General features: G+C 63.8%; 53 protein-coding genes (2 of these 53 running past the window's edge). 17 read left to right on the forward strand and 36 right to left on the reverse strand.

The genetic code is table 11. The features are described from left to right. From LB519_RS01575 to LB519_RS01635, 13 genes are all read right to left on the reverse strand, one after another. On the reverse strand, positions 1 to 51 hold the 5' portion of the coding sequence (locus LB519_RS01575; RefSeq protein ID WP_013528088.1) for a hypothetical protein. Its footprint begins 372 nt before the window's first position; 51 of the gene's 423 nt are visible here — the first part of the coding sequence; the start codon lies at positions 49 to 51; its stop codon lies beyond the left edge, outside the window. Between the two features lie 11 nt (positions 52 to 62). Then, on the reverse strand, positions 63 to 1,649 hold the full coding sequence (gene ptsP, locus LB519_RS01580) for a phosphoenolpyruvate--protein phosphotransferase (RefSeq protein ID WP_224618439.1): 1,587 nt from the start codon (positions 1,647 to 1,649) through the stop codon (positions 63 to 65). Beyond that, positions 1,633 to 1,935 carry an HPr family phosphocarrier protein gene (locus LB519_RS01585; RefSeq protein WP_013528086.1) on the reverse strand — a complete coding sequence of 101 codons (303 nt, stop codon included), beginning with the start codon at positions 1,933 to 1,935 and terminating at the stop codon, positions 1,633 to 1,635. The genes ptsP and LB519_RS01585 overlap by 17 nt, the downstream gene beginning before the upstream one ends. A gap of 22 nt (positions 1,936 to 1,957) precedes the next feature. Beyond that, complete coding sequence (gene dhaM / locus LB519_RS01590; protein ID WP_013528085.1) at positions 1,958 to 2,347, reverse strand: dihydroxyacetone kinase phosphoryl donor subunit DhaM; 390 nt, start codon at positions 2,345 to 2,347, stop codon at positions 1,958 to 1,960. Continuing rightward, entirely contained in the window at positions 2,344 to 2,946 is a 603-nt protein-coding gene (dhaL, locus tag LB519_RS01595; RefSeq protein ID WP_224618709.1) for a dihydroxyacetone kinase subunit DhaL, read from the reverse strand. The genes dhaM and dhaL overlap by 4 nt, the downstream gene beginning before the upstream one ends. A 72-nt stretch (positions 2,947 to 3,018) precedes the next feature. Continuing rightward, on the reverse strand, positions 3,019 to 4,662 hold the full coding sequence (locus LB519_RS01600) for a dihydroxyacetone kinase subunit DhaK (RefSeq protein ID WP_224618440.1): 1,644 nt from the start codon (positions 4,660 to 4,662) through the stop codon (positions 3,019 to 3,021). 55 nt (positions 4,663 to 4,717) lie between these two features. Next, positions 4,718 to 5,731 carry an ABC transporter ATP-binding protein gene (locus LB519_RS01605; protein ID WP_013528082.1) on the reverse strand — a complete coding sequence of 338 codons (1,014 nt, stop codon included), beginning with the start codon at positions 5,729 to 5,731 and terminating at the stop codon, positions 4,718 to 4,720. Then, positions 5,724 to 6,836: an ABC transporter ATP-binding protein gene (locus LB519_RS01610; protein WP_027164283.1), complete on the reverse strand. Its 1,113-nt coding sequence runs from the start codon at positions 6,834 to 6,836 to the stop codon at positions 5,724 to 5,726. The genes LB519_RS01605 and LB519_RS01610 overlap by 8 nt, the downstream gene beginning before the upstream one ends. Before the next feature lie 2 nt (positions 6,837 to 6,838). Continuing rightward, positions 6,839 to 7,045, reverse strand: a complete 207-nt coding sequence (locus LB519_RS01615; RefSeq protein WP_013528080.1) for a hypothetical protein — start codon at positions 7,043 to 7,045, stop codon at positions 6,839 to 6,841. Then, positions 7,042 to 7,992 carry a carbohydrate ABC transporter permease gene (locus LB519_RS01620; protein WP_013528079.1) on the reverse strand — a complete coding sequence of 317 codons (951 nt, stop codon included), beginning with the start codon at positions 7,990 to 7,992 and terminating at the stop codon, positions 7,042 to 7,044. The genes LB519_RS01615 and LB519_RS01620 overlap by 4 nt, the downstream gene beginning before the upstream one ends. Further along, on the reverse strand, positions 7,989 to 8,936 hold the full coding sequence (locus tag LB519_RS01625) for a carbohydrate ABC transporter permease (RefSeq protein ID WP_013528078.1): 948 nt from the start codon (positions 8,934 to 8,936) through the stop codon (positions 7,989 to 7,991). Before LB519_RS01625 ends, LB519_RS01620 begins: the two co-directional genes overlap by 4 nt. A gap of 109 nt (positions 8,937 to 9,045) precedes the next feature. Next, the gene (locus tag LB519_RS01630; RefSeq protein ID WP_027164284.1) at positions 9,046 to 10,377 is read right to left on the reverse strand and encodes an ABC transporter substrate-binding protein; all 1,332 of its coding nucleotides are present in this window, start codon (positions 10,375 to 10,377) and stop codon (positions 9,046 to 9,048) included. Between the two features lie 277 nt (positions 10,378 to 10,654). Beyond that, positions 10,655 to 11,344 carry a PIG-L deacetylase family protein gene (locus tag LB519_RS01635; protein WP_063169898.1) on the reverse strand — a complete coding sequence of 230 codons (690 nt, stop codon included), beginning with the start codon at positions 11,342 to 11,344 and terminating at the stop codon, positions 10,655 to 10,657. 28 nt (positions 11,345 to 11,372) lie between these two features. On the opposite strand from LB519_RS01635, the gene LB519_RS01640 reads away from it, so the two are divergent. The 5 genes from LB519_RS01640 to nhaA all read left to right on the forward strand — a co-directional run bounded on the left by LB519_RS01640 (position 11,373) and on the right by nhaA (position 18,051). Further along, the gene (locus tag LB519_RS01640) at positions 11,373 to 12,263 is read left to right on the forward strand and encodes a DMT family transporter (RefSeq protein ID WP_013528075.1); all 891 of its coding nucleotides are present in this window, start codon (positions 11,373 to 11,375) and stop codon (positions 12,261 to 12,263) included. Positions 12,264 to 12,310: 47 nt separating this feature from the next. Then, positions 12,311 to 14,773, forward strand: coding sequence for an ATP-dependent helicase HrpB (gene hrpB, locus LB519_RS01645; protein ID WP_127388288.1), 2,463 nt, complete (start codon positions 12,311 to 12,313; stop codon positions 14,771 to 14,773). Between the two features lie 26 nt (positions 14,774 to 14,799). Continuing rightward, complete coding sequence (locus tag LB519_RS01650; RefSeq protein ID WP_013528073.1) at positions 14,800 to 16,131, forward strand: ActS/PrrB/RegB family redox-sensitive histidine kinase; 1,332 nt, start codon at positions 14,800 to 14,802, stop codon at positions 16,129 to 16,131. Between the two features lie 85 nt (positions 16,132 to 16,216). Next, the gene (locus LB519_RS01655; RefSeq protein WP_013528072.1) at positions 16,217 to 16,780 is read left to right on the forward strand and encodes an ActR/PrrA/RegA family redox response regulator transcription factor; all 564 of its coding nucleotides are present in this window, start codon (positions 16,217 to 16,219) and stop codon (positions 16,778 to 16,780) included. 62 nt (positions 16,781 to 16,842) lie between these two features. Beyond that, positions 16,843 to 18,051, forward strand: a complete 1,209-nt coding sequence (nhaA, locus tag LB519_RS01660; protein ID WP_063171102.1) for a Na+/H+ antiporter NhaA — start codon at positions 16,843 to 16,845, stop codon at positions 18,049 to 18,051. 14 nt (positions 18,052 to 18,065) lie between these two features. Here nhaA and LB519_RS01665 read toward each other — a convergent pair whose 3' ends face one another. From LB519_RS01665 to cueR, 4 genes are all read right to left on the reverse strand, one after another. Further along, positions 18,066 to 18,566 carry an MmcB family DNA repair protein gene (locus LB519_RS01665; protein WP_050596417.1) on the reverse strand — a complete coding sequence of 167 codons (501 nt, stop codon included), beginning with the start codon at positions 18,564 to 18,566 and terminating at the stop codon, positions 18,066 to 18,068. A 91-nt stretch (positions 18,567 to 18,657) separates the two neighbouring features. Then, on the reverse strand, positions 18,658 to 18,918 hold the full coding sequence (locus LB519_RS01670) for a hypothetical protein (protein ID WP_224618442.1): 261 nt from the start codon (positions 18,916 to 18,918) through the stop codon (positions 18,658 to 18,660). Positions 18,919 to 19,856: 938 nt separating this feature from the next. Next, positions 19,857 to 20,288 carry an OsmC family protein gene (locus LB519_RS01675; protein ID WP_063171104.1) on the reverse strand — a complete coding sequence of 144 codons (432 nt, stop codon included), beginning with the start codon at positions 20,286 to 20,288 and terminating at the stop codon, positions 19,857 to 19,859. A 58-nt stretch (positions 20,289 to 20,346) separates the two neighbouring features. Continuing rightward, positions 20,347 to 20,769 (reverse strand): Cu(I)-responsive transcriptional regulator, encoded by a 423-nt coding sequence (gene cueR / locus LB519_RS01680; RefSeq protein ID WP_024501803.1) that lies wholly within the window; start codon positions 20,767 to 20,769, stop codon positions 20,347 to 20,349. Between the two features lie 226 nt (positions 20,770 to 20,995). Here cueR and LB519_RS01685 point away from each other — a divergent pair, with 226 nt between their 5' ends. Continuing rightward, positions 20,996 to 21,613: a L,D-transpeptidase gene (locus tag LB519_RS01685; RefSeq protein ID WP_013528066.1), complete on the forward strand. Its 618-nt coding sequence runs from the start codon at positions 20,996 to 20,998 to the stop codon at positions 21,611 to 21,613. Between the two features lie 111 nt (positions 21,614 to 21,724). Here LB519_RS01685 and LB519_RS01690 read toward each other — a convergent pair whose 3' ends face one another. From LB519_RS01690 to LB519_RS01720, 7 genes are all read right to left on the reverse strand, one after another. Beyond that, positions 21,725 to 22,051: an NIPSNAP family protein gene (locus LB519_RS01690; protein ID WP_013528065.1), complete on the reverse strand. Its 327-nt coding sequence runs from the start codon at positions 22,049 to 22,051 to the stop codon at positions 21,725 to 21,727. Positions 22,052 to 22,133: 82 nt separating this feature from the next. Further along, complete coding sequence (locus tag LB519_RS01695; RefSeq protein ID WP_224618443.1) at positions 22,134 to 22,703, reverse strand: NifU family protein; 570 nt, start codon at positions 22,701 to 22,703, stop codon at positions 22,134 to 22,136. A 189-nt stretch (positions 22,704 to 22,892) separates the two neighbouring features. Then, complete coding sequence (locus LB519_RS01700) at positions 22,893 to 23,384, reverse strand: universal stress protein (protein WP_013528063.1); 492 nt, start codon at positions 23,382 to 23,384, stop codon at positions 22,893 to 22,895. A 92-nt stretch (positions 23,385 to 23,476) separates the two neighbouring features. After that, entirely contained in the window at positions 23,477 to 24,544 is a 1,068-nt protein-coding gene (gene trpS / locus LB519_RS01705; protein ID WP_013528062.1) for a tryptophan--tRNA ligase, read from the reverse strand. 170 nt (positions 24,545 to 24,714) lie between these two features. Continuing rightward, on the reverse strand, positions 24,715 to 26,322 hold the full coding sequence (gene murJ, locus LB519_RS01710) for a murein biosynthesis integral membrane protein MurJ (protein WP_013528061.1): 1,608 nt from the start codon (positions 26,320 to 26,322) through the stop codon (positions 24,715 to 24,717). A gap of 46 nt (positions 26,323 to 26,368) precedes the next feature. After that, a complete protein-coding gene (locus tag LB519_RS01715) occupies positions 26,369 to 29,170 on the reverse strand; it encodes a [protein-PII] uridylyltransferase (protein ID WP_224618446.1) in 2,802 nt (933 codons plus the stop codon). Between the two features lie 78 nt (positions 29,171 to 29,248). Continuing rightward, positions 29,249 to 30,073, reverse strand: a complete 825-nt coding sequence (locus tag LB519_RS01720) for a glycosyltransferase family 25 protein (protein ID WP_013528059.1) — start codon at positions 30,071 to 30,073, stop codon at positions 29,249 to 29,251. A 189-nt stretch (positions 30,074 to 30,262) separates the two neighbouring features. On the opposite strand from LB519_RS01720, the gene LB519_RS01725 reads away from it, so the two are divergent. The 3 genes from LB519_RS01725 (at position 30,263) to LB519_RS01735 (ending at position 34,135) form a co-directional block, all read left to right on the forward strand. Then, complete coding sequence (locus LB519_RS01725) at positions 30,263 to 32,767, forward strand: heavy metal translocating P-type ATPase (RefSeq protein ID WP_013528058.1); 2,505 nt, start codon at positions 30,263 to 30,265, stop codon at positions 32,765 to 32,767. A gap of 43 nt (positions 32,768 to 32,810) precedes the next feature. Continuing rightward, the gene (locus LB519_RS01730; RefSeq protein ID WP_013528057.1) at positions 32,811 to 33,203 is read left to right on the forward strand and encodes a DUF305 domain-containing protein; all 393 of its coding nucleotides are present in this window, start codon (positions 32,811 to 32,813) and stop codon (positions 33,201 to 33,203) included. A gap of 86 nt (positions 33,204 to 33,289) precedes the next feature. Next, positions 33,290 to 34,135, forward strand: a complete 846-nt coding sequence (locus LB519_RS01735) for an aldo/keto reductase (protein WP_063169905.1) — start codon at positions 33,290 to 33,292, stop codon at positions 34,133 to 34,135. Here the strand turns inward: LB519_RS01735 and mutS are convergent, their stop codons facing one another. Next, complete coding sequence (mutS, locus tag LB519_RS01740) at positions 34,136 to 36,865, reverse strand: DNA mismatch repair protein MutS (RefSeq protein ID WP_013528055.1); 2,730 nt, start codon at positions 36,863 to 36,865, stop codon at positions 34,136 to 34,138. A 213-nt stretch (positions 36,866 to 37,078) separates the two neighbouring features. Between mutS and LB519_RS01745 the strand changes: the two genes are divergently transcribed. Continuing rightward, positions 37,079 to 39,358, forward strand: coding sequence for an NADP-dependent malic enzyme (locus LB519_RS01745; RefSeq protein WP_024501796.1), 2,280 nt, complete (start codon positions 37,079 to 37,081; stop codon positions 39,356 to 39,358). 33 nt (positions 39,359 to 39,391) lie between these two features. Here the strand turns inward: LB519_RS01745 and LB519_RS01750 are convergent, their stop codons facing one another. Together LB519_RS01750 and LB519_RS01755 are read right to left on the reverse strand one after the other, a co-directional pair. After that, positions 39,392 to 40,093, reverse strand: a complete 702-nt coding sequence (locus LB519_RS01750; RefSeq protein ID WP_013528053.1) for an antitoxin Xre/MbcA/ParS toxin-binding domain-containing protein — start codon at positions 40,091 to 40,093, stop codon at positions 39,392 to 39,394. 391 nt (positions 40,094 to 40,484) lie between these two features. After that, on the reverse strand, positions 40,485 to 41,477 hold the full coding sequence (locus tag LB519_RS01755; protein WP_224618448.1) for an adenosine kinase: 993 nt from the start codon (positions 41,475 to 41,477) through the stop codon (positions 40,485 to 40,487). Positions 41,478 to 41,707: 230 nt separating this feature from the next. Between LB519_RS01755 and LB519_RS01760 the strand changes: the two genes are divergently transcribed. Next, positions 41,708 to 42,640 (forward strand): DMT family transporter, encoded by a 933-nt coding sequence (locus LB519_RS01760; RefSeq protein WP_013528051.1) that lies wholly within the window; start codon positions 41,708 to 41,710, stop codon positions 42,638 to 42,640. Positions 42,641 to 42,730: 90 nt separating this feature from the next. Then, positions 42,731 to 43,441 (forward strand): sulfate transporter family protein, encoded by a 711-nt coding sequence (locus LB519_RS01765; RefSeq protein ID WP_127367141.1) that lies wholly within the window; start codon positions 42,731 to 42,733, stop codon positions 43,439 to 43,441. Positions 43,442 to 43,450: 9 nt separating this feature from the next. Here LB519_RS01765 and LB519_RS01770 read toward each other — a convergent pair whose 3' ends face one another. The 6 genes from LB519_RS01770 to LB519_RS01795 form a co-directional block, all read right to left on the reverse strand. Further along, the gene (locus LB519_RS01770) at positions 43,451 to 44,449 is read right to left on the reverse strand and encodes a proline racemase family protein (protein ID WP_013528049.1); all 999 of its coding nucleotides are present in this window, start codon (positions 44,447 to 44,449) and stop codon (positions 43,451 to 43,453) included. Positions 44,450 to 44,462: 13 nt separating this feature from the next. Next, positions 44,463 to 45,266 (reverse strand): oxaloacetate decarboxylase, encoded by an 804-nt coding sequence (locus tag LB519_RS01775; RefSeq protein WP_024505790.1) that lies wholly within the window; start codon positions 45,264 to 45,266, stop codon positions 44,463 to 44,465. An 80-nt stretch (positions 45,267 to 45,346) separates the two neighbouring features. Then, positions 45,347 to 46,201, reverse strand: coding sequence for a hypothetical protein (locus LB519_RS01780; protein WP_224618450.1), 855 nt, complete (start codon positions 46,199 to 46,201; stop codon positions 45,347 to 45,349). Between the two features lie 69 nt (positions 46,202 to 46,270). Next, positions 46,271 to 46,933: an HAD family hydrolase gene (locus tag LB519_RS01785; protein WP_013528046.1), complete on the reverse strand. Its 663-nt coding sequence runs from the start codon at positions 46,931 to 46,933 to the stop codon at positions 46,271 to 46,273. Then, on the reverse strand, positions 46,933 to 47,418 hold the full coding sequence (dut, locus tag LB519_RS01790) for a dUTP diphosphatase (RefSeq protein WP_224618451.1): 486 nt from the start codon (positions 47,416 to 47,418) through the stop codon (positions 46,933 to 46,935). Before dut ends, LB519_RS01785 begins: the two co-directional genes overlap by 1 nt. 165 nt (positions 47,419 to 47,583) lie before the next feature. Continuing rightward, a complete protein-coding gene (locus LB519_RS01795; protein WP_013528044.1) occupies positions 47,584 to 48,054 on the reverse strand; it encodes an Lrp/AsnC family transcriptional regulator in 471 nt (156 codons plus the stop codon). 115 nt (positions 48,055 to 48,169) lie between these two features. On the opposite strand from LB519_RS01795, the gene LB519_RS01800 reads away from it, so the two are divergent. Then, positions 48,170 to 48,418 (forward strand): DUF6356 family protein, encoded by a 249-nt coding sequence (locus LB519_RS01800; RefSeq protein ID WP_013528043.1) that lies wholly within the window; start codon positions 48,170 to 48,172, stop codon positions 48,416 to 48,418. A 335-nt stretch (positions 48,419 to 48,753) separates the two neighbouring features. On the opposite strand, the gene LB519_RS01805 is transcribed toward LB519_RS01800, so the two are convergent. Continuing rightward, positions 48,754 to 49,830, reverse strand: coding sequence for an NAD(P)/FAD-dependent oxidoreductase (locus LB519_RS01805; RefSeq protein ID WP_224618457.1), 1,077 nt, complete (start codon positions 49,828 to 49,830; stop codon positions 48,754 to 48,756). Between the two features lie 121 nt (positions 49,831 to 49,951). On the opposite strand from LB519_RS01805, the gene LB519_RS01810 reads away from it, so the two are divergent. The 3 genes from LB519_RS01810 (at position 49,952) to LB519_RS01820 (ending at position 53,167) form a co-directional block, all read left to right on the forward strand. After that, on the forward strand, positions 49,952 to 50,548 hold the full coding sequence (locus LB519_RS01810) for a TetR/AcrR family transcriptional regulator (protein WP_127368374.1): 597 nt from the start codon (positions 49,952 to 49,954) through the stop codon (positions 50,546 to 50,548). Then, positions 50,545 to 51,474: a haloalkane dehalogenase gene (locus LB519_RS01815; RefSeq protein ID WP_224618458.1), complete on the forward strand. Its 930-nt coding sequence runs from the start codon at positions 50,545 to 50,547 to the stop codon at positions 51,472 to 51,474. The genes LB519_RS01810 and LB519_RS01815 overlap by 4 nt, the downstream gene beginning before the upstream one ends. A 100-nt stretch (positions 51,475 to 51,574) precedes the next feature. Next, on the forward strand, positions 51,575 to 53,167 hold the full coding sequence (locus LB519_RS01820; protein WP_013528039.1) for a peptide chain release factor 3: 1,593 nt from the start codon (positions 51,575 to 51,577) through the stop codon (positions 53,165 to 53,167). A gap of 75 nt (positions 53,168 to 53,242) precedes the next feature. On the opposite strand, the gene LB519_RS01825 is transcribed toward LB519_RS01820, so the two are convergent. Then, entirely contained in the window at positions 53,243 to 53,713 is a 471-nt protein-coding gene (locus LB519_RS01825; RefSeq protein ID WP_024505784.1) for a VOC family protein, read from the reverse strand. A 253-nt stretch (positions 53,714 to 53,966) separates the two neighbouring features. Here LB519_RS01825 and ilvD point away from each other — a divergent pair, with 253 nt between their 5' ends. After that, complete coding sequence (ilvD, locus tag LB519_RS01830; protein ID WP_013528037.1) at positions 53,967 to 55,811, forward strand: dihydroxy-acid dehydratase; 1,845 nt, start codon at positions 53,967 to 53,969, stop codon at positions 55,809 to 55,811. 163 nt (positions 55,812 to 55,974) lie between these two features. Here the strand turns inward: ilvD and LB519_RS01835 are convergent, their stop codons facing one another. Further along, positions 55,975 to 56,277, reverse strand: partial view of an ABC transporter ATP-binding protein gene (locus tag LB519_RS01835; protein ID WP_224618459.1) — the end only. 1,452 nt of this gene lie beyond the right edge of the window; only the last 303 of its 1,755 coding nucleotides appear in the window; the start codon falls outside the window, past its right edge — the gene reads right to left on this strand; the stop codon is at positions 55,975 to 55,977.

Here is a 56,277-nt window from a genome sequence, read left to right on the forward strand (position 1 = left end):
GTAGGCGCGGATCGCCTCTTCGGAACCGGGTTCGGGTGTCCTGTCGACCATGCCGGCCGCGCCTAGACAGAAACGTCCGCGACGGCCGCCTTGGCCATGGCGAGTTGCGCCGGCGCGACGGAAAGATCGCGCAGGCCGGCCTCGATCAGTGACGGGATCGAGGCTGGATCGCCGGCTGCATCGCCGCACAGGCTGACCGGGATCTCTTCCCGCTGGCCAAACGCGGTCACGGCAGCGATCAGCCGCAGCACGGCCGGATGACGGACCGAATTGAGATGCGCCACGGCAGCGTTGTCGCGGGCGGCCGCCATGACATACTGGGTGAGATCATTGGAGCCGATCGAGAAGAAGGCGGCATCGGTAAAGGCTTCCGGTACGATCGCCACCGAAGGCACTTCGACCATGATGCCGAGCGGCGGCATGTTGTGTGCGACGCCGCGTGCGGCAAGTGCAGTCTGCTCTTCGGCGAACATCGCCGCTGCCTGTCGGTATTCCTCCACAATGGCGATCATAGGGAACATCACTTTCAGGCTGCCATGGACAGCGGCGCGCAGCAGCGCCCGGATCTGTACACGAAACACCTCGGGTCTTGCCAGCGACAGCCTGATCCCGCGCAGGCCGAGAAACGGATTGCTCTCCTCGACCGTAAAGCCGGGCACCGGCTTGTCGCCGCCGGCGTCAACGGTGCGGATCGTCACCGGTTTTTCACCGGCCCACTCCAGCACCTTGCGATAGGCGCGATACTGCGTCTCCTCATCCGGCAGCGTCTTGCCGAACAGGAATTCGGTGCGCATCAACCCGACTCCGTCGCAGGTCGTAATGTCGATGAGGTCGACATCGGACGGGTCGGCGATGTTGACCTGCACGCGCACCGCCGTGCCGGCCTTGGTCACCGCCGGTCGCGCCAGGAACGTCCCGGCCCGGTCGCTGCGCGCCCGGAATGATGAGGACGATTGGCGAAAAGCAGCGATTTCAGTCTTGGAGGGTGACAGCACGATACCGCCATGTTCGGCGTCGAGCAGCGCTGTGCCGGTTAGACGAGCCAGCGAAGTGCCCAACCCGACAACCATCGGCACGCCGCGCGAACGCGCCAGCATGGCGACGTGGCTGGCGGTGCTGCCCGCCTTCAGTGCGATGCCGCCGCCGCGGCTCCAGTCGGTTTCGAGAAAACGCGTCGGCGCGATATCCCAGCCGTAGAGGATGGCGCCGGTTGGCGCCTGGACGTCGCCATCCTCGGACAGCGCCCGCAGCACCTGGTCCCTGATATCGCGTATGTCGGCGGCCCGTGCGCGGAAATAATCCTGGTCTGAAGCGTCGTAGCCGGCAATCTCGGTATCAAGCGCTTGCCGCCAGGCTTTGTCGGCTGGCAGGCCGGTGCGGATCGCGGCAAAGGCCGGGCTGCTCAGCGCATCGTCTTGCAGCATGGCGATCTGAAACTCGAGAATGTCGGCGGCATCGCCCTCGGCCATCTCGCTCAATGCGGTGAGACGGCTTGTCGCGACGGCGATTGCGGCTTCGAGCGCGGCCTTCTCGTCGTCGGCTGTTTCTTTGCCGACATAGGATACGACAGTCTGGTCGAGGTCGAACAGTGGCCCCTCGGCATAGCCGGCCGACGCCGAAATGCCTTGCAGTCTAAGCGGTTCGGACATGGTCCGCGCCTTCGTCGAAATCGCGCCGCACCAGTTCGACCAACGCGTCGACGGCATCATTGGCGCCGTCACCGCTGGCCCTGATGTGCAGCACGGTGCCCTTCGGCGCCTTGGCCGCCATCACCTTGACGATGCTCTTGGCGTCGAACCATGGCCCATTGGCGGCGAGCGCGATCTCCACCTCGGCGGCAAAACTCTTGGCCAGCTTGGTGAACTTCACCGAAGGACGCGCGTGCAGACCCACCTCGTGGGTGATCACAACGGTCGCTTCGGCGGATGCGGACATGTCTTTCAAAATTCCCGTTCGTTCACGACGGCGACAATTCATGTGCCGTCGCCACCACTTCCCGCAGCGAGGCGCCGCCGGAGGCCTCGGTCGCTGCCATCACCGCGCCTTCGACGATCGGCGCGTTGCAGACTATGATCTTGTGCGAGCGTGGCTCGCCGATCATCTCCACCGCCATTTCCGAGTTGGTCTCGGCGCCGCCGAGATCGACCAGAATGGCGACACCGGCTTCCGACCAGGCCTTGTCGATGGCGCCCATGATCGCCTCGACATTGGTGCCGAGCCCGCCATGGCCGTTTCCGCCGCACCATGCAAGCGGCACTTCGTCGCCCACCATCTGCCGCACCATGTCGGCCGTGCCCTCGGCAACCAGCGGCGAATGCGAGACGATGACGATGCCGACATTGCTCATGCGCTTTCCCCGAGGCTGTGCGCCACTGTGCGCACCAGCAGCGCGGTTGAGCGCGCGCCGGCGTCCATATGACCGATCGATCGGTCGCCCAGGAACGAGGCGCGGCCACGCAAGGCTTTCATAGGCACGGTCGCGTCGGCCGCGGCGTCGGCGATATCGGCGATTTCAAGAGCTGTCTTTCCCTGCAGCAGCGCGTCATGCACCGGCTGCAGCACGTCGAGCATGGTTTTTTGTCCGATCTGCGATTTGCCGCGTGCTGCCACAGCTTCGATCGCCTTGCCGAACGCCGCCGTCAGATTGGCGCGATCGGGTTTCGCCGAAATCTCCTTGCCGAATGCCAGGAACAGGGTGCCGAACAGCGGGCCGGAGGCGCCGCCGACCGTCATCACCAGCTTGGTGCCGATCGCCTTCAGGGCATCGGGCAGCGGTTTGGCCGAAAATGCTTCGGCTTCGGCGCGCACGGCCTCGAAGCCGCGCTTCATGTTCAGCCCGTGGTCGCCGTCGCCGATCGCCTGGTCGAGCGCCGTCAATTCCTCGGCGTTCGCGGCGATCGTATCCGCGGCGGCCGGGATCAGCCGGGCAAGGTTCAACGCCGCCATGTCACCCGCATTCCCGGTTTCCATCTTGCCGGCAGTATCGAAAGAACGGTCATTCGACAACTGGAGCATACGTCAGGCCGCTTCATGCAATGCCGCGGCCGCCGCGAAGACTTCGGCCACCGCGTGAGCGCCGGGGTCGACCACACCTCGCAGCTTGCTGCCGACATAGGCCGACCGCCCGGCTTTTGCCTTGTCCATGGCGGCCGTGGCCTCGGCACCATGGCGGGCTGCTGTTGCCGCCTCCTCAAGGCCGTTCGCGTCGAGCGCTTTGAGCGCCGGCTCAAGCGCATCGACCATGGTTCTATCGCCAATTCTGGCGCCGCCGTAAAAGGTCATCCGTTCAAGGCCGGCAAGCAGCGCCTGGGCCAGGCTCGCGCCGCCGCCCAGAGCCTGCGCCGCCGCCGTGAAGAAGATCGACAGCAGCACGCCGCTGGAGCCGCCCATCGACGCGCTCAGAATGTCGCCTATCGCGCCAAGGGTGGCTGCAGGCTCGGCAAGCGGCAGCGTGTCGAGCCGCTCGAGAACACTGCGCGCGCCGGTCGCCACCGTCGAACCGGTGTCGCCGTCGCCTGTTTTGGCGTCCAGTCCGTTCAAAGTCGCTTCGAGCGCGATCAGCCTTTCGCAGATGGTAACGAGAAGAGACCGGGTCCGCGCATCCTGGCTGGGCTTGCGTGCCACGCTTTGTCCGGCCGCTTTCGCCATCGGCACGACGGCAGGTGAAACAACCGGCTTTGCCGGTATCCAGGCATGCGGGCCGACCGGCGCCTGCAAGGCGGTTTCGCGCGCCGCATCCAGCCGGATCAGCGACAGCGAGAAGCCGTTCATGTTGAGCGCCGTCATCAGCGGGCCCGGGCCGATCGTCAGTTTGATGGTTTTAGCCAACGGCGAGGCAAGCACCGCATTGGCGATAACGGACATTTCGAGCGGCGGCACGGAGCCGAGATTGTTGATCAGCAAGGCGTAGGTGGCCTTGGGATCAAGCCGCTTCGCAAGGCGCTCCGCCATGATCGCCACCAGCCTGTCGGCGCTCTGCACCGCAATCCGCTCGACGCCCGGCTCGCCGTGAATGCCAAGGCCGAGTTCGCCATCGTTCTCGCCAAATCTGTCTTCGTGCGGCTGGCCCGGGATCGAGCAGGACGACAGCGACATGCCGAGCGAAACGATGTCCTTGGCCGCCGCCCGCGCCGCTGCCGCGATTTCAGCCAGATCGTGGCCGGCTTCCGACAGGTGGCCTGATATCTTGTGCACGAACAAGGTGCCGGCAACGCCGCGCGGCTGGGTGATGTCGGGCAAAGCGATATCGTCGGCGACAATGACCATCTCGACACGAAACCCTTCGGCGCGCGCCTTCTCTGCCGCCAGGCCGAAATTGAGACGGTCGCCGGTGTAGTTCTTGACGATCAGCAGGCAGCCGGCCGGGCCGGTGACCGCGCGAATGGCGGCCAGCACCGCTTCGACGCTTGGCGAGGCAAAGATCTCGCCCGAAACCGCCGCCGTCAGCATGCCCCTGCCGACGAAGCCGGCATGTGAAGGCTCGTGCCCGGCCCCGCCGCCGGAGACGACACTGACTTTCGTCTTGTCCCAGTCGGCGCGCAGGACGACCTTGATCTCGGGATAGCCGTCGAGGCGCGCGAGTTCGCCGGAGCCAATGGTTCGTAGCAGGCCGTCGAGCGCCTCGGTGACGATCGTTTCCCTGCGGTTGAAAAAGTGCTTCATCGAATTCGTCCCGTACTCGAAAAATCAAAACCGGTGCTGAATCACCGAAAACCGCTCACATCAATCGCTGTCCATCGGCGCCGAAATACAGCGGCGCCCGGTAGCGGATCACCACTTTGTCGCCCTGCGCCAGATCCGTGTCGGGATCGGTCAGCGTCACCAGTTTCTTGGTGCCTACCGTCACATGCAAATGGTTCTGGTCACCGAGATGCTCGACCCAGTCGACAACGCCGTCAGCATGGCCATTCGCGGCCTTCGCGATCGTCAGATGCTCGGTGCGCGCGCCGATCGTCTTGGTGCCGGCCGGTGCGCCGCCGTCAGGCAGCAGCCCGGTCGGCAGAAGATTGATCGCCGGCTGGCCGAGCCTCGCCGCGACATGCAGGTTTGCCGGCTCTGAATAGATGGTGCGCGGCGAGCCGATCTGCACCAGCACGCCCTCGGTGAGGATGCCGATGCGGTCTGCCATCGTCATCGCCTCGATCTGGTCGTGGGTGACGTAGAGCATGGTGGCGCCGAGCTCGGTCTGGATGCGCTTCAGCTCGAGCCGCAGATCCGCCCGCAGCTTGGCGTCGAGCGATGACAGCGGCTCGTCCATCAGGTAGATGGACGGTTTGCGCACCAGCGCGCGGCCGATGGCGACGCGCTGCATTTCGCCGCCCGAAAGCTTGGTCGAGCGGTTGGCGAGCTTGTGATGGATGCGCACCATCTTCGCCACCTCCTCGACCCGGCGGCGGATCTGGTCTTCCGGCATTTTCCGCGCCGGCGAGCGCAGCGGAAAGGCGAGATTGTCGAACACCGACAGATGCGGATAGAGCGAATATTGCTGGAAGACGAAGGCGGTGTCGCGCTCGGCCGGCGACAGCGTCGTGGCATTGTGTCCGCCGATCTCGATCGTGCCGCTGTCCGGCCGTTCCAACCCGGCGATGAGCCGCAGCGTCGTCGTCTTGCCGGCCCCGGTTGGCCCGAGCAGCACGACGAATTCACCATCTGCTATGTGCAGGTCGAGGCCGTCGACGGCGACATGGTCGCCGAAACTCTTGGTCACGTTCTTGATGTGCACCTCAGCCATGCTGGGCCCTCCGTTCCGAGGCGACATCGTGGATCGCGGTTCTCACCGCGCGGCCCGATCCCTTCTCGAACAGCGACAGCCGCGCGCTGCTCAGCGTCAGGCCGACATGGTCGCCGGTGGCGAGCCTGATTTCGGCCGGTACGCGTGCCTTGATGATGCCATCCGCCGTCTCCACCGCTACGATCTGCGTGGTGCCGAGATATTCGGTGCCGTAGATGGCGCCGCGCAATTTTGAGGCGTCGTCGAAGCGGATGTGTTCAGGGCGGATGCCGAGCGCCATGTCGCCAGGTGCGATGTCCTCGCGCACCTCCGGCACCGCGACCTTCGCGCCTTGCACGATGATCTCCCTGGCGCCCTTGGCGAGCCCGCCGCCAAATCCCAAAAAGTTCATCGGTGGCGAGCCGATGAAGTCGGCGACGAACATGGTCGCCGGGCGGTCATAGATTTCGCGCGGGCTTCCGAACTGCTCGATGACGCCATGGTTCATCACCGCGATCTTGTCGGCCATCGACATCGCTTCCATCTGGTCGTGCGTGACATAGACCGTCGTGGCGTGGATGCGGTTGTGCAGTTCGCGCAGCTCGTGGACCATCAAATCGCGGAATTCGGTGTCAAGGGTTCCCAGCGGCTCATCCATCAGGAAGCATTTTGGCCGCCGCACGATGGCGCGGCCGAGCGCGACGCGCTGGCGGTCGCCGCCGGCAAGTCCGGAGACGGATTTGTTGAGCAGATGGTCGATGCGCAGCAGCTTCGCCGTTTCCTCGACCCGCGTGCGGATTTCGGCCGAAGGCATGCCTTGCGCCAGCAGCGGGAAGCCGATGTTCTTGCGCACATTCATGTGCGGGTAGAGCGCGAACAGCTGGAAGACGAAGGCGATGTCGCGCTCGCGGGCCCGCAGCATGGTGACGTCGTCGCCGCCGAGCAGGATCTGGCCGCCGGTCGGCAGCTCAAGCCCCGCGATCATGCGCAAGGTCGTCGTCTTGCCGCAGCCGGACGGGCCGAGCATGACGAAGAACTCGCCATCCTCGACGACGAAGTTGGAATCCTGCACGGCGACGAAATTGCCGAAAGCCTTTCTCAGGTGCTGGACACGGATTTCGGCCATGATTATTCCGGGAACTTGGAGACGATGATGAACATCACGGTGCCGGCGAGCATGGTGATGAAGGAGTAGGTGTAGAGCGACAGCGCGAAGGGCTGGAACAGCATCAGGAAGCCGATGGCGATCAGCGCTGTCGCGATGTTTTCCATCAGCCCGCGCCGTGCCCAGGCCGGCCAGCGCGATTTGCGGTTCCCAGGCTTGGTCAAGCTCATTTGCGCACCGCGCCGAAGGTGATGCCGCGCAGCAATTGCTTGCGAAGCAGGATGGTGAAAACCAGGATCGGCACCAGGAAGATCGTCGTGCCGGCCGCGACCGCCGGCCAGTCCTGGCCGCCTTCGCCGATGATGGTCGGGATGAAGGGCGGCGCGGTCTGCGCCGTGCCGGAGGTCAGGAGCGCTGCGAACGCATACTCGTTCCAGGCGAAGATCAGGCAGAAGATCGCGGTCGCGGCAATGCCGGTGGTGGCTTGTGGTAAAACAGTGCGCCAGAAGGCTTGCAGCCGCGTATAGCCGTCGATCATCGCCGCTTCTTCATATTCGCGCGGGATCTCGTCGATGAAGCCCTTCAGCAGCCAGACAGCCAGCGACACATTGACCGCCGTATAGAGCAGGATCATGCCGAGCGCGGTGTCCGACAGGCCAAGCTCGCGGTACATCAGGTAGATCGGAATGGCGACGGCGATCGGCGGCATGAAGCGGGTCGACAGGATGAAGAACAGGAGGTCGTCGGCGAGCGGCACCTTGAAGCGCGAGAAGCCGTAGGCCGACAGTGTGCCTAAGAACACGGCGCAGAAGGTCGAACCGAAGGCGATGATCAGCGAATTGACGAAGCGCGGCAGGAAATTGGACGGACCGGCGATCACCATGTTGCGCTTGCGCGTGGTCTCGTCGCAGAAGCCTGTTGCCGGGCCCAGCGAGTTGATGTATTCCGGCGTCTGCCGGGTCCGCGTCGTGAACAAATTGCAGTAGCCCTCGAGGCTGGGCTGGAACAGGATCTTGGGCGGATACGCGATTGAATCCGGCGGCGTCTTGAAGCTGGTGGCGAAGATCCACAGCAGCGGCACGATCGAGATCAGTGCGTAAAGCACGATGATCGTGCCGGCGATCCGTTTCGAGTTGCTGCTCGGTGCGACGACCGAATGGGCTGTGGTCAGGCTCATCTCTGCTTCACCTTGTTGAGCGCCTTGACGTAGATGTTGGCCAGGCCGAACACCGCCACGAAAAGGATGATGGCGAAGGCCGAGGAATAACCGGTGCGCCAGCTTTCGAAAGCCTGCCGCTTCAGCGTTATCGAGGCGACCTCGGTCGTCGAGCCCGGCCCGCCGCCGGTCAACAGATTGACCATGTCGAACATCTTGAAGTTCTCGATGCCGCGAAACAGCACAGCCAGCATGATGAAGGGCAGCGCCATCGGCAGCGTGATCGACCAGAACTGCCGCCAGTTGGAGGCGCGGTCGACCTCGGCCGCCTCGTAGATGTATTCGGGGATGGAGCGGAGGCCCGCGAGGCAGATCAGCATCACGTAGGGCGTCCACATCCAGGTATCGACGATGATGATCGACCAGGGCGCCAGCGACACGTTGGAGAGCATCTGGATATCGGTCGGCGGGATCCTCGTGACAAAGGAGATCGCATAGGCGAACAGGCCGATCTGCGGCTCGTAGAGGAAGCGCCAGAAATTGCCGACCACCGCCGGCGACAGCATCATCGGCACCAGGATCAGCGTCGTCCAGAAAGCGTGGCCGCGGAACTTCCTGTCGATCAGCCAGGCCAGCGTGAAGCCGATCAGCGTCTGCAAAAGGATCGTCCAGAACACGAAATGCGCGGTCGTCTGCATGGCGATCCAGATGTCCTTGTCGCCGAGGATGCGCTGGTAGTTGGCAAGGCCGAGATTTTTCACCACCTCGTTCGGGCGGTTGGCCCGGTAGTTGGTGAACGACAGATAGATCGCCCAGAACAGCGGGAAGATGTTGATGGCCAGCAGCAACAGGATCGTCGGCGAGATGAACAGCCAGGCGAGGCCCTTGTCGCTGATGCCCCGGACCTTGCGGGCCAACGGTTCCGGGGTCGCCCGGGCAACGTTCTCCGCGGTCCGATTGAGCATGGTGAGTCCTGCTTCGGTCACTTGGTCGTCTCTGTCATGGAATTTATCTGAACTGCATCCCGTGCCAAGGGGCGGCACGGGATGCTTGGCTTAGCTCGGGAGGAGCTGGTTACATCTTGCCATCGTCCTGGAAGACCTGGGTCCAGTCCTTGACCAGGCCGTCGAGCGCATCCTTGGCCGAACCCTGGCCGGCGACGACATAGTCGTGGAAGCGCTTCTGCGAGGCCTGCAGCAGCGGGGCGTAGCTCGGCTCGGCCCAGAAGTCCTTCACGATTGCCATCGAGTCGAGGAAGGTCTGCGCATAGGGCTGGCTGGCCGGGAACTTCGGATCCTTGACCACCGCGTTGAGGCACGAATAGCCACCGAGCGACCACCATTTGGCCTGCACGTCCTTGTTGGCGAACCACTTGATGTATTTCAGCGCCGCCTCCTGCTTGTCGGAATAGGACACCACGGAGATACCCTGGCCGCCGAGCTGGGCGAACTGCTCGCCGTCGGGACCCTTCGGGTTGACGAAGTAACCGATCTTGTCGCCGCCTACATTCTCGTCCTTCTGCAGGCCCGGCCATGTGAAGGCGAAGTTCATGTGCATCGCCACCTGGCCGGATTTGAAGGCATCGACGCCTTCGCCCATGTAGCTGTTCGAGGCACCGGGCGGCGTGCAGCAATCATAGAGCGCCTTGTAGAATTCCAGCCCCTTCACCGACTTGTCGGAGTTGACGAAGCCTTCCATCTCGTAGGGCTTCTTGGGGTTTTCGTATTGGAAGCCATAGCTGTAGAGCACGTCCATGGCGCCCATGGTAATGCCTTCGGAGCCGCGCTCGGTGTAGATCGAGGCGCCATAGACGGTCTTGCCGTCGATCTCGCGCTTCTGGAAGAACTCGGCGACCTGCTTCAGCTGGTCGAAAGTGGTTGGCGGGCCGAGGTCCCAACCGTACTTTTCCTTGAATTCCTTCTGCAGCTCCGGCTTGGAGAACCAGTCCTTGCGGTAGGTCCAGCCGACGACGTCGCCCATGGCCGGCAGCGCCCAGTAGTTCGGCGTGTTCTTCGGCCATTCCGAATAGCCGACGACGGTTGCCGGCACGAAATCGTCCATGCTGATCTTCTCCTTGTCGAAGAAGTCGTTCAGCTTGACGTAATGGCCGTTCTCGGCAGCGCCGCCGATCCACTGGCTGTCGCCGATGATCAGGTCGCACAATTTGCCGTGCGAGTTCAGTTCGTTGAGAAAACGATCGGCATAGTTGGTCCACGGCACGAACTCGAATTTCATGCCGATACCGGTTTCCTTGGTAAAATCCTTGGACAGTTCGACAAGCGCGTTGGCCGGGTCCCAGGCGGCCCAGCACAGGGTCAGGTCTTCAGCGTGCGCGACGTTCGCGACGGCTGTCGACGCTGTGATTGCCGAGGTCAGTCCCAACGCCAGTTTCAAGCTCGATTTCATGACTTCCTCCCATTTGCGAAACGCGCCCAGATGACGGTTTCAAAAAGCCCTCAACCCCTCTCCTCAGGGGCCCAAACATGGCTGCGCGGTTACACTGCAGATGTTTAGTAATTTGTTTAGTGATGCAATTTTTACTAAACAAGGCAAGCGAATTCGTTGCTGCGCCGCAGCATGCTTATGGCGATGTCTGAAAACGTTGGGAAAAGCGCGGGTCGCTGGCTGGTTTACCGAAGCTGTTCAGGCCGATTCTGACCGGGACGTGGGGCAGCCTCGGCCTTCAATCTACCCTTCTGGTGCTCACCATCACCTTGCGGATCGCCGGCGCCGGCGGCAGCAGCGCGCGGATATCGGCGAACGGGAACGACGGTTCGAAACGGAAGGCTTCGGCCGATGAGCCTTGCGCGCCGTTGCACTGGCCGGCGCGAAAGGCGTTCTGTGTCCGCGCAATGTCGACGAAGCGGTCGGGATCCTGCGATTGATGCATGCGGATCGCCTCGGCCTTGACGTCGGCATGGGCGGAAATGTCGACATAGTGCGTCGGCGAAAAACCGGTGCCGCCCATCGTGTCGGCATGCAGCACTGGGACGGCGAAAGACGCCGCGATACGAACGCCGTCCGACAGCGCGCGATGGTCTGCATGATAATCGTTGGGCGCATGCGTGATCACCAGATCCGGGCCGATTTGACCGATCAGTGCTTTCAGAGCTCCAATCAGCGCTGCATCGGCCACCAGCTCGCCGTCCGGGAAGTCGAGGAAGCGTGGCACTGCGCCTACCAGCGCGGCCGCGGCCGTTGCTTCGTCGCGACGGACACGAGCGAGAACAGCGGGATCACTTGTGCCGCCCCTGGCACCATCCGTGGCCATGGCAAAAGTGAGTTCTGCGCCTTGCGCGGCATAGGCGGCCATCGTACCGAACATGAAGATCTCGATGTCGTCCGGATGCGCACCGAGCGCCAGGATTTTCAAACCACTCTCTCCCCGGAATTGGAACAACGTGACGAACGGAATCCTGCTCGCCCTGATCGCCTACGCAAGCTATTCGGGTAGCGATGCCGTTGTCAAAAGCCTGGGCGGTCAGCTCACGATCTTCGAGATCGGCTTTTTCATAACCTTGTTCGCGGGCTTCTTCCTGTTCTTCACGCGGCCCGCGGGCGAACGCTGGCGCGATTTCTGGCGCACCAGAAGGCCATGGGCGGTGCAGGCGCGTGCCTGGGCGGGCATCGCTTCCGGCGTGCTCAGCGTCTACGCCTTCACCACCATTCCGCTGGCCGAGTCCTATGCGCTGATCTTCCTGGCGCCGCTCTGCGTCACCATCCTCTCCACGGTGATCCTCAAGGAGAAGGTCGGCCCCTGGCGCTGGCTGGCGGTGGTCGCCGGTTTCGCCGGTGTCATGCTGGTGGTGCGGCCGGGCTTTCGCGAGCTCAATCTCGGCCACCTTGCCGCCTTCGGTGTTGCCTTCCTCGCCGCCACCAGCGTGATCCTGATGCGCTCGCTGGCGCAGCAGGAAAAGCGCACCACCATGCTCGGCGTGCTGGTCGGCTACGGCCTGCTGTTCAACGGCATCGGTGCCGCCGCCACCTCGTTCACCGTTCCCGACGGCAAGCAGTTGCTGTGGTTGGTGGCGGCCGGTGCCTTCACAGCAGGTGGACAATTCCTTCAACTGCTGGCCATGAAATACGCGCCTGCCAACCGGGTCGCGCCGACGCATTATTCGCAGATCGCCTGGGCGGTGATCCTCGGCGCGTTGTTTTTCCAGGAATATCCGGACGGGCTGTCGCTGGTTGGCCTGGCGGTCGTTGGCGGCGCCGGCCTGTTGACCATGGTGCGTGAGGAAGCGCGGCTGGGGACCGTGCGCTGGAACCCGTTTTCGCGTACCCGGCTTTGAACCGACTCTGGTTGCGCCGTGGCCGTAACCGCTGATATGCGGGCGCCATGACCACAAAACCCCTGCCGGAGCTTCCTGTGTCCGTCGTGCTGCCGGCGCTGAGGGAAGCGCTTGGCGATGGCAATAGCGCCGTGCTGGTGGCGCCGCCCGGCGCTGGCAAGACCACGCTGGTGCCGCTGGCGCTGCTTGACGCGCCTTGGCTCGGCGCCGGCAAGATCATCCTGCTTGAACCGCGCCGCCTCGCCGCTCGCGCCGCCGCTCGCCGGATGGCTGAGTTGCTTGGTGAGGAACCCGGCGCCACCGTCGGCTACGCCATGCGCATGGAAAACCGCATTTCGGCAAAGACCAGGATCGTGGTCGTCACCGAAGGCGTGCTGGCGCGCATGATCCTCGACGATCCCGAACTGCCCGGTGTTTCGGCTGTCATTTTCGACGAATTCCACGAGCGTTCGCTCGACGGCGATTTCGGTCTCGCTCTGGCGCTCGACGTGCAGGGGGCGCTCAGGCCGGATCTGCGCTTGGCTGTGATGTCGGCGACGCTCGACGGCGCGCGCGTCGCCAAACTCATGTCGGGCGCGCCGGTCGTCGAAAGCGAGGGTCGCGCCTTTCCCGTCGATATCCGTTATGACGAACGGCCGGCCGGCATCGCCATCGAGGACGCGATGGCCAAGGCAATCCGCGCCGCCCTTGCCGACGAGAGCGGCAGCGTCCTTGCCTTCCTGCCCGGCCAGCGCGAGATCGAGCGCACCGCCGAACGGCTGGCCGGCAAGGTCGGCACCGATACCGACATCGTCCCGCTCTACGGCATGCTGGACGGCAAGGCGCAGGACGCGGCGATCAAGCCGGCAACATCGGGCCGCCGCAAGGTGGTGCTGGCCACCTCGATAGCCGAAACCTCGATCACCATCGACGGCGTGCGCGTCGTCATCGATTCCGGCCTGTCGCGGCTGCCGCGCTATGAGCCGGCCAGTGGCTTGACCCGACTGGAGACCGTGCGTGTCAGCAAGGCTTCCGCCGACCAGCGCGCCGGCCGTGCCGGGCGCACGCAGCCAGGCGTCGCCATCCGGCTGTGGCGGGCCGAGCAAACGGCTGCACTTCCCGCTTTCACGCCGCCGGAAATCCTTGAGGCCGATCTGTCCGGACTGCTGCTCGATTGTGCTGCCTTCGGCGTTGCCGATCCGTCAGCGCTTGCTTTTCTCGATCCGCCGCCTGTTCCGGCCCTCAATGAGGCAAGGGGGCTACTGCGCGCGCTGGATGCCATCGACCACACGGGGCGCCTGACGGAGGCGGGTGCAGCGATGCGCAAGCTCGCTCTGCCGGTGCGGTTGGCGCATATGGTTGCCGAGGCATCCCGGAGCGGCCATGCCTTCGAGGCGGCAATGTTCGCCGTGCTCCTCACCGAACGCGGCCTCGGTGGCGACGGCGCCGATCTGGAGCGGCGGCTGATGCGTTTTCGCGGGGAAAGATCTCCGCGCGCTACCGCCGCCAAGCAACTCGCCGAAAGGCTGGCAAGGCAGGCTGGCGGGGCGAAGGGCAGCGAAGCTGCGGCGGGCGGTCCCCTGCTCGTCCACGCCTGGCCGGATCGGGTGGCGAAGGCGCGTGGCGAGCGTGGCCGTTTCGTGCTGGCCAACGGCTCCGGCGCTATGCTCGACGCCGCCGATCCGCTGGCGGGCGAGCCGTTTCTGGTCGTCGCCGACCTGCAGGGCAAGGCACAGAATGCGCGCATCACGGCGGCAGCGGCGATCGGCGAGGACGATGTCCGTGTCGCGTTGGCGGACAGGATCGAGGCGCGCCGTGAAACGAGCTTCGATCGGGACAAGCGCGCCGTGCGTGTACGTGAAACCGTGCGCCTTGGCGCCATCACGCTCGCCGAGCGCATGCTGCCGCCGCCAACGGGGGCCGACGCCGACCGCGCCGTCCTCGATGCCGTGCGCCAGCACGGGCTGTCGCTGCTGACCTGGAGCAAGGAGGCGCAAACGCTGCGCCAGCGGCTTGGCTGGCTGCATCGCGGCCTGGGCGCGCCATGGCCCGATATGGCGGATGACGCCCTCGTCGAGCGCCTCGACGACTGGCTGCTGCCTTACCTCGCCGGCGCGGCATCGTTTGCCGCCATCGATGCAGGTGTTGTCTCGGCCGGACTGGCCAGCCTCGTGCCGCATGATCTGCAGCGCAGGATCGATACGCTGGCGCCAACCCATTTCGACGCTCCGTCCGGCAGCCATGTGCCTATCCGCTATGACAGCGAATGGCCGGTGCTGGCGGTTCGCGTGCAGGAACTGTTCGGGCTCGACCGGCATCCCGCCATCGCCAATGGCACTGTGCCGCTGACGCTCGAACTCCTGTCGCCGGCGCACCGGCCGATCCAGACGACGCGCGACCTGCCCGGCTTCTGGCGCGGCTCCTGGGCCGACGTACGCGCCGACATGCGCGGCCGCTATCCCAAGCATGTCTGGCCGGAAAACCCGCTGCTCGCCGCCGCCACCGCCAGGGCCAAGCCGCGCGGGACCTAGCCTTTGGAGCTTCGCGGCTGTAATTCATGGCCATGATCAACGTTTTGCGTTCGCCCGATTTCCAGCAGAGCCAGAGACTGCGCCTCAACACGCTAATCCGGTTGCGATGGCTTGCCATTGTCGGTCAGAGCCTGGCGGTGCTCGTCGTCGCCTATGGGCTGAAGTTTCCGCTGCCGGTCAGCCTCTGCTTTGCCCTGATCGCCTGTTCGGCCTGGATGAACCTGTTTCTCGCCTTTCGCTTTCCGGCGGCGCACCGGCTCACGCCGCTTGCGGCCTTCGGCATCCTCATCTTCGACAGCCTGCAGCTTGCCGGCCTGCTCTACATGACCGGCGGCCTCACCAATCCGTTCTCGCTGCTGATGACCGTGCCTGTCGTCATTTCGGCGACATCGCTGCCCCTGCGCCTGACTGCCATCCTCGGCGGGCTGGTCATGTCGGCGGCGACCTTTCTGGTCTTTGTCCATCTGCCGCTGCCCTGGCATGAGGATGCGCCGCTGGCCATGCCTTTTCTCTATGTCGCCGGCATGTGGATGGCGGTGCTGTCCTCGATCGCCTTCACCGCCATATATGCCTTCCGGGTGGCCGCCGAAGCCCGGCTTCTGGCCAATGCGCTCGCCGCAACAGAGCTGGTGCTGCAGCGCGAGCAGCACCTTTCGGCGCTCGACGGGCTGGCCGCCGCGGCCGCGCACGAGCTCGGCACGCCGCTCGCCACCATCGCGCTTGTCGCCAAGGAGATGGAAAAGGCGCTCGGCAAGGATCCGAAATACGGGGAAGACGTGACGCTGTTGCGTTCGCAGAGCGAGCGTTGCCGCGAGATTCTCAAGCGGCTGACCAGCCTGTCCTCGGAGGGTGAGGCGCATCTTTCGCGGCTGCCATTGACATCGCTGGTCGAGGAGGTCACCGCGCCGCACCGGGACTTCGGCATCTCGATCAAGCTTCGGCCCGGCGAACGCATCGGCCCCGAGCCGGTCGGGCAGCGCAATCCGGGCGTCATCTACGGCCTCGGCAACCTGGTCGAGAACGCGGTCGATTTCGCTCGCAAAAGCGTCACCGTGCGCTGGAGCTGGGACGAGGCCACCGTCACCTTCTCGATCGTCGATGACGGCCCCGGTTTTCCGGCCGAGATCATCGACCGCATCGGCGAGCCCTATATGTCGACGCGCCAGGGCAATGAAACCGGCGGTGGTCTGGGCCTCGGCCTGTTCATCGCCAAGACCTTGCTCGAACGCTCTGGTGCCGTGCTCGATTTCCGCAATTCGAGTGGCCTGGGCGAGGGCGCCATGGTCCAGATATCGTGGCCGCGTGGTGTGTTCCTCAATCCGGAAATCACTTCGGCCAGCATGTTCGACACTGCCTGAGAGCCTTGAAGGACCTCTAAAAATTGGACAAGGAGGCTCAGGAACTATATTTGCGTAAAATTAAGGCAGCAGGAATTTTGAGACTATGACAGGCGACGAGAATATTGGCGCAATGGTTGAAGGCGAGGACACCTCGCTGCTTGTCGTCGATGACGACAAGCCGTTCCTCACGCGTCTGGCCCGCGCCATGGAAGCCAGGGGCTTCGTGGTCGAGACGGCCGAGAGCGTCGAGGAGGCGGTTGCCAAGGCGCGCGCCAATCCACCCGCCTACGCCGTGGTCGACATGCGGCTCGGCGACGGCAACGGCCTCGACGTGGTCGCGGCCATCCGCGAAAAGCGCGAGGATTCCCGCACCATCATCCTGACCGGCTATGGCAACATCGCCACCGCGGTGACCGCGGTGAAGCTCGGTGCGGTCGATTATCTCTCCAAGCCCGCCGACGCCGATGATATCTTCGCCGCACTCACCCGCACCGCCGGCGAGCGCGCGGCGCCGCCGGAAAACCCGATGTCGGCCGACCGCGTCCGATGGGAGCATATCCAGCGCGTCTATGAGATGTGCGAGCGCAACGTCTCCGAGACAGCGCGCCGGCTCAACATGCACCGTCGCACCTTGCAGCGCATACTGGCAAAGCGCGCGCCGCGTTAAGGCCACCGTTTGCCATCTTGCCGATTGAAACCCGCCGAAACAGGCGGCATGACGGAGGCGACATGCAGGATCTGAAGCAGCGGCCGATTTCCGTCTTCCGCGAATTTCTCGATAGCGAAGCGGCCGGCGGCATCATCCTGATGGCGGCGGCGGCACTTGCGTTGATCGTCGCCAACTCGCCGCTCGCCGAAACCTATTTCTCCGTGCTCCACGCCTATCTCGGCCCGCTCAGCGTCTCGCACTGGGTCAATGACGGGCTGATGGCGGTGTTCTTCCTGCTCGTCGGGCTGGAGATCAAGCGCGAGATGCTGGACGGCCAGCTCTCCACCTGGCCTCGGCGCGTGCTGCCCGGCATCGCCGCCGCCGGCGGCATGCTGGTTCCGGCACTCGTCTATGTCGCCGTCAACCGCAACAATGCGGCCGCCCTGTCCGGCTGGGCGATCCCGACCGCCACCGACATAGCTTTTGCGCTCGGCGTGCTGTCGCTGCTCGGCAGCCGCGTGCCGGCTTCGCTGAAGGTGTTCCTCACAGCATTGGCCATCATCGACGACCTCGGTGCCGTCATCATCATCGCCATCTTCTACACCAGCGGCCTGTCGCTGGCTTATCTGGGTGCCGCCTTCGCAATCATTGCCGCGCTTGTCGTGCTCAACCGCATGCGGGTGATGACGCTTGTGCCCTATCTCGTTCTGGGCGTCGTCCTGTGGGTTCTGGTGCTGAAATCTGGCGTCCATGCAACGCTTGCCGGCGTGGCGCTGGCGCTGACCATCCCGCTTGAGCGCTCCGCCGGGATCGGTCACGATCTGGACCGTTCGCCGCTGCACCGGCTCGAGCACGGCCTGCACAAGATTGTGGCTTTCGTCGTCATCCCGATCTTCGGCTTTGCCAATGCCGGCGTTTCGCTCGCCGGCCTGAGCTTTGGCGCGCTGATCGAGCCGTTGACGCTGGGTGTCGCCGCCGGCCTGGTTGTCGGCAAGCTGGTCGGCGTGTTCGGCTCCTCGGCACTTGCCATCAGGCTCGGTCTTGCCGACCTGCCCGCCAATGCCGGCTGGACGCACATGATCGGCATATCGCTGCTGTGCGGCATCGGCTTCACCATGAGCCTGTTCATCGGCCTGCTCGCCTTCGCCGGCGACGTGGCGCTGCAGGACGCGGTCAAGGTCGGCATCCTCGCCGGCTCCTTCATCGCCGCCATCCTGGGCGCTGCCGTGCTGCTCATGGCGTCCGCTAGGGGTGGCGTGGAGGACGGCGAAGAGGAGAGCCGGTCATAGAGTGAAGGACGCCGCTACTCGCTCTCACCCTCCAGCGCCGGCACCGACACGCCGGCAAGCTCCGCCGCCAGCAGCCGCGAAGCGCCGGCCCGCGCGATCCGCAGCATCAGCGCCTTGCGCGTTGCCGCTGCCATGCGGTGCTCGGGCGCATCGCGCAGGATCTCGGCGCCATAGCCGTCGGAAAGGATGAAGCCGCATTCGTGCGGGAAGATCTCCGAGGGTACGCCGGGATGGGTGGCGAAGAAGAAGCGGTCGGAATGCAGCCGGTAGTCGGGCCATTTGCGGTCGACCCTGAAATCCTCGATCGAGGATTTGATCTCGATGATCCAGATATCGCCCTGCCGGGTCAGCGCGACGAGGTCGGCACGGCGGCCGGTGGCCAGCGACAGTTCGGGCAACACATGCGCGCCCATATCCATGAGCAGCCGCTGCACACCGCGCCGCACCAGCATGGCGCGTTCGGACTGGCGACCGTCGATGAGAGGGTTGATTGGGATGGGCGAGATGATCGGCATGCCAGGCACCATGCCAGATTCTGTTCACGGTTTGAACCTGTTTTATGCAGGCGATTGTATATTCGATATACCCGGATATACCCAAAAGAAGTCAGCAATTGATCCTTGAAAGATTGAGCTTGTGGTGCACACCATCGTTCTCATGGGGACGGGCGGCACAAAATTGAACAGCACTGATGGTGAACAACTGTGGGCCTTTGACCTTGATGCTCTGCGCAAGGCTTTCAGAAAGTCCGTTCAGGAGCATAAAGTCACCACGGCTGATTGGGCGGAGCACGCCAAGCAGTTCCTGGAAAAACAAAGAGATCGTCAGCGCAAATCGACTTGATATGCTGCGCCGGTCAATTTCCATTTGGTAACTTTAAGATAGCAGCGAAAAAGTCTTTGCGCGTCACCAACCAAAGTCAGATGCAACCGCTTTAGTTCCGCGAATGCCGAATGGCATAAGCAGGGAGACGTCACTTCGACACTTTCGTGAAGTGCGCACCCCATCTGCGGGTGATGCATGGCTTTATGTAAATTAGCTAAAGCGAATATAAGAGAAAAGTGATATTTTGGAAGCAGCCGGGGCTCCCCCAATACACCCCGCTCCGGTCAGGCCCGGTGGCGGTCCACCCAAAGGAAGGCTACCGGGCCGATCCCTGCAACCAACCGGTGACCCGCTCGTTGATCCCATGCCGGGTTGATCCCCCGGCACTCCAGGACCTGCCCGCTGCCGAGGGGCGGCGGGCCTTTTTTGCCGATTGGATTCCCCGCAGCGATAGCGAAGGCCCCGGCGGGCGCCGGGACCTTCGCGTTGCTGGTCTCGTCAGAAGTGGATCCAGAAGGATCTGCGGAAACATCTGCGGCGCCAATAGCCATTGCGCCAATAGCGACGGCAGACCCGCCTCCACCCGCGTCGGCGACGGCGGCGGTGCCATCTGCGGTGCCGCACCAACTCGACGCCATCCTGGACACCGGGACCATCCGGGTCGAGAATATCGTCGGACGGTTTGTCGAGCTCGTCGAGAATGCCGGGCCCCGTATTCGGGATGCCGGCCAAGGCGGTGGCAGGACGCGCGATTGCGACGACGGTCGCAGCCCCTGCCAGCCCAAGCATTCCAGTCAGAAACAATCGCCGATCCATGCCAACCTCCATCGTTGATCATTGCGACAAAGGAAGACATAGAGCGGCTGATTGACGCGCCCAGATGCCGAAGAAAATTGGGTCAATCGCTCCGCCGTGCCGGCGGCGGGCCTTTTTGGGCGATCTCTGACAATCCACGCGGCCAATGCGCCTGTTCCGGGGGATCATTCCTCCGACAAGCCGGCCGCCGTTGCGGCCGTTTCAATGCTCACCGGCACGCCCTGGCGCAGGGAGTTGCTGACCGTGGAAATCGCCGCGGCCCTTGTGATGATCTCCGCCGGGTCGGAGCCGTCCAGCGTCGTGCATGAAACCGCCATGGTTGACGAGGTCGCGAGCAAAGGCTTGCCTTCGAGGTTCAGCGTCACGGTCACGGCGATCTTGTCGAGCGTTACGCCCATTTCCTCGGCGACGTAGCGAAGATCGTTGCAGAAGCAGCCGCCGATCGCCAGGGCAAGCAACTGGCCGCCATTGAAGCCCAGGCCCATGCCGCCGGCCTTGCCTTCGGGCCGGTCGACGATGATCGTGTGGCCGCCGGCCCAGCCCATGGCGGCTCGCGTGTCCTCCACATTGCGCAGTTCGACGGTCATCGAGACCATTGCGGATGTCCTCCCGGCAGGAGTCGACCAGGCTTCGGGCGTCGTCGACATACGGTCATTATGCAGGCGCAGAGGCGCCCTTGTCGCTAGGCAATGCCGCGCCCGCCATGTCATCAAGGATCGGACAATCCGGCCTTTCGTCGCCGTGACAGGCATGAATCAGTTTCTGCAGCGTCGAGCGCATCGACTGCAACTCGCGCACTTTCTCCTCGATCGCCGTGACATGGGCGGCGGCGATTTCGCGCACGTTTTGGCTGGCGCGGCTGCGATCCTGGTAAAGCGCCATCAGCTGGCGGCAATCGTCGATGGAAAAGCCGAGATTGCGCGCGCGGCGCAGGAAGGCCAGCCGATGGATGTCGTCTCCGGAATAATCGCGGTAGCCGTTGGCGGCGCGTGCCGGGGCGATCAGGCCGATCTCTTCATAGTAACGGATGGTCTTGGCCGGCAGGCCGGAGCGGTGGGCGGCGTCACCGACATTCATGACGGTTCTCCTCGATTTCCAGGAAGCCATGGAGCAGGCCCCTTGAATTTGCTTCACAATCCTGTGAGTCCTGTTGCCAAAATGCCATAGTGATACGCTTACCGGTACGTCAAGGCAGGCATATAGGCATCGCGCGCTTGGCAAGCAAAGCAAATGCCAGCATGAATGATGATGAGAGAGCGGCCGACTCGTGCCGCCGAGTTTGGGCGGGGCACCGGATCACCTGATGCGCATGAAGTCGTTTGCAATCATCGCCGCACTGGCGCTCTCCACTGCTATCGCCGGTTGCAGCACCATCGGCTCGCAGATCTTCTCCAACGACTACGGCGCGGTCACCGACGCCGGTTATCAGCTGCCGCGCATCCCGATCGAGAAAGTGCCGATGAAGTACCATCGGCAGGAAGTGAACTACGATAGCCCGGAAAAGCCGGGCACGATCATCGTCGATACGCAGAACAAGTTCCTTTATTTCATCGAGGGCGACGGAAGGGCCATTCGCTACGGCATCGGCGTCGGCCGCGAGGGCTTCGAGTGGCATGGCACCGCCCACATTGCGCTCAAGCGCGAATGGCCGACCTGGACGCCGCCGAGGCAGATGATCCAGCGCCAGCCGGAATTGGAAAAGTTTGCCGGCGGCATGGAGCCGGGCCTGAAGAACCCGCTCGGCGCGCGCGCCATGTACCTGTTCAACAAGGGCGGTGATTCAGGCTATCGCCTGCATGGCAGCCCCGAATGGAATTCGATCGGCAAGGCGATGTCGTCTGGCTGCATCCGGCTGATGAATCAGGACATTATCGACCTCTATGACCGCGCCTCGGTCGGCGCCAAGGTCATCGTTCTCTAGAGGCAGTTTTCGTACGCGGACCGTCTAGGCAACAACGGACGTCCCAAGCAGAAAACCGGGCAATTCGGCCCGGTTTTTTGTTGTTTGCGCGATGCGACGCCTGCTCGGCGGTCAGGACACCGCCGAGAACGCGGTGGGTACCAAAATTTGGTTGATGATTGTCTCGGTGATCTGGCCATCACGCTCGGAGTCTTCCCGCGCCTGCGTCCAGGCAGGGTCCTTCACGAACGCCGTCCAGCGCTCTTCGCGTTCGGCCAGCGATTCCCATGCCAGCATGTAGGTCAGTTCGTTGTTCGAAGCTCCGATCAGCGTGGTAAAGAAACCCGCTTGGCGGATACCGTGCTTTTCCCATAATTTGAGCGTGATCTTGTCGAAGCGATCAAGAAGCGCCGGCAAGCGTCCCGGCAGAGCCCGGTAAACCCGAAGTTCGTAGATCATTTTGGAGTTCCTTCTGACCGATGCGCCGGAAGCGAAGAAATCGGACCAGACGGTCAGCAGGGTAGAATTGTCAAAACGGGCGTCAGGAGACCTGCTCGACCTGCTGCACTTCCGGCACGAAATGGCGCAGAAGGTTCTGGATGCCGTGCTTCAGCGTCGCCGTCGATGACGGGCAGCCGGCGCAGGCACCCTTCATGTGCAGGAACACCGTGCCATTCTCGAAGCCGCGGAAGGTGATGTCGCCGCCATCCTGGGCGACCGCCGGGCGCACCCGCGTGTCGAGCAGCTCCTTGATGGTGATGACCAGCTCCTCGTCGGCCTTGTCGTAGAACTCACCGGTCTGGCTGGTCTCGGCGGCCGGGCCGGCCCTGGCCATGACGGGCGCGCCGGACATGAAATGCTCCATGATGGCGCCGAGGATCGCCGGCTTCAAATGCTGCCAGTCGGGGCCATCCTTGGTCACGGTGATGAAGTCATAGCCGAAGAAAACGCCGGTGACGCCAGGAATTTCGAACAGCCGGCCGGCCAGCGGCGAGGCGACGGCGGCGCTGTCGGCATCGCGGAAATCGGCGGTGCCTTCCACAAGCACTTCCTTGCCGGGCAGGAATTTCAGCGTCGCCGGGTTTGGCGTCGATTCGGTCTGGATGAACATGGCCGTCTCCGTGCCCGGTTGGGCATCTAGTTTGGAACAATTCTAAATAGGCTCAATTGGCTGGACATTCAAGCGAAACGCATCGCCGGAATGGCTGGCTGGCGGAATGTTTTTTGCGCGCCCCTGGGACGCGCCCGAAGGTGTGTTGAGATTCAGGTCAGGCCGGCATCACCTGAAAATCAGCACACCTCAGGCCAGGCTGTCTATTTCCTCGTCCGAAAGGTTCTGCGGCACGACAGTCACCGGGATCGGGAAGGCGGCACCCTTGCCGGCCACGGCGCCGACCAGCGGTCCCGGGCCTTCCTTGCCCGCACCGGCGGCCAGCACCAGGATGGCGATGTCCTGGTCTTCCTCGATCAATTTGTGAATCTCTTCCGTCGGCTTGCCTTCGCGGACCACCATCTCGGGCTCGATGCCGAGCTTCTGGCGCACCTTGTTGGCATAGCTGTCGAGTGCGGCGCGCGCCGTGGCGTTAGCTTCCTCGCGCATGATCTTCTCGACACCCAGCCAATGCTGGAAATCGTCCGGCACGATGACATAGAGCAGCACCAGCGTGCCGCTGGTGCTCTGCGCCCGTTTCGAGGCATAGGCGACGGCACGCTCGCATTCCGGCGTGTCGTCGATGATCGTCAGGAATTTCCTGCGATGGCCGGCTTCGCGGCTGAGGCGTTTGGAGACCATGTCTATCTACTCGGTGTCTTGCGGCGCAATCTGCCACTGCGGCGGACCGGCGGCAAGCCGCCGGCCTTGTGCCAGTGCACCCGATGTCGCGATCAGCCCTGCAGCAGGCCGATAATGTCGCGCACCGTCTTCATCGTCGCTTCGGCCAGCACGCCGGCGCGCTCGCCGCCGTCCTTGAGCACCGCGTCGACATAGGCGCGGTCATCCGAAATGCGGCGCATCTCGCTGGCGATCGGCGCCAGTTTTTCCACAGCAAGATCGGCCAAGGCCGGCTTGAACACGGAAAACTGCTGGCCGGCGAATTGCTTGAGCACATCCGCCTTCGACATCTCGGCGAGACCCGCATAGATGCCGACCAGGTTTTCTGCCTCGGGCCGGCCGGCCAGGCCATCCAGCTCGCTCGGCAACGCTTCCGGATCGGTCTTGGCCTTGCGGATCTTCTTCGAGATGTCATCGGCGTCGTCGGTCAGGTTGATGCGCGACAGATCAGACGGGTCCGATTTGGACATCTTCTTGGAGCCGTCGCGCAGCGACATGATGCGCGCCGCCGGCCCGCCGATGACCGGCTCGGTCAGCGGGAAATAGCCGTTCACGGTCTCTTCGCCGACCTGCATCTCGACGCCGACGCCGAGCGCTGCGATACGGTCGGAGAAGTCGTTGTTGAATTTCTGCGCGATGTCGCGGGTGAGCTCCAGATGTTGTTTCTGGTCCTCACCGACAGGGACGTGGGTGGCACGGTAGAGCAGGATGTCGGCAGCCATCAGCGAGGGATAGGCGAGCAGGCCGAGCGAGGCATTCTCGCGGTCCTTGCCGGCCTTGTCCTTGAACTGCGTCATGCGGTTCATCCAGCCGATGCGCGCCACGCAATTGAAGATCCAGGCAAGCTCGGCGTGCTGCATGACCCGTGACTGGTTGAAGACGATGTGCTTCTTCGGATCGATGCCGGAGGCCAGGAACGCCGCAGTGATCGACCGCGTCTGGTCGGCCAGGTCTTCATAAACGAGTTGGGCTGTCAGCGAATGCAGGTCGACGACGCAATAGATGCAATCGGAGGTGTCCTGCAGGGCAACGAATTTCTTGATGGCGCCGAGATAATTGCCGAGATGCAGATTGCCGGTCGGCTGGACACCGGAAAAGACGAGTGGCTTGAAGGCGGTCATGATTGTCCTCATGGCTTGTGGAGGGCCGTATAAGCGTGATTCCGAAAAGTTGCAGACTTTTCGGAGCCAATCACGCGGCTGGAAACCGCGCGCGGCGAAAGTCTTGCGACGGCGCGCTTATGGACGAAGACGGCGCTGCGATCAAGACGGCGCTGCGAGCGTGTCGGGCGCTACTCGTCCAGGTCGGTCTTTGCGATCGGTGGCGCCGACTTGCCAGATCCCCGCTTGACGTTGCGACGGATCATGCCGAAATCGGCGCCGCCGGTGGCAAACGCCGTGATGAAGTACAGCAGCGCCCCACCCGCGACCAGCGACAGCAGCGTCGTCGCCTTGACCACCAGCGGCGAGCCGGGCCCGAGCCTGACGGCGAACCAATGCTCGGCAAAATAGAGCGCTGCCCCCATCACGATAGCCGACAGCACCAGACGTGGAATGCGCTTCATCAGCGGCACGTCGCGGCCCCAGTGGCCGCGCCGGATCAGGACGCCGAGCAGCATCACCGCGTTGACCCAGCCGGCGACGGCCGAGGCCACCGCGATGCCGGGCGCGCCCATCCGTGGAAACAGCGTCAGCGCCGTGGTGACGTTCACCGCCACCGAGATGGCGGCAAAGATCATCGGAGTACGCGTGTCCTCTCGGGCGAAATAGCCCGGCGTGAATGCCTTGATCAGCACGAAGGCCGGGAGGCCGAGGCCGAAGATCGCCAGGATCGCCGCCACCGTTGGCGTCGAGCCGTTGGCGGCGAACGCGCCGCGCTCATAGACCAGCCGTACGATCGGCTCCGACATCACCCAGAGTGCGGCGGCTGCCGGCAGCGTCAGGAACAGTGTGAACTCGACCGAGCGGTTTTGCAGATTGGCCGCCTCGATCAGATTGCCCGACTTCAGCGCGCGCGACAGTTCGGGCAACAGCACGATGGCGACCGCGACACCGACCACGCCGAGCGGCAACTGGTAGATGCGGTCGGCATAGGCGAGCGAGGACACCGCGCTGTTCTGCGCCGAGGCGATCGCCGTGCCGATCAGCTGGTTGATCTGTGTGATGCCGCCGGTGATGGCCGCCGGCAGCGCCAGGATCAGCAGCCGCTTGACCGCGGGCGTCATTCTGGGACGGCGAAAGCCGATCGAGATGCCGGCATGGCGCACTGCCACCCAGACGATCGCCAGCTGCACCAGTCCGGCGGCAAGCACGCCCCAGGACAGCCCGTAGCCGACTGTGAGGGCATCCGAGCCCTTGTACCAGGCATAGGCGAGCACGCCGATCAGGATGATGTTGAGGAACACCGGCGCCACGGCGGCGGCGAAATAGCGGCGCAGCGAATTCAGCATGCCCGCCATCATCGCGCCCAACGACATGCAGATCAGATAGGGGAACATGATCGTCGCCAGCGTCACCGTGGTGTCGAACTTCCCCGGCGTGCCGGCAAAACCCGGCGCCACCAGATAGCGCACGATCAGCGGCATCGACAATTCCATGATGATGGTCAGCGCCAGCAGCGCCGTGAACAGCACGCCGAACACTTCCTCGGAAAAGCGCTTGGCGCCTTCGGTGCCGTGGGTCTCGATCTCCTTGGCGAACAGCGGCACGAAGGCGGCGTTGAAGGCGCCCTCGGCAAACAGCCGGCGAAAGGTGTTGGGAAACTGGAAGGCGGCGTTGAAGGCATCGGCGACCGGTCCGGTGCCGAGTGCGGCGGCCATCAGCATCTCGCGGCCGAAACCGAGCGCGCGGCTCATCAGCGTGCCGGAAGCGACCGTTGCGAATTTCTTGACGAGGCTCATGCTTTTGGGAACTGCCTGCGGAATTGGGACAAAGTGATGGTCGTTGTCACTCGGCCGCCGCCCTGGACTTGCCGCCGCGTTCGGGCACGATGCCTTCGAGCGTTGCCATCAGCCGATTGCGGATGGTGGCGATGCGGGCCGGGTTATCTATCTTCTGGCCAGTGAGATCGGTGACATAGAAAGTGTCGATGACCTTTTCGCCGAAGGTGGTGATGTGGGCCGATGCGATGTCAAGCGACAGGTCGGAAAGCGTTCCGGTGATCTCCGACAGCAGCCCAGGCCGGTCGAGGCCCTCGACCTCGATGACCGAAAAACGATTCGACAGCGTGTTGCGGATTTCGGCACGCGGCGGGATCTTGAACACCTTGGAGCCGCGCCGCGGCTTGGTGCGCTTCTCGATCATTTCCGGCAGCCAGCTCTTGCCCGACAGCACGTCCTCGATCAGCCGGCCGACACGCTCGGCACGCCGGCGCTCGTCCTCGTCGCGGTCGAATTCTCTGCTGATCAGGATCGTGTCGAGCGCACGGCCGTCCGACGTCGTGAAGATCTGCGCGTCGACAATGTTGCCGCCGGCCCCGGCGCACGCCCCGGCGATGACCGAGAGCAGGCGGGGGTGGTCCTGCGCCAGCACGGTGATTTCGGTCACCGCCTCGAACTGGTGGGTCTTGACCATGGTGGCAAGCTTGTTGCCTGACGCGTCAGCCTCACGAATGAATTCGGCATGGCGCAGCTGGTCTGCGAGATCGACGGTCAAAAGGTAATTCTCGTAGTGCTGGCCGACATAGCGCTTGCGGGCCTTGTCCGGCCAGTCGGCAAGCGCCTCGGCCAGACGCTCGCGCGCCGCCGCCGTGCGTTGCGCGCGCGACACTTCCGAAAACCCGCCGGTCAACAGCAATTCGGTCTCGTAGTAGAGCGTGCGCAGCAACTGGCCCTTCCAGCCGTTCCAGACACCCGGTCCGACGCCCCTGATGTCGCAGACGGTGAGGATCAAAAGCAGCTTCAGCCGCTCGACCGACTGCACGATCGCGGCGAAATCCTCGATGGTCTTGCGGTCGTTGAGGTCGCGGGTCTGGGCTGTCATCGACATCACGAGATGGTTCTCGACCAGCCAGGCAACGGTCTCGGTATCGGCAGGCGACAGCCCCATATGCGGACAGATGCGGCGTGCGATCCTGGCCCCCGCCTCGGAATGGTCCTCCGGCCTGCCCTTGGCGATGTCGTGCAGCAGTACGGCGACATAGAGCGCCTCGCGGCTCTTCTTCAGCCCCGGCATCAGCGTGTGCGACAGGGGATGGACCTTTTCGCCGTCGCCGCGTTCGATCTCGGCCAGCACGCCGATGCAGCGGATGAGGTGCTCGTCCACCGTGTAGTGGTGGTACATCGAGAACTGCATCATGGCGACGATCTTGCCGAAATCCGGGATCAGCCTGCCGAGCAGCCCGGCCTCGTTCATGCGGCGCAGATTGAGTTCGGCATTGCGATCCGAGGTCAATATGTCGAGGAACAGCCGGTTGGCCTCCTCGTCGCGCCGCAGCGACTTGTTGACCAGGCCGAGCGAACGGGTCAGCAGCTTCAGCGCATCGGGGTGGAATTCCAGACCGTGCTTGTCGGCGAACCAGAACAGCCTGAGCAGATTGACCGGATCGCGCTCGAACACCTGGTCGTCGGCGATGTTGATGCGGTGGTTGTCGACAATGAAGTCCGACGTGCCGGCCAGCTTGCGCTTGCGCCGCGAGAAAGTCAGGAAGATGCGGTTGAAGCCCGGCACGTGCTTGGCCTGCTCCTCCTCGAGCGCGGCACAGAAGATGCGGGTCAGGTCGCCGACGTCCTTGGCAACGAGGAAGTAGTGCTTCATGAAGCGCTCGACCGCCGACAGGCCGGGGTGCGTGGTGTAGCCGAGCCGTTCGGCGATCTCGCGCTGGATGTCGAAATGCAGCCGCTCCTCGGCCTTGCCGGTGAGGAAATGCATGTGACAGCGTACCGCCCACAGGAAATCCTCGGCTTTCTGGAACTCGCGGTACTCACCCTCGGTGAAGACGCCTTTATCGACCAATTCCTCGCCGGTGCGCACCCGGTAGAAATATTTGCCGATCCAGAACAGCGTCTGCAGATCGCGCAGGCCACCCTTGCCGTCCTTGACGTTGGGCTCGACCAGATAGCGGCTTTCGCCGGCCTTGGCATGGCGGTCATCGCGTTCGGCAAGCTTGGCCTGGACATATTCGGGGCCGGTCGTGCGCACCACCTCATGGTCGAAGCGCAGCATCAGTTCATCATAGAGCTTTTCCTCGCCCCACAGGAAACGTGCTTCGAGGATCGAGGTGCGGATGGTGACGTCGGTGCGCGACAGGCGCAGGCATTCGTCGATATTGCGTGTGGCGTGGCCGACCTTCAGCCCCAGGTCCCACAGCATATAGAGCATGTATTCGACTGTCTGTTCGCCCCACGGCGTCTGCTTGTAAGGCAGCAGGAACAACAGGTCGATGTCGGACCCCGGCGCCAGCGTTCCACGGCCGTAGCCGCCGACAGCGACGACGGCCATGCGCTCCGCGGAGGACGGGTTCTTGACCCGGTAGACATGGGTGACGGCGAAATCGTAAAGCGCCCGGATGATCTCGTCCATGAGATGCGACAGCCGCGCCGCGCAGGCGCTGCCGCCGCCATCGTCCCTCAGCATGCGTTCGGCAATGGCGCGCCCGTCCGCCAGTCGTCCCTTGAGCAGCTGGAGCACACCATTGCGCGCAGCCTGCCCTGAGCCGTCGCCCGCCGTGCCCGCGGTCAGCGCGGTCATCTCGCGGCGCAAGGCTTCGCCGTCGATCAATTCGTCGAGCTTCAGGGAGATTCTTGCCATATATCCAGTCGGCCTTGCCGTTTCGGCGGCGTCTATAGCGCGTTTTGGCGGCGCTGGGTATGGGGCGTTGAAGCCGGTTCAAGACCCGGCTGAGTTTTGGCTCGGATAAGTAAATGGAATGACCATTCTCCGCTTCAGTCGACCGAAATCGACAATGCGCTTGCCTATTCGCCGAGCCTCGGCTTTGACCCTCGCTATGGCTGTCTTTCTGCGTTTCCCGGTCCCGGCGGGTGCGGCGCACTGGATATCCCGCTTTTCTCTGAGCAGGCTTGGCAATTGGAGCGCCCTGTCGCCAAGGAACTGATCTTGCGCGCAGAGCGCAGGAACAAGCTGATAGATCGTCTCGCCTCGCAAAACCGAAAACTCGGGGTTGAAGACAAGGTCGTCGACAGCGATGCCGATCTCCTCGGTGGCCTTGATCAGGTCGAGCGCGGTTTGCCTGGAGATGATGTAGCCGGCGGTTCCTATATGTTCGGCGTCGAGTTTGGATGTGGAAAAGCCGTGACCGATGGCAATGCGCTTGCGTCGGATCACGGTCTTACAGAAGTAGCTTTCGAGCTTGACGACTTCGGCATCGGCTGGGATCCAGTCGCTGTCGCGAAGCAATGCGCCGGCTTTTGCGGCAAAGACGATGTCGTCCTCGAAAATCGCCCCGTAGCGGGCGTCGCCTTGCGCGATGACAGCCCAGCAGGCCCGGTGACTGAGCAGGCAGGCGATCTCGCCGTCAGTCAATGGCAGCCTGTTCCGATATCCGACATTTTGCGGCAGCTGGTCCAGCTCCGGCCGGTCGCGTGCGTCTATGGCCTGAACGCGTTCGAATGCAACGCCGATGCGGGCAAACTCCGCCGTCACACGGGCAAGGCGATCGGGAGACCGATCGAGATTGATGACCAGACGCTTCATTGCCGAAGAAAATCCCCACCCCCGCGACGCTCGCGCTTTCTAGCAGGCCTGGTGTTGCCGCGTGAGACTTTTTCTGGGGTGGATGGACGCGCCGTGGACCGGAGAAGAAAAGTCGAAACAGCCCTTGACCTTCCAGTTACTGGAAGCCCTATCTCCACGTCACACACCGATCCATCAAGGCATTTTCGAATGACGCATTCAGATCACGATCATCACGCGCACGGCAGCTGCTGCTCGACAAAAGGCGCCGTGCCCACCACGAAGAGCGTCGTCCGCGACCCGGTCTGCGGCATGACTGTCGATCCGGCGGCTGGCAAGCCGACGGCCGAGCATGATGGCCATCTCTATCATTTCTGCAGCCAGGGCTGCCGCACGAAATTCGTCGCCGAACTGGAAAAATTCCTGACCGCCACCGATCCGGTCTGCGGCATGAGCGTCGACCGCGCGACAGCCAGTCATTTTGCCCGCCACGAAGGCCAGGGCTTCTATTTCTGCTCGGCCGCTTGCCAGGCGAAATTCGAGGCGGAGCCGCAAAAATATCTCGGCGGCAGGCCAGCACCGCAGCCGATGCCCAAGGGCACGCAATACACCTGCCCGATGCACCCGGAGATCGTCCGCGACAAGCCCGGATCCTGCCCGAAATGCGGCATGGCGCTGGAGCCGATGGGCGTACCAACGGGTGACGAGGGTCCCAATCCGGAACTGGTCGATTTCACCAGGCGATTCTGGGTCAGTGCCGCTCTATCCGTCCCTTTGCTGGTCGTCGCCATGGCGCCGATGCTTGGCCTGACTTTCCAGGCTTTTGTCGACGAGCGGACGAAGGTCTGGCTTGAGCTGGCATTGGCCAGCCCCGTCGTGTTGTGGGCGGCACTGCCTTTCTTCCACCGCGGCTGGGATTCGCTCGTCAACCGCAGCCCCAACATGTGGACGCTGATCTCGCTCGGCGTCGGCGCCGCCTATCTCTACAGCGTCGTCGCCACGCTGTTTCCGGATATCTTTCCGCATCAGTTCCGCGGCCATGGCGGTGCGGTGCCGGTTTATTTCGAGGCTGCCGCCGTCATCGTCGCGCTGGTCTTCCTTGGCCAGGTGCTGGAGCTGCGCGCCCGTGAAAAGACCGGCTCGGCGATCCGCGCCTTGCTCGATCTCGCACCGAAGACAGCGCGGCTGATCGCCGCCGATGGTTCCGAAAACGACGTGCCCCTCGCCGCCGTCAAGGCCGGCGATCGCCTGCGCATACGCCCCGGTGACGCCGTGCCGGTCGATGGCACGGTGCTGGAAGGACGGTCCTCGCTCGACGAATCGATGATCACGGGCGAGCCGTTGCCGGTCGAGAAGGTCGAGGGCGATGCGCTGACCGGCGGCACGCTCAACAAGAATGGTGCGCTGATCATGCGCGCTGAGAAGGTCGGCGCCGAGACGACGCTGGCGCGCATCGTCGAGCTCGTCGCCAAGGCGCAGCGCTCGCGCGCCCCGATCCAAGGGTTGGCTGATCGCGTTTCTTTCTACTTTGTCCCGGCCGTCGTCCTTGTCGCGATTGTCGCCTTCATCGCTTGGGCCGTGTTTGGACCCGAGCCCAGCCTGATCTTTGCCATCGTCTCGGCGGTGTCGGTGCTGATCATCGCTTGTCCCTGTGCGCTCGGCCTCGCCACGCCGATGTCGATCATGACCGCCACCGGGCGCGGGGCGCATGCCGGCGTGCTGATCAAGGAAGCCGCAGCACTCGAACGCTTCGCTTCCGTCGACACGCTGATCGTCGACAAAACGGGGACGCTGACCGAAGGCCGGCCGAAGCTGACCGATGTCGTCACGGCAAACGGCTTTTCCGAAGACGAATTGCTGGCGCTTGCCGCGGGCCTGGAGAAAGGCTCGGAGCATCCGCTGGCTGAAGCCATCGTTGACGGCGCCGCTACGCGCGGCGTGACCGTTGCAGAGGCCAGCGGCTTCGAGGCGGTCACCGGGAAGGGTGTGTCCGGTTCGGTCTCGGGAAAGACGGTCGCGCTCGGGAACGCCGCGATGATGGCCGACCTTGGCGTCGACATCGCATCCATCTCGGCCAAGGCCGAGGCGCTGCAACTCGAAGGCAAGACGGCGATGTTCGTTGCTGTCGACAAAAAACTGGCCGGCATCGTCGCCGTCGCCGACCCTATCAAGACAACGACGGCCGAGGCGATCAAGGCGCTGCATGAAAGCGGCTTGCGGATCATCATGGCGACCGGCGACAATGAACGCACGGCCAACGCGATCGCCAGAAGCCTCGGCATCGACGAGGTCCGCGCCGGCCTGCTGCCGGAACAGAAGGCAGCCCTTGTCGAGGAACTGCGCGCAAAAGGCACCGGCGTTGCCATGGCCGGCGACGGCGTCAACGATGCACCGGCCCTTGCCGCCGCCGATGTCGGCATCGCCATGGGCACCGGCGCCGATGTCGCCGTCGAAAGCGCCGGCATCACCTTGGTCAAAGGCGACCTCAACGGCATCGTGCGGGCGCGCACGCTGGCTCAGGCGACGATCCGCAACATCCGCCAGAACCTGTTCTTTGCCTTCCTCTACAACGTGCTTGGCGTGCCGGTCGCCGCCGGCGTGCTCTATCCGCTCACCGGCACGCTGCTGTCGCCGATGCTGGCAGCGGCGGCGATGAGCCTGTCCTCGGTGTCGGTGATCGCAAACGCATTGCGGCTGAGAACATTGAAACTCTGATCCAAGCCCCCAAATACGAAACCCATCCAACAGGAGACCATGTATGACCTTCGCCAAAAAACTCGTGCTGCTGCTGATGGCGGCCGGAATGCTGGTTGCCGTCTTCCTCGAAAGCGTTCCGGCGCAGAGCGAAGAGATGAAACACGACATGGGCGCTATGGCGACGGACGCGACCAGTCCTTCGACGGAAGGCTACAAGGCGGCGATGGACAAGATGCATGCCGACATGATGGCGTCCGACTATACCGGCAATGCCGACGTCGATTTCGTCAGAGGCATGATCCCGCACCATCAGGGTGCGATCGACATGGCCAAGGTTGAACTTGCCAATGGCAAGGACCCGGAAATCCGCAAGCTGGCCGAAGGCGTCATCGCCGCGCAGGAAGCAGAGATCAAGCAGATGCAGGCCTGGCTCGCCGCCCATCCGGTGAAGTAAGTCTTCAGCCATCGCCAGCGCGGCGAGAACGCCTCTGGATTTATCGCCCAGCCTGTGATGCGATCCGGCCCCAACTGGAGCCCGCCATGCCACCGACCATCAGAACCACCAAACTGCCCTCCGGCGAAGCCGTTCAGGTGCTTGGCCAGGGCACATGGAAGATGGGCGAAGATTCCCGTCGCCGCGCCGATGAGGTGAATGCCCTCAAGCTCGGCCTCGACCTCGGCATCACGTTGATCGACACCGCCGAAATGTATGCCAGCGGCGGTGCCGAGGAGGTGGTGGCCGAAGCCATTGCCGGGCGCCGCGACGAGACCTTCCTGGTCTCGAAAGTGCTACCGTCGAACGCCTCGCGCGCGGGCGTGCAGCGGGCCTGCGAAAACAGCCTGAAACGCCTGCGCACCGACCGCATCGATCTCTATCTCTTGCATTGGCCCGGCAGCGTGCCATTGACGGAAACCGTCGCGGCCTTCGAGGCCCTGAAAAAGGCCGGCAAGATCCGCCACTGGGGCGTCAGCAATTTCGACACCGACGAGATGGAAGAGCTGATCGGCCTGCCCGATGGCGGCAATGTCCAGACCAACCAGGTGCTCTACAATTTGGTCCGGCGTGGCCTCGAATTCGATCTGGCGCCCTGGAGCCGGCAGCGCGGCATCCCCTTGATGGCCTATTCTCCGGTCGAGCAGGGTGCGTTGGCGCGCAATGCCAGGCTCGAAGCCATCGCCGGGCGCCACAATGCGACCCCAGCGCAAATCGCCCTGGCCTGGGTGATGCATCAGGAGGGCGTCATCGCCATCCCGAAGGCCAGCAGCGAGGAGCATGTCCGCCAGAATGTCGCTGCGCTCGACATCAAGCTTGCGCCGCAGGACATCGCCGATCTCGACCGCGCCTTCCCGCCACCAGCGCGCAAGCGCGGGTTGGAGATGATCTGACTACGTCCCCGCCAACCCCTTCAGCCGGTAGAGCGCTTCCAGCGCCTCGCGTGGCGTCATTTCGTCCGGGTTGATCTCGCCGAGCGCCATACCCAGCGCGTCGCTCTTGACCGGCTTCGGCGCTTCTCGCTTCACCGCCACCGAAAACAATGGAAGATCGTCGACCAGCCGGTTGGTCTTGCCCGAAACTTCGCCCTCTTCCAGTTGGTGCAGCACTTCCTTGGCCCGGTCGACCACCGCTTCCGGCAGGCCGGCCAGCCGCGCCACCTGCACGCCGTAGGAGCGGTCGGCGGCACCCTTGCCGACCTCGTGCAGGAAGACGACGTCGTTTTCCCATTCTTTGACCCGCATGGTGACATTGTGGAGCCGCACCAGCTTGCCGGCCAGCGAGGTCATTTCGTGGAAATGGGTGGCGAAGATTGCCCGGCAGCGGTTCTTCTCATGCAGATATTCGACCGCCGCCCAGGCGATCGACAGGCCATCGAAAGTGGCGGTGCCGCGGCCGATCTCGTCGAGGATCACCAGTGCGCGCTCGCCGGCCTGGTTGAGGATCGCTGCCGTCTCGACCATCTCGACCATGAAGGTCGAGCGGCCGCGCGCCAGATCGTCCGAGGCGCCGACACGCGAGAACAGCCGGTCGACGACGCCGATATGGGCCGATGTCGCCGGCACGAACGAGCCGGTCTGGGCCAGGATGGCGATCAGCGCGTTTTGCCGCAGGAATGTCGATTTACCGCCCATGTTCGGGCCGGTCAAAAGCCAGATCGCGCCGTTCCGGGCAGCTCCCTCCGGCGACAGGTCGCAATCATTGGCGACGAACGGGCCTTCGCCGGAGCGGCGCAAGGCCTGTTCGACCACCGGATGCCGCCCGCCCGTAATCTCGAAGGCAAGGCTCGAATCCACCACCGGCCGGCACCAGGCTTCGCTTTCCGACAGAAGCGCGAGCGCCGCGGAGACATCGAGCACGGCCAGTGCATCGGCGCCGGCACGGATCTTCTCCGCTTCGCCGACCGCTTCCGTCGTCAGCGCCTCGAAGGCGGCCAGTTCGATGTTGAGCGCCCGGTCGGCGGCATTGGCGATCTTGGTCTCGAGCTCGGCAAGCTCGGTCGTGGTAAAGCGCATGGCGTTGGCCATGGTCTGGCGGTGGATGAAGCGCGCCTTGGCGCCATCGCTGCCGGTCATCACAGCATGGTGGTTGGCGGTCACCTCGATATAGTAGCCGAGCACATTGTTGTGCCGGATTTTCAGCGAGCGGATGCCGGTCTCGTCGATCAGCGAGCGTTCCAGCCCGGCGATCACCTTTCGCGATTCGTCGCGCAGCGCCCGCATCTCGTCGAGATCGGCATGGTAGCCGCCACGAACGAAGCCGCCGTCGCGCTTGAGCAGCGGCAGTTCGTCGCCAAGTGCCTGCATCAGATGCTGCGAAAGCGCTTGGGGCAGTGCATGGATGGCGGCCAATGCCGCCGCAAGTTCCGGGGGCAGGGCGGTCGCGGCAAAGATTTCGGCGATCGCGCCTGCCGCCTCGAAGCCGGCGCGCAGCGCGCCAAGGTCGCGCGGCCCACCCCGGTTGAGCGCCAGCCTGGACAGCGCGCGGGGCATGTCGGCAACGCTCTTCAGGCTCGACCGCACCGCCTGGCAAAGTCGCGTTTCGGAACGGAAGAACGACACTGAGTCCAGCCTGGCGCCGATCGCCGCCGGGTCGGTCAGCGGCGCCATCAGCCGGTCGGCGAGCAGCCTTGCGCCGCCGCCGGTCACCGTGCGGTCGATCGCCTTGAACAGCGAGCCTTCGCGGCTGCCCGACAGCGTGCGCAGCAGTTCCAGATTGCCGCGTGTCGCCGGATCGATGAACAGGGTCGAACCCTGCTCCTCGCGTTCGGGCCGCGACAGCGGCGGGCGCTCCGCTTTCTGCGTCTTCTCGACATAGGCAATGGCGCCCGAGATCGCCGATAGTTCGGCGCGCGAAAAGGCGCCAAAACTGTCCGGCGTCGCCACATCGAAGAAGCGGGCGATGCGCCCTGTCGCCGACGCCGAATCGAACAGTGACGGTGGTTGCGGGCTGGCGACGCGGCCGAGCACGTCGAACACCGGCTTCAGTTCCGGATCGTGGAACACTGGCTCGGCAACGATCAACTCACGCGGATCGACACGGAAGATGTCAGCCAAAAGCCGGTCGGCGGTGGTGTCGGTGACGCGGAAGGCGCCGGTCGAGATGTCGATCCAGGCCAGCGCAAAGGAGGGGTCCGCTCCGCCTTTCACCCGCCCCAGCGCCATCAGGAAGCTCGATTCCGACGGCGCCAGCAATTTGTCCTCGGTGATGGTGCCTGGTGTCACCAGCCGCACCACATCGCGGCGCACCACCGATTTGCCGCCGCGTTTCTTCGCCTCGGCCGGATCCTCGATCTGTTCGCAGACGGCAACGCGGAAACCCTGGCCGATCAGCTTCTGCAGATAGTCGTCAGCAGCATGCACCGGCACGCCGCACATCGGAATGTCGAGCCCTTGATACTTGCCGCGCTTGGTCAAGACGATGCCCAGCGCCCGGCTCGCCTTCTCGGCATCGTCGAAGAACAGCTCGTAGAAATCGCCCATGCGGTAGAACAGCAGCGAATCCGGGTTTGCCGCCTTGATCTCGATGAATTGCTCGATCATCGGCGTGGCGCCGGCGTGGGCGGTCGGCACCGGCGTCATCGCCTCGGGGGCGTCCGGCTCGTTCGGGCTGTGCATGTTCATGCGCCGCACGCTAGCAGATGTGATCGCGCGGTTTAATGCCGGGGCTTCGAAAAACAGGGGACGACCGGGACGGCAGGATGCCCGCAATCGCGCGTACCAACCGCGATTCCGCACGCTGGCGGTTTACACGCGGCGGCGCGTGGTCTTAATTCGGTCCGACACAAAGCACCCGCTTCAACGAGGTGCTGCACCGGTGAGGAAATCAAGAACATCATGGCCAGGAAAACCGAGAACAGCGGTCCGTCCGTCAGTGCGCAGGAAGCGCTCGAATTCCACGCCATGGGTCGCCCCGGCAAGCTGGAGGTCGTCGCCACCAAGCCGATGGCGACGCAACGCGACCTCAGCCTCGCCTATTCGCCTGGTGTCGCGGTTCCGGTCCTGGCCATCGCCGAAGACCCCTCGCGCGCCTTCGACTACACGACGCGCGGCAACATGGTCGCCGTCATCTCCAACGGCACGGCTATCCTCGGTCTCGGCAATCTCGGCGCGCTGGCCTCCAAGCCGGTGATGGAGGGCAAGGCGGTGCTGTTCAAGCGCTTCGCCGATGTCGATTCCATCGACCTCGAGGTCGACACCGAGGACGCCGACGAGTTCATCAACTGCGTGCGTTTCCTCGGGCCCTCTTTCGGCGGCATCAATCTCGAGGACATCAAGGCGCCGGAATGCTTCATCATCGAGCAGCGGCTGCGCGAATTGATGGACATTCCGGTCTTCCATGACGACCAGCACGGCACTGCGATCATCTCCGCCGCCGGCCTGATCAACGCGCTGGAGATCACCGGTCGCGACATGAAGACCACGAAAATGGTCTGCAACGGCGCCGGCGCCGCCGGCATCGCCTGCATCGAGCTGATGAAGGCGATGGGCTTTTCGCCCGAAAACATCATCCTATGCGACACCAAGGGCGTGGTTTTCCAGGGCCGCACCGAAGGCATGAACCAGTGGAAATCGGCGCATGCGGTCAAGACCGAGGCGCGCAGCCTCGCCGAGGCGCTCGACGGCGCCGACGTCTTCCTCGGCCTTTCCGCCAAGGGCGCGCTGACCACCGCCATGGTGCAGTCGATGGCCAAGAACCCGATCATCTTCGCCATGGCCAATCCCGACCCGGAAATCACGCCGGAGGAGGTCGCCGAAATCCGCACAGACGCCATCATGGCCACAGGGCGTTCCGATTATCCCAATCAGGTCAACAACGTGCTCGGCTTCCCCTATATCTTCCGCGGCGCGCTGGATGTCAGGGCAACCACCATCAATGACGACATGAAGATCGCCGCCGCCCAGGCGCTGGCGGCACTGGCGCGCCAGGACGTGCCCGACGACGTCGCCGCCGCCTATCAGGGCAATCGTCCGAAATTTGGCCCCAACTACATCATCCCGGTCCCGTTCGACCCGCGCCTGATCTCGGCCATCCCGATCGCGGTCGCCAAGGCGGCGATGGATTCAGGCGTCGCCCGCAAGCCGATCCTTGACCTCGACCGTTACGCGCAGGAGCTGTCGGCCCGCCGCGACCCGATCGCTTCGACCCTGCAGCGCATCTACGACCGCGTGCGCCGCCAGCCCAAGCGCATCGTCTTCGCCGAGGGCGAGGAGGAACAGGTCATGCGCGCCGCCGTCTCCTATGTGAACCAGAAGCTCGGCACCGCCATCCTGCTCGGCCGCGACGACGTCATCAAGGAAAACGCCAAGCACGCCGGCATCGACTTGAACAAGCAAGGCATCGAGATCATCAATGCAAGGCTGTCGCGCCGCAACGGCATCTACACCGACTACCTCTACGAGCGCATGCAGCGCAAAGGCTTCCTGTTTCGCGACTGCCAGCGGCTGATCAACAACGATCGCAACCACTTTGCCGCCTGCATGGTGGCGCTGGGCGACGCCGACGGCATTGTCACCGGCGTCACCCGCAACTATTCGACAGCGCTCGACGACATCCGCCGCGTCATCGACGCCAAGCCCGGCCACCGCGTCATCGGCGTCTCGATCGTGCTGGCGCGGGGCAAGACCGTGCTGGTCGCCGACACCGCCGTGCACGATATGCCGAACGCCGAGCAGATCGCCGACATCGCCGAGGAGGCGGCAGGCTTTGCCCGCCGCATGGGTTATGAGCCGAGGCTCGCCATGCTCGCCTATTCCACCTTTGGCCATCCGCAGGGCGAACGCTCCGAGCGCGTCCAGGAAGCCGTGCGCATCCTCGACAAGCGCCGCGTCGATTTCGAATATGACGGCGAAATGGCCGCCGACGTCGCCCTCAACGCCCGCGCCATGGCGCAATACCCGTTCATCCGCCTGACCGGCCCGGCCAATGTGCTGATCATGCCGGCGTTCCACTCGGCCTCGATCTCGACCAAGATGCTGCAGGAACTCGGCGGCTCGACGGTGATCGGCCCGCTGCTGGTGGGACTGAACAAGCCGGTTCAGATCGTGTCGCTGAACGCCAAGGATAGCGACATCGTCAACATGGCGGCGATCGCGGCGTACACGGCGGGGACTTGAGGGGCTGGCCTCAGCGGTGAGTCCGCGAGGCGTTCAGCCCGGCGCGAATACGCGCGCGGCCTCGACGACCTCGTCCACCTGATCCTGCCGCAGCAAGTCGATCGGGACGCGGCCGTCGAGCTGCGCCGAGGGCCGCGTCAGCCACAGCCATGCGAGCCTCGGATTGGTGATCAGGGATAGCACGTCGCGAATGCCTGCAACCGGCCGGCCGTCGACGAACTGCGCCAGCGGGAAGACATGTTTGCGGCCGCCCTTGCGCAAGGCGATGACCTCACCCCGCCGCTGCCAGCGGTGCAGGGTCGAGCGGGCGATGCGCAGATGCTCTTCCAGATAGGTCGAACCGGCGACGCGGCCGGCCCAGTCCTCGATCAGCATCGATTCGAGATCGTCGGACTTTGGCAGCGAAGGAGGCTCGACATCGGCCAACGGGGTCGTCGGCGGATTTGTCACGCCGGCAATACCGGCTTCGCTGCGGCGCGCGGCTTCCGCCGCCAGCGCGCGCACGAATTTCGACGCCAGGCCGGGCAGGTCGGCATGGATGGCGTCGATGGCGCGCTGGTGCTTCGGTGACAACAAGGTGACGGCGGACGCTATGCTGCCGGCGATCTTGCCGACCGAGACCATGGTGGGCTTGTTGATGGCCTCGTCATAGTGGGCAAGTGCACGTTCGACGTCTTCCGCGACCATCTCCGCGAAGTCGTCCTGCTTGAGGCCCTGGATTTGAAATCTGTTCATGCATCTGTCTTCTGGCCGCGCGCTCCCCCTCAGCTGCGGCCGATTGTTGAACTTCTAGTGCGGAAAACGGAAATCGCGGCGGCAACCGGTCCGGCCGCCCGACAGCATGCTGTCCAGCATTTCTTGACACCCCAACTGACTGAGGGCGCACCGAAATGTCAGTCGCGGGCGCCCAGATTGCGTGTAGGTGTCATGTGTGACAGCCGCGCGACGGCATTTCCTTCTCCCCTTGTGGGAGAAGGTGGATTGGCGCGTAGCGCCAAGACGGTTGAGGGGTGTTCCAGCTTGGCGCCAAGCTACCCCTCACCCGGATTGCCATCCGATTTGTAAAGGACAAATCGGGGCAATCCGACCTCTCCCACAAGGGGAGAGGTTAAAAGCGCCGGGACCCCTACAGCAACCCCGCCTGCTCAGCCTCGCGGCGCAGATTCTGCCGGGGCCTGGGGCCGATCTGCTGGATCACCAATCCGGCCGCCAGTGAGCCAAGGTCGCCGCAGGTTTGCAGGTCGCGGCCTTGTGTGTAGCCATGCAGGAAGCCGGCGGCATAGAGATCGCCGGCGCCCGTCGTGTCGACCAGTTCCTTGATGGCGGTCGCCTTGATCACCACCGTCTCGTCGCCGCGCACGATCACGGAGCCTTTTTCCGAGCGGGTCACGGCGGCGATCCGGCAATCCTTGCGGATCTGCGCCAGCGCCTCGTCGAACGAGGATGTCTGGTAGAGCGATTTGATCTCGTGGCTGTTGGCAAAGACGATGTCGACCGTGCCCGAACGCATCAGCTCGAGGAATTCGTCGCGGTAGCGGTCGACGCAGAACGAATCCGACAGCGTCATCGACACTTCGCGGCCTGCTGCGTGCGCCAGCTTCGCCGTCTGGCGGATCGCTTCCTTGGCGCGCGGCGGGTCCCACAGATAGCCTTCGAAATAGGTGACCTTGGCGCCAGAAGCCTTATCGGCCTCGACATCCTCCGGCCCAAGCTCGACGCAGGCGCCGAGATAGGTGTTCATCGAACGCTCGCCGTCAGGGGTGACGAAGATCATCGACCGCGCCGTCGGCGGCTCGCCCTTGAGCGGCGTGGTGTCGAAGGCGACGCCCTGTGCATGGATGTCGTGCGCGTAGATTTCGCCCAGCGCATCGTTGGAGACCTTGCCGAAGAAGGCGGCGCGGCCGCCGAAGCTGGCGACGCCGGCCGCCGTGTTGCCGGCGCTGCCGCCGGACGCCTCGATCGCCGGGCCCATGCGGCTGTAGAGCAGTTCGGCGCGTTGTGTGTCGATGAGGTTCATCGCGCCCTTGATGATGCCGTTGGTCTCGAGGAATTCCTCGTCGCACTGGGCGATGATGTCGACAATGGCATTGCCGATGCAAAGCACGTCATAATTCGGCATCAAAATCTCCGCCAAAAACCCGAGCCGGCTTCTTGCCACGCCGGCCCGGCGCGGGTCTAGCGATTTGAAACCGGTTTGCCTAGGGCGTGACACGCAACTTTGGCGGAACAGGCAAAGGCGCATCAGCCGCGAGGCGCTATGACAATTCGACCGTGGCCGAAGCATTTCATCGCCGCACCGCCTATAAGCCTGGATCAGACGATCCCGCTTCGAAGGCGAGCCAGCCCCCAATGTCTACAAAAAGCATGTCGACGAAGAACGAGCCTGCAAAAAACGATCTGACCACCGACCTGGTACTGCTCGTCGTGCTGGCAGTGCTCTGGGGCGCCTCCTACACCTTCATCAAGATCGGCGTCGAAACCATCCCGCCGGTCACCTTCATTGCCGCCCGCACCCTGATCGCTGGCGGCATCCTGTTGGCCATCATCCGCTGGCGCGGGCTCGCCTTGCCGGGCGACGCTGCAAGCTGGCGCCGCTTCGCCTTCCAGGCCTGCCTCAACAGCGTTATTCCGTTCACCCTGATCGCCGCGGCCGAACGCTCGGTCGATGCCGGCCTCGCCACCATCCTCAACGCGACCTCACCGATCTTCACCTTCCTCTTGACCGCGCTCATCACCCGCCACGAGCCGGTCACCTTGCGCAAACTGATCGGTGTGGGCGCCGGCATTGCCGGCATCTGCCTCATTATCGGCACGCAGGCGCTGAGTGGCCTCGGTCATGAATTGTGGGCGCAATTGGCAATCGTCGCCGCGACGGTCTGCTATGCCGGGGCCGCCATTTTCGGCCGCGGTTTCAAGGGCCTCGACCCAATGCTACCGGCCGCCGGTTCCATGCTGTGCGGCGCCGTCATCCTCGTGCCGCTCAGTCTGGTGTTCGACCAGCCGTGGACGCTGGCGCCATCGACCGCGTCGATCCTGGCCCTGCTCGGCCTGTCGGTCTTTTCCACCGCGCTGGCCTTCGTTATCTATTTCCGCCTCATCCACACGCTGGGTTCGGTCGGCACCACCTCGCAGGCCTATCTGCGCGTGCCGATCGGCGTCGGCATCGGCGCTCTCTTCCTCGGCGAAAGTCTTGGTTCGACGGCATGGCTGGGCATGGGTTTTGTCGTGGCCGGGGTCGCTGCCATGACCATCCCAGTTCGAAAGCCGGCGTTTGCGCGGTAAACGCCAGCCCGCTTGTGCTCATGGCCTGCGCTGCCTATCTCGGAAGCATCCGCCTTTTAGGCGGCGTCCGCTAACCGGGGGTGTGACAAGGTGATTTTCGACGCTGCCCGCGCTGCGGCCCTCGAGCTGATTTCGCCTCCCTTTCGGGCCGTGTTCGTCAAGACGCTGGGCTTGACCGTGCTGGCACTGGTGGCTCTGTGGTTCGGCCTGACCAGCCTCGTCGAGTGGCTGGCGCTGCCGTGGCTGCAGACGCTGTTGCCCGGCATGCCGTCCTGGGCCGGGTGGCTCGGCGGCATCATCGCGGCAATAGCGCTTGCCTTCGGCATGGCGTTGCTCATCGCGCCGGTGACGGCTGTTGTCGCTGGCCTGTTCCTCGACGATATCGCCGAAGTGGTCGAGCGCACCGACTATCCCCGCGATCCGACCGGCCGCGCCATGCCGGCGCTGCGCTCGCTGGTGCTGTCGGCGCGATTCCTCGGTGTCGTCATTCTCGGCAACATCGTCGCCCTGCTGCTTCTCTTGGTGCCGGGCGTCAACATAGCCGCCTTCTTCATCGTCAACGGCTATCTGCTCGGGCGCGAGTTCTTCGAATTCGCCGCCATGCGCTTTCGCGGCGAAGACGAGGCCAGGGCCTTGCGCAGGCACTATGCCGGCACAGTGTTTCTCGCCGGGCTGCTCATCGCCGCTTTCCTCGCCGTGCCGTTGCTCAACCTGCTGACGCCGCTGTTCGCCGCCGCCATGATGGTGCATCTGCACAAGGCGATCTCGGTGCGGGAAGTGGCTCGCCCCTCACGCGGCTAGGCATTTTCTTCAGCGCAACAGAAATCCGCGTCCGAGCTCGTCATCGGCCTCGACGATGAATTCGGCCCGCCCGGAATAGTAGGCGCGGCCGCCGACGCGGGCGATGATCGCCTCATGCCGTCCAGCCTTCGCCGTCCGCGCCACGGCTCCGGAAAAACGCGAGCCGGCGATGCTCTCGAATGTGCGCGTCTGTCCGATCGCGATCTCGCCCTTGGCATGCATGGCCGCCAGCCTTGCGGTGACGCCGGAACCGGTTGGCGAGCGGTCGACCTCGGCTTCGGCGAAGACGCAGATGTTTTTGGTCACCTCGCCGGAAAATGTGTCGCGGCCATCGGTCAGGATGGTACCGTATAGGAAGGCAAGGTCGCCGTGGTCGGGATGCGACAGCGGAAATTCAGCCTTGAGCCTGTCCGTCAGCCCCGTTGCCGCATCGACGAAATCGCGCATCCGGCTTCTGCCGAATTCGAGCCCGAATTGGTGACAATCGGCCAGCGCGTAGAAGGCGCCGCCATAGGCGACGTCGAAGCCAATCGTGCCGTGGCCCGCCAATTCGATCGCCTGTCCACCGGCGAACAGGAAGGCCGGCACGCTTTCGAACGAAACCGCACCGGCCTTGCCGTCCCTGACCTCGACCGAGGCGACGACCAGCCCGCACGGCGCCTCGATATTGACTGTCGTGACTGGTTCCTGTTTCGCCACCAGCCCTTCATCGATGGCGTAGCGGCCGAGCGCGACGATGGCGTGGCCGCACATCGTCGAATAGCCCTCATTGTGCATGAACAGCACGGCGAGGTCGGCGCCGGGCAGGTCCGGCTCGACCAGCAAGGCGCCATACATGTCGTAATGGCCGCGTGGCTCGAACATCAGGATTTTCCTGAGATGATCGAGATGGTCGCGCACATAGGCGCGCTTTTCCAGGATCGTGCCCTTGGGGATACCGGGATAGCCGCCGGTGACGATCCTCAGCGGCTCGCCGCCAGTATGCATGTCGATCACGGTCAGCGTCATGCGACGGGCCCCATTAATCCGAAGATTTGCCGAAGAGGGCCTGCAATTTGCTGAACGGCATGGCGGCGCGGGTGAAGCCGAAGGTGCCGTCTTGCTGGATTTCGCGTGCCGCCGTTTCCAGCATGCCGTAGGCGAAATTGGTCAGCCACGGCCCGAGCGAGATACGCTTGACGCCGGCCATGGCGAGATCGGCGATGGTAAAACCCGGTACCGCCATGACATTGACCGGCTTGCTGACGGCAGAGCAGAGCGTGCGGATCATCTCGACGTTGCCGATGCCTGGCGCATAGAGTACGTCGGCGCCGGCCTTCTCGAACGCCTGCAGCCGCTTGATCGTGTCGTCGAGGTCGGACTTGCCCCAGAGGAAATTCTCGGCCCGCGCAGTGAAGACGAAATCGCGTTTCAGGGCCCGCGCCGCTTCCACGGCCGCCGCAACGCGTTCGACGGCGTGCGCAAAATCATAGATCGGCTTGTCCGGATCGCCGGTGTGGTCTTCGATCGAGCAGCCGGCAAGGCCGGCAGCTTCCGCCGCGAAGATGGTTTCGGCGGCCTGCTCGGCGCTGTCGCCCTTGCCTTTCTCGAGGTCGGCCGAGACCGGCAGGCTGGTCGCCGCGGTCACTTCGCGGCAATGGTGGATCATCTGGTCGAAGGTCACCGCGCCGTCCGGCAGGCCGCGCGAAAAGGCAAAGCCGGCGCTGGTCGTCGCCAGCGCCGTGAAGCCGAACGAGCCGAGCAGCTTGGTCGTGCCGATATCCCAGGGATTGGGCACGACGAAGGTCGAGGCATGCAGGTCGCGAAAGATCTTGCCCTTGTCCATGGTAGTTCCCCCATCATATGCGGTGTGGCCGAGCGGATTTTATCCTGCTCCATCTGGCCGGGCAAACGAATGCGGTTGGTTCAGAAGCGTTTGGCGTTCTCTCCTGCCAAATTGTTCAGCGCGTCGGAATCCTTGGCGTAGTGCGACGTTGTCTCGTCCCAATGATAGGTGACGGAGATGTCGTGAGATACAGGTTTGGGCGGCCGGTCATCGCAGCTTTCGTCGTTCACGACGGTGGCATCGGTCACCGTTACCTTGATCGCCGCATGGCGTCGGCCCTCTGCGATGGCTTTAAAGGCAACGTCCTGCGTCCGGCTATAGGCACACACGTGCTCGTCGAACAAATAGATGATGTCGATCAGCTTCAACTTGTCCCTGGCGACCATAATCAGCGGGACGATCATATAGTTCTGGTTTGAATTGGAATGCGAACTCTCGATCATGAGGATATCATCATTGGCGCCGATGCCGAGCTTGCCGGGTTCGCGGAAATAGGTGCTGCGGTCGAGGGCGACATTGGCGGCGTCGAGCAGCCTTGGTTTGCCCGTAATGTCGTAGAGCGCTAGCACCGCATCGCCTTCTGCGCTGTCTGAGGAATCGCCGAGATCGAATAGCATGGTCAGGCGGTCCTTGCCTCCCGCCTTGATGGCAAGCACGGAGGCATTGGAAAAGCCTGAGGTTTCGGGCGGCGAGCCGCCGCTGTCGGGTCCCTCGATATGGCGCATCGCGATCGGCAGCCCGCCCCTGTAAAAGCCATTCTTGTCGGCGGCGAGGTCTGGAATGATCATCCTGGCGAGGTCGAGATAGGTGATGTCTTTTTGGCCGGGCAGTGGGCTGCCGAGCTCCGGAAGGCTGGCGTCTTGCGCGCCGGCTGCGGTCCACAGCAATGGCAGCAGCATCACGGCGAGGATGAAGCGAAGCAGGTTCGTCGGCATGGTCGCCTCAGGCTGTCGGGCGCGCGGAACGTAGCACAGCCTCCCAACCCGTCCAGTCCGTCAGCCAGCTCAGTGGATCGGCACCAGCCCGGCCAGTTCGCGCATGTCGTCGAACAGGATGCCGCCGGCCTGGATAAGGCCGTCGCGGTCGGAATAGGGATCGGCGTGATAGGAAAACACCCGCATGCCGGCCGCGATGCCGGCCTGCGTGCCAGCGACGCTGTCCTCGATGACGATGCAGTCGGCAGGTGCAAAGCCCACGGTTTTCGCAGCATGCAGGAACAGGTCCGGAAACGGCTTGCCGCGCGCGACCATCGTCGAGGAAAACATCGCGTGTTCGAACAGCGGCAACAGCCCGGTCTGGCCAAGTGTGATGTGCATCTTCGACACCCGGGCCGAGGTGGCGACGCAATAGGCGATCCCGGCTGACCGCACGGCCTCGACGAATTCGCGGACATAAGGGATTGCTTCGACGCCGTGGGCGAACAGGTCTGGCAGGCCGGCGTTCCAGCGATCGACAAAATCGGCGCCAAGCCTGACGCTGGTCTCTTCTTCGATCTCTTTCTGCACCGACGCCATGCTGCGGCCGGAGAAATTCTTGCGGCAATATTCGAAGCTTGTCGGATAGCCGGCAGCGGTCAGCCATTCGGCAAGGCGCCGATTGGCCAGGTTCTCCGTATCGACCAGGATCCCGTCGCAGTCGAAGATGACAAGTTTAGGCAGTTCAGGCATCAGGCGGTGCCGGTCGATCCGAACCCGCCCGCGCCGCGCGCCGTGCCGCCGGCCAGGTTGCGCTCTTCCACGGCGGCTTGCGTCACCGCGGCAAAAACGATCTGGGCGATGCGCATGCCGCGCGTCACGGCAAAGTCCTCGTCGCCGAGATTGACCAGCAGCACCTTGACCTCGCCGCGATAGTCGCTGTCGATGGTGCCGGGCGTGTTGAGGACGGTCAGCCCATGTTTGAAGGCAAGGCCTGAGCGCGGCCGCACCTGGCCTTCCATGCCTTCGGGAATTTCCAGGATCAGCCCGGTCGGCACCAGAGCGCGTTTTCCGGGCAGGATCAGCAGCGGCCGGTCGTCCGGCACCGCGGCGCGCAGATCCATGCCGGCAGCACCGGTGCTTTCATAAGCAGGAAGGGGAAGTCCTTCAGCATGCGGCAACCTGACGAAGCCGACGGTCGGACCGATGACGGAGGGAGTTTGAAGGGCTGCGCGCATAAAATCGATCCTATCGGCGCGAACGGCGATTCGGTCAACTCGCCCGCAAGCCTATCAACGGCTTTCTTTCAGGCATCAGTATGGCCTGAGGTGTGTTGAGATTCAGGTCAGGCCGAGTCGAAACCCGTCGTTTGCAGGCCGGCATCACCTGAATATCGACATATCTTAGCGCACTTCCATCGGAACCACCGTCGTCTCCTTGATCTCTTCCATCACGAAAGAGGCGGAAACATCAGACAGCGCCACCTTGGCGATCAGCCGCTGGTAGAGCCGGTCATAGGCCTTCACGTCGGCGACGCGGGCGCGCAGAACGTAGTCGAGGTCGCCGGACATGCGGTAGACGCCGATGATCTCGGGAAAGCCGGTCACCGCCGCCCGGAATCTCTGCAGCCACTCCGGATCGTGGTTGGACGTGCGGATCAGGATGAAGACGGAAAGGCCAAGCCCGAGCTTTTCGGCATCGACCAGCGCCACCCTGCCGGTGATGACACCGGCCTCCTCCAGCCGCTTCACCCGGCGCCAGCAGGCATTGCGCGACAGCGCCACCCGTTCCGACAACTGGTCGACCGACAGCGTGCCGTCGCGTTGCAACTCGGCGAGCAATTTCCGGTCGATTTCGTCAATTTCCAGCGCCATGTGGGATATTTGTCCCATGCATCACCGAAATACAAGGACATTTTGAGACCGATGAACCGGCGAAGCATGTCAGGATACTCATATCAGGAACTTCAAGCGCTGAAGGGGAACCAGCATGTCGGTCGCAAGGATTTTCACCTCTCATCCGGCCAAGGTCGGCGAAACCTATTTCAGCCACATGGGCTTTGCCGCCTGGTTTTCGTCGCGCCTGTTGATGGCGGCGGGCGCCGCGCTCGTTCATGCTTTCTTGCCATTTCTGTTTGAAACTACCGCCAGCCGAATCGTTCGCGAGCTTTACGAGCGGACGCACAACAGAGGCACGCACGCGACCAAGGAGCCTGCGGCTCTTATGGATCGCGCCTAGGCGATCCCGCCATCGAGCTTCGTCACCATGACCAGGGACGGGATCAACATTCGGCCTTTTGCTCCGGCCGTGGCGAAGCTGGCGTTGGCCGGGTAGTTGCAAATTGCGGCAACGCCGCGGGCCAGCGCCCCCCTCTGTCCTGCCGGACATCTCCCCCTCAAGGGGGGAGATTGGATGTCGCGACGGCTTTCGCCAATCGCCGACCTTGCGGGACCGAGCGAGGCGCCGAAACTGCCAATCTCCCCACTCGAGGGGGAGATGTCCGGCAGGACAGAGGGGGGCGCCGTAGGGCGTTAACCTATACAGACATCGGCCGACGCTACCGTCCGTCCGGGTTATTGAGCAAACCGTCCCAACCCGTAAGGCGCGAGCAGCGGATCGCGCTCGCCATCAAGGATTTCGCGAGCGGCAAACAGGCCGACGGCCGGCGCCAGCGTGATGCCGGAATGCATGACGCTGACATAGACGCCGTCCATGCCCTCGGCGCGGCCGATGATCGGAAAACCGTCGATCGGCGTCGGCCGGTAACCGACCGTGTGGAAATCGAGCGCCAGCCCGTCTCCGCCGCGCAGGCTGGCTTTCAGGACCGCGAACAGTTCGCTGGCGGTGGCTTGCGCATCCATGCCGGGGTCGGCGCCGCCGAAATCGGAACCGGCGATGATACGGCCCTCGGCGGTCTGGCGCATATGCAGCCGCTCGGCCAGCACCAGTCCGTTCAGCAGTTTCTCGTAGGGCCGCGAGTGGACGATCAGGCCAGGTGGCGTCTCGAGCGGCAGATTTATGCCGGCGGTGGCGGCAATGCCCGCCGAGCCGACGCCGGCCGCGATCAACACCTCGTCGGTGGCAAGCAGCCCATGCGATGTGTCGACGCCCGAAATCCTGCCGCCTGTCTGGACAAGCGCCGTCACCGTGCTGGAGATGATCCGCGCGCCGCGTCGTTCGGCATCGGCCAGCAGCGCCTTCGTTGCCGCGACCGGCTCGGCAACGCCCTCTTCGGCGACATGCAAAGCGACGTCCGGGAGTTCGGTGAGATTAGGCTCTATACGGGCCGCGCCGGCGCGGTCGACGCGCTCGATGCCGTAGCCCCAGGCCGAATGCCGCGCGGTATAGGCTTCCATGTCGGCCGCCGATAGATCCCAGCACAGGCCGCCGCACCAGTTGAGCGGCAGGCCGGGCACGTCCCGCGCCAGCCGCGACCATTCGGCCATGGCGCGGGTGCGCAGCCGGAAATAGGGCTCCGGATTGCCCCAGGTGGCATTGATCCAGGCAAAGGAGTTCGGCGTGGCGACCCCACCGGCGGCGCTGTCGGCGGCGATAACCGTCACCTGTGCGCCTGCCCTGGTCAGGTGCCAGGCCATGGAAGCACCGATGATGCCGGCGCCGATGACGATCACTTGTTTCACGGCAGCCATGTTCGCTCCTCAAACTCGCCACCCCCTGAGGGACACTCTTCCAGTGCCACCCCCGCTTGCCAACATCGGCAACGCAAATTATTCGGCTTGACATCAATACGTACGTACGTATTATATCGGTATGGCCAGACAATCACTCCGCGAAAACCTCCTTGACGCCGGGTTCCGGACCATCTGGAATTCCGGCTATACCGCCGCCGGTGTGCGCGACATCGTTGCCGCCGCCGACGCCCGGCCCGGCTCGTTCACCAACCATTTTGCCTCCAAGGAGGAGTTTGCCGGGGAGGTGCTGGACCGCTATTTCGCCTATGTCGGCACGTTGGTCGAGAAAGCCTTGGCGCAGGACGGCACGCCGCCCATCGGCCGGCTGAGGCGCTATGTCGATGTCATCACCTCGAAGCTTGAGGCGCATGATTGGGCACGCGGCTGCATGATAGGCAATCTCAGCCTCGAGACCGCGGTCCACAGCGAGCCGCTGCGCCTGCAACTCGTCGACATCTTCGAACGCTGGCGCCAGCCCTTCGCCGCCTGCATCGCCGAAGGCCAGGCAGCCGGCGACATCTCCAAGACCTTCGAGGCCGAGGACCTTGCCGACTTCCTGCTGTCGTCTTGGCAGGGCGCCATGCTGCGCATGAAGGTTGAACGTAGCCCCGCGCCGCTCGAGCGGTTCAAGAAAATCATCTTCAGCACAGTTTTTGCAAAGGAGCCGACCCCATGAGTTCGAAAGCCAACATTTCTCAAGCTGGCGTCGCTGCACCGAGACGCTCGCAGATCGCCGTGCTCGATTCGACCATGTCCTATGTCGAGACGAGAGCGTCCGGCCCCACCGTTCTGTTCCTGCATGGCAATCCGACCTCATCCCACATCTGGCGCAACATCATCCCGTATGTCGCGCCGCTCGGTCGCTGCATCGCGCCCGACCTGATCGGCTACGGCCAATCCGGCAAGCCCGATATCGATTATCGCTTCTTCGATCACGTCCGCTATCTCGACGCCTTCCTGGACGTGCTCGACATCCAGGAAGTGGTGTTGGTCGCGCAGGACTGGGGCACGGCCCTGGCTTTCCATCTCGCGGCGCGGCGACCGCAACGCGTGCTCGGCCTTGCCTTCATGGAATTCATCCGACCCTTCGAGCGCTGGGAGGATTTTCATCAGCGCCCGCAAGCCCGCGAAATGTTCAAGGCGCTGCGCACGCCGGGTGTCGGCGAGAAGCTGGTCCTGGAAGACAATGTCTTCGTCGAAAAAGTGTTGCCGGCCTCGGTTCTGCGTACACTGAGCGATGAGGAGATGGCCGTCTACCGGGCGCCGTTCCCGACACCGCAATCGCGAAAGCCGGTGTTGCGCCTGCCTCGGGAATTGCCGATCGAGGGCCAGCCCGCCGACGTTGCCGCCATCAGCGAACATGATCATCGCGCACTTCGGCTCTCCACCTATCCGAAACTGCTGTTTGCGGGCGATCCCGGCGCGCTGATTGCGCCGCAGGCCGCACGCGAATTCGCCGCCGGGCTGAAGAACTGCCGGTTCATCAATCTCGGACCCGGTGCGCACTATCTGCAGGAAGACCATGCCGACGCGATAGGCGGCACCATTGCCGGCTGGCTCCCCGAGGTCGTTCAGGCGAGCCGCACGGCCGAATTGGCCTGAAGCAAGCCATGTCTTCCGGCGGCTTCCCTGCCGCCGGACCGGTCGACAGGCCCGCACTGCGCTGCTAGAAGCCCGGCCTGTCACACGGAAATCCCAGAGAATGCCCGAAGCAATAGAAGAAGAAGTGGCGCGCCGCCGCACCTTCGCGATCATCGCGCACCCGGACGCCGGCAAGACCACGCTCACCGAAAAGCTGCTGCTGTTCGGCGGCGCCATCCAGCTTGCCGGCGAGGTCAAGGCCAAGAAGGACAAGATCCAGACGCGGTCGGACTGGATGAAGATCGAGCGTGAGCGCGGCATTTCGGTCGTCACTTCGGTGATGACCTTCGAGTATGAGGACAATGTCTTCAACCTGCTCGACACGCCCGGCCACGAGGATTTCGCAGACGACACCTATCGCACGCTATCGGCGGTCGACTCGGCCGTCATGGTCATCGATGCCGCCAAGGGCATCGAGCCGCGCACGCTGAAGCTTTTCGAAGTCTGCCGGCTACGCGACATCCCGATCATCACCTTCGTCAACAAGATGGATCGCGAAAGCCGCGATCCGTTCGAGATTCTGGATGAGATCGAGCAGAAGCTGGCGCTGGATACGGCGCCGATCACCTGGCCGATCGGCCGGGGCAAGAATTTTTCCGGCACCTACCATCTGGCGCTGAACGCCGTGCGCAGGGGCGACGACGAGAAGGAGCGCACGCCGGTCAACGGTCCCGATTCCAACCGCGTCGCCGGCCTTTTGCCGGAGAACGAGCGCGAGGCCTTCATCGAGGAGCTGGAGCTGGCGCGGGAAGCGTGCAGACCCCTTGATATAGAAGCCTTCCGCGAGGGTCACCTGACGCCGGTCTATTTCGGCTCGGCGCTGCGCAATTATGGCGTGCGCGACCTGATCGAGGCGCTCGGCGCTTTTGGACCGCCGCCGCGTGCTCAAGAGGCCGACACCCGCAAGGTCGAGGCGACCGAAGAGAAGATGACGTCCTTCGTTTTCAAGATCCAGGCCAACATGGATCCCAACCACCGCGACCGCATAGCCTTCGTCCGCGTCTGTTCGGGCAAGCTCGAGCGCGGCATGAAGGCCAAGCTGGTACGCACGGGAAAACCGATGTCGCTGTCGGCGCCGCAGTTCTTCTTTGCCCGCACACGCGTCACCGCCGACGAGGCCTTTGCCGGCGACGTCGTCGGCATTCCCAACCACGGCACGCTGCGTATTGGCGATACGCTGACCGAGGGCGAGGAAATCCTGTTCCGCGGCGTTCCGAATTTCGCCCCGGAAATCCTGCGCCGTGTCCGCCTCGGCGACGCGATGAAGGCCAAAAAGCTAAAGGAAGCGCTGCACCAGATGGCAGAGGAGGGCGTCGTGCAGCTGTTTTCGCCCGAGGACGGCTCACCGGCCATCGTCGGTGTCGTCGGCGCGCTGCAACTCGACGTCCTGAAGGAACGGCTGAACTTCGAATACACCCTGCCGGTCGAATTCGAGATGTCGCGCTTTTCCGTGTGCCGCTGGATCTCGGCCGACGACAAGGCCGAGGTCCTGCGTTTCATCGAGGCGCATCGCGGCGACATCGCCCGCGACCTCGACAACGATCCGGTGTTCCTCGCCCAGCACGCCTTCTCGCTGAACTACGAAGCGGAGCGCTGGAAGGCGATCAAGTTTGCCACGATCAAGGACTATCAGGTCCGCGACAGAGCGGCGTAAGTCGCGCTTTTTCCTTCTCCCCGTTCACGGGGAGAAGGTGCCCGAAGGGCGGATGAGGGGCGGCGCGACCCTCGACTATCCTCTGGCAGCTTCCTCGATCTTGGCGATGTCGATCTTGCTCATCTGCATCATCGCCGACATCACGCGGCCGGCCTTGGCCCGGTCCGGATCCAGGAGCAGGCGCGGCAGCTGCTCCGGCACAACCTGCCAGGAGACGCCGAATTTATCCTTCAGCCAGCTGCATTGCGATGGTTGGCCGCCACCTTCGATGAGCTTGTCCCAGAAGTAATCCACCTCTTCCTGCGTCTTGCAGTCGATCGACTGCGACATCGCTTCGCTGTGCTTGAACTGCGGTCCACCATTGAGCGCCTGGAACTGCACGCCGTCGAGTTCGAACGTGGTCACCAACACCTTGCCTGCATCGGCGTGGCCTTCGGGCCAACGCATCACGCTCAGCACCTTGGAATTCTTGAAGATGGAGACGTAGAAGTTCATGGCCTCTTCGGCCTGGCCGTCGAACCACAGGCAGGTGGTGATCTTTTGCATGTCGTGCTCCTCGTGCTGTTTCGGTCGCTGTTCCTGTGAAACGGCTGACTCCGAACATGGTGCCATCTCCTTGCCGTCTGCCCAAGGACGGACATGCAGCGCGCCATCCGACAGTGCCACGCATTTTTTTGAGAGAATCTGGCGCATTGCAAAATTGTGGCCAGACCATACTTGCGCGTCTATAACGCCTGCGGTCCGAATTCAGCTCCGCCGCGCCAACCCCTGGGCTGCGGCCAGCCACCAAGGAAAAAACATGCCTGCCTATCGTTCCCGCACCACCACCCATGGCCGCAACATGGCCGGCGCTCGCGGCCTCTGGCGCGCCACCGGCATGAAGGACTCGGATTTCGGCAAGCCGATCATTGCGGTGGTCAACTCCTTCACCCAGTTCGTGCCGGGCCATGTCCATCTGAAGGATCTCGGCCAATTGGTCGCGCGCGAGATCGAAAAGGCCGGCGGCGTTGCCAAGGAATTCAACACCATCGCCGTCGATGACGGCATCGCGATGGGCCATGACGGCATGCTCTATTCGCTCCCGTCGCGCGAGCTGATCGCTGATTCCGTCGAATACATGGTCAACGCGCATTGCGCCGACGCCATGGTCTGCATCTCCAATTGCGACAAGATCACGCCCGGCATGCTGATGGCCTCGTTGCGCCTCAACATCCCGACCGTCTTCGTCTCCGGCGGTCCGATGGAAGCCGGCAAGGTGGTGCTCGCCGGCAAGACGCAGGCGCTCGACCTGGTCGATGCCATGGTCGCGGCCGCCGACGACAAGATCTCCGATGAGGACGTCAAGGTCATCGAGCGCTCGGCCTGCCCGACCTGCGGCTCCTGCTCGGGCATGTTCACCGCCAATTCGATGAATTGTTTGACCGAGGCGCTTGGCCTGTCGCTGCCCGGCAACGGCTCGACATTGGCGACGCATGCCGACCGCAAGCGTCTGTTCGTCGAGGCCGGCCACCTGATCGTCGATCTCGCCCAGCGCTATTACGAGCAGGACGACGAAACCGCACTGCCGCGCAACATCGCCTCGAAGGGCGCTTTCGAGAACGCCATGACGCTCGACATCGCCATGGGCGGTTCGACCAACACCGTGCTGCACATCCTGGCTGCCGCGCATGAGGGCGAGATCGATTTCGATCAGGACGACATCGACGCGCTGTCGCGCAAGGTGCCGGTGCTGTGCAAGGTGGCGCCCGCCAAGTCCGACGTCCACATGGAAGACGTCCACCGCGCCGGCGGCATCATGGCGATCCTCGGCCAGCTCGACAATGCCGGCCTGCTCAACCGCGACCTGCCGACGGTGCATACGTCAACCCTGGGCGAGGCGCTCGACCATTGGGACATTTCCCGCACGACCAGCCAGAGCGTGCGCGATTTCTTCCTCGCCGCCCCTGGCGGCGTGCCGACACAGGTCGCCTTCAGCCAGGAGCGCCGCTGGGACGAGCTCGATCTCGACCGCGAGAAAGGCGTTATCCGCTCGACCGAACATCCCTTTTCCAAGGATGGCGGCCTTGCCGTGCTGAAGGGCAATCTGGCGCTCGACGGCTGCATCGTGAAGACGGCGGGCGTCGATGAATCGATCCTGAAATTCACCGGCCCGGCCCGCGTGTTCGAAAGCCAGGATTCCAGCGTCAAGGCGATCCTGTCCAACGAGATCAAGGCCGGCGATGTCGTCGTCATCCGCTATGAAGGACCGCGCGGCGGCCCCGGCATGCAGGAAATGCTCTACCCGACCAGCTATCTGAAGTCGAAGGGCCTCGGCAAGGCGTGCGCTCTGGTCACTGACGGCCGCTTCTCCGGCGGCACCTCGGGCCTGTCGATCGGCCATGCGTCGCCGGAAGCTGCCGAAGGCGGTTTGATCGGACTGGTGCAGGAGGGCGATACGATCGAGATCGACATCCCGAACCGCAGCATCCGCCTGGCTGTCGATGAGGCGGAACTCGCTGCGCGCCGGGCGGCGATGGAGGCCAGGGGCGCCCTGGCCTGGAAGCCGGAGGAAAAGCGCAAGCGCAAGGTGACGACCGCCTTGCGCGCCTATGCCGCCATGGCCACCAGCGCGGCCAAGGGCGCGGTGAGGTTTGTGCCGGAGTGAGGTTTCTTCCTTCTCCCCCTGTGGGAGAAGGTGTCGCCGCAGGCGACGGATGAGGGGTGTTCCAGAAAACACCAACGCCTCATTCCGCTGGAACACCCCTCATCCGTCTCGGCGCTGCGCGCCGATCCACCTTCTCCCACAGGGGGAGAAGGGAAGAGAAGTGCTACGGCATCAACTGATACTCATAGAGCTTCTGGTAGAGCCCGCCCTGCTGGAGCAAGGTCTTGTGCGGGCCGCTTTCCACCACCTTGCCGGCTTCGAGCACCACGATCGTGTCGGCCTGGTGCACCGTCGACAGACGGTGCGCGATGACGATCGTCGTGCGGCCTTCCGTCAATTGCTGCAGCGCGTCGCGGAACAGCGCTTCCGATTCGGCGTCGAGCGCGCTGGTCGCTTCGTCCAGCAGCAGGATCTCCGCATTGCGTAACATGGCGCGTGCGATCGAGATCCGTTGGCGCTGGCCGCC

The sequence above is a fragment of the Mesorhizobium sp. AD1-1 genome, from assembly GCF_020164655.1.
Lineage (GTDB): Bacteria > Pseudomonadota > Alphaproteobacteria > Rhizobiales > Rhizobiaceae > Mesorhizobium > Mesorhizobium ciceri.

Excerpts from the sequence above, each read along its gene's own strand:
- LB519_RS01715 (WP_224618446.1), bottom strand. The coding sequence starts at position 29,170 with ATGGCAAGAATCTCCCTGAAGCTCGACGAATTGATCGACGGCGAAGCC.
- LB519_RS01650 (WP_013528073.1), top strand. The coding sequence starts at position 14,800 with ATGGCCATGATCAACGTTTTGCGTTCGCCCGATTTCCAGCAGAGCCAG.
- LB519_RS01615 (WP_013528080.1), bottom strand. The coding sequence starts at position 7,045 with ATGAGCTTGACCAAGCCTGGGAACCGCAAATCGCGCTGGCCGGCCTGG.
- LB519_RS01745 (WP_024501796.1), top strand. The coding sequence starts at position 37,079 with ATGGCCAGGAAAACCGAGAACAGCGGTCCGTCCGTCAGTGCGCAGGAA.
- ilvD (WP_013528037.1), top strand. The coding sequence starts at position 53,967 with ATGCCTGCCTATCGTTCCCGCACCACCACCCATGGCCGCAACATGGCC.
- LB519_RS01810 (WP_127368374.1), top strand. The coding sequence starts at position 49,952 with ATGGCCAGACAATCACTCCGCGAAAACCTCCTTGACGCCGGGTTCCGG.
- LB519_RS01795 (WP_013528044.1), bottom strand. The coding sequence starts at position 48,054 with ATGGCGCTGGAAATTGACGAAATCGACCGGAAATTGCTCGCCGAGTTG.
- LB519_RS01820 (WP_013528039.1), top strand. The coding sequence starts at position 51,575 with ATGCCCGAAGCAATAGAAGAAGAAGTGGCGCGCCGCCGCACCTTCGCG.
- dhaL (WP_224618709.1), bottom strand. The coding sequence starts at position 2,946 with ATGGCGGCGTTGAACCTTGCCCGGCTGATCCCGGCCGCCGCGGATACG.
- LB519_RS01665 (WP_050596417.1), bottom strand. The coding sequence starts at position 18,566 with ATGCCGATCATCTCGCCCATCCCAATCAACCCTCTCATCGACGGTCGC.
- LB519_RS01625 (WP_013528078.1), bottom strand. The coding sequence starts at position 8,936 with ATGCTCAATCGGACCGCGGAGAACGTTGCCCGGGCGACCCCGGAACCG.
- LB519_RS01695 (WP_224618443.1), bottom strand. The coding sequence starts at position 22,703 with ATGTTCATCCAGACCGAATCGACGCCAAACCCGGCGACGCTGAAATTC.
- LB519_RS01675 (WP_063171104.1), bottom strand. The coding sequence starts at position 20,288 with ATGGTCTCGATGACCGTCGAACTGCGCAATGTGGAGGACACGCGAGCC.
- LB519_RS01670 (WP_224618442.1), bottom strand. The coding sequence starts at position 18,918 with ATGGAAATTGACCGGCGCAGCATATCAAGTCGATTTGCGCTGACGATC.
- LB519_RS01760 (WP_013528051.1), top strand. The coding sequence starts at position 41,708 with ATGTCTACAAAAAGCATGTCGACGAAGAACGAGCCTGCAAAAAACGAT.
- nhaA (WP_063171102.1), top strand. The coding sequence starts at position 16,843 with ATGCAGGATCTGAAGCAGCGGCCGATTTCCGTCTTCCGCGAATTTCTC.
- LB519_RS01655 (WP_013528072.1), top strand. The coding sequence starts at position 16,217 with ATGACAGGCGACGAGAATATTGGCGCAATGGTTGAAGGCGAGGACACC.
- LB519_RS01750 (WP_013528053.1), bottom strand. The coding sequence starts at position 40,093 with ATGAACAGATTTCAAATCCAGGGCCTCAAGCAGGACGACTTCGCGGAG.
- ptsP (WP_224618439.1), bottom strand. The coding sequence starts at position 1,649 with ATGTCCGAACCGCTTAGACTGCAAGGCATTTCGGCGTCGGCCGGCTAT.
- LB519_RS01770 (WP_013528049.1), bottom strand. The coding sequence starts at position 44,449 with ATGACGCTGACCGTGATCGACATGCATACTGGCGGCGAGCCGCTGAGG.
- LB519_RS01730 (WP_013528057.1), top strand. The coding sequence starts at position 32,811 with ATGACCTTCGCCAAAAAACTCGTGCTGCTGCTGATGGCGGCCGGAATG.
- dhaM (WP_013528085.1), bottom strand. The coding sequence starts at position 2,347 with ATGAGCAATGTCGGCATCGTCATCGTCTCGCATTCGCCGCTGGTTGCC.
- LB519_RS01805 (WP_224618457.1), bottom strand. The coding sequence starts at position 49,830 with ATGGCTGCCGTGAAACAAGTGATCGTCATCGGCGCCGGCATCATCGGT.
- trpS (WP_013528062.1), bottom strand. The coding sequence starts at position 24,544 with ATGACCGCCTTCAAGCCACTCGTCTTTTCCGGTGTCCAGCCGACCGGC.
- LB519_RS01780 (WP_224618450.1), bottom strand. The coding sequence starts at position 46,201 with ATGCCGACGAACCTGCTTCGCTTCATCCTCGCCGTGATGCTGCTGCCA.
- LB519_RS01600 (WP_224618440.1), bottom strand. The coding sequence starts at position 4,662 with ATGAAGCACTTTTTCAACCGCAGGGAAACGATCGTCACCGAGGCGCTC.
- cueR (WP_024501803.1), bottom strand. The coding sequence starts at position 20,769 with ATGAATGTCGGTGACGCCGCCCACCGCTCCGGCCTGCCGGCCAAGACC.
- LB519_RS01785 (WP_013528046.1), bottom strand. The coding sequence starts at position 46,933 with ATGCCTGAACTGCCTAAACTTGTCATCTTCGACTGCGACGGGATCCTG.
- LB519_RS01755 (WP_224618448.1), bottom strand. The coding sequence starts at position 41,477 with ATGCCGAATTATGACGTGCTTTGCATCGGCAATGCCATTGTCGACATC.
- LB519_RS01775 (WP_024505790.1), bottom strand. The coding sequence starts at position 45,266 with ATGGACAAGGGCAAGATCTTTCGCGACCTGCATGCCTCGACCTTCGTC.
- LB519_RS01725 (WP_013528058.1), top strand. The coding sequence starts at position 30,263 with ATGACGCATTCAGATCACGATCATCACGCGCACGGCAGCTGCTGCTCG.
- murJ (WP_013528061.1), bottom strand. The coding sequence starts at position 26,322 with ATGAGCCTCGTCAAGAAATTCGCAACGGTCGCTTCCGGCACGCTGATG.
- LB519_RS01610 (WP_027164283.1), bottom strand. The coding sequence starts at position 6,836 with ATGGCCGAAATCCGTGTCCAGCACCTGAGAAAGGCTTTCGGCAATTTC.
- LB519_RS01690 (WP_013528065.1), bottom strand. The coding sequence starts at position 22,051 with ATGATCTACGAACTTCGGGTTTACCGGGCTCTGCCGGGACGCTTGCCG.
- LB519_RS01630 (WP_027164284.1), bottom strand. The coding sequence starts at position 10,377 with ATGAAATCGAGCTTGAAACTGGCGTTGGGACTGACCTCGGCAATCACA.
- LB519_RS01825 (WP_024505784.1), bottom strand. The coding sequence starts at position 53,713 with ATGCAAAAGATCACCACCTGCCTGTGGTTCGACGGCCAGGCCGAAGAG.
- LB519_RS01700 (WP_013528063.1), bottom strand. The coding sequence starts at position 23,384 with ATGGTCTCCAAACGCCTCAGCCGCGAAGCCGGCCATCGCAGGAAATTC.
- LB519_RS01735 (WP_063169905.1), top strand. The coding sequence starts at position 33,290 with ATGCCACCGACCATCAGAACCACCAAACTGCCCTCCGGCGAAGCCGTT.
- LB519_RS01620 (WP_013528079.1), bottom strand. The coding sequence starts at position 7,992 with ATGAGCCTGACCACAGCCCATTCGGTCGTCGCACCGAGCAGCAACTCG.
- mutS (WP_013528055.1), bottom strand. The coding sequence starts at position 36,865 with ATGAACATGCACAGCCCGAACGAGCCGGACGCCCCCGAGGCGATGACG.
- LB519_RS01685 (WP_013528066.1), top strand. The coding sequence starts at position 20,996 with ATGCGCATGAAGTCGTTTGCAATCATCGCCGCACTGGCGCTCTCCACT.
- LB519_RS01585 (WP_013528086.1), bottom strand. The coding sequence starts at position 1,935 with ATGTCCGCATCCGCCGAAGCGACCGTTGTGATCACCCACGAGGTGGGT.
- LB519_RS01720 (WP_013528059.1), bottom strand. The coding sequence starts at position 30,073 with ATGAAGCGTCTGGTCATCAATCTCGATCGGTCTCCCGATCGCCTTGCC.
- LB519_RS01800 (WP_013528043.1), top strand. The coding sequence starts at position 48,170 with ATGTCGGTCGCAAGGATTTTCACCTCTCATCCGGCCAAGGTCGGCGAA.
- dut (WP_224618451.1), bottom strand. The coding sequence starts at position 47,418 with ATGCGCGCAGCCCTTCAAACTCCCTCCGTCATCGGTCCGACCGTCGGC.
- hrpB (WP_127388288.1), top strand. The coding sequence starts at position 12,311 with ATGACCACAAAACCCCTGCCGGAGCTTCCTGTGTCCGTCGTGCTGCCG.
- LB519_RS01815 (WP_224618458.1), top strand. The coding sequence starts at position 50,545 with ATGAGTTCGAAAGCCAACATTTCTCAAGCTGGCGTCGCTGCACCGAGA.
- LB519_RS01605 (WP_013528082.1), bottom strand. The coding sequence starts at position 5,731 with ATGGCTGAGGTGCACATCAAGAACGTGACCAAGAGTTTCGGCGACCAT.